This window comes from Mediterraneibacter gnavus ATCC 29149 (assembly GCF_008121495.1).
Taxonomy (GTDB): Bacteria; Bacillota; Clostridia; order Lachnospirales; family Lachnospiraceae; genus Mediterraneibacter; species Mediterraneibacter gnavus.
This window is the reverse complement of the sequence record NZ_CP043051.1, coordinates 744,097-801,767: the sequence shown is the minus strand read 5'-3', so window position 1 is coordinate 801,767 and position 57,671 is coordinate 744,097. Positions and strand designations below refer to the sequence as shown.

The 57,671-nt window shown below is 40.9% G+C and carries 47 protein-coding genes; 36 read left to right on the top strand and 11 right to left on the bottom strand.

Annotated elements, in window-relative coordinates:
* Positions 1 to 75: 75 nt before the first annotated feature.
* Positions 76 to 633, top strand: coding sequence for a PucR family transcriptional regulator ligand-binding domain-containing protein (locus FXV78_RS03905; RefSeq protein ID WP_004842238.1), 558 nt, complete (start codon positions 76 to 78; stop codon positions 631 to 633).
* A gap of 24 nt (positions 634 to 657) precedes the next feature.
* Here the strand turns inward: FXV78_RS03905 and FXV78_RS03900 are convergent, their stop codons facing one another.
* On the bottom strand, positions 658 to 1,743 hold the full coding sequence (locus FXV78_RS03900) for an IS701 family transposase (RefSeq protein WP_004842240.1): 1,086 nt from the start codon (positions 1,741 to 1,743) through the stop codon (positions 658 to 660).
* A gap of 406 nt (positions 1,744 to 2,149) precedes the next feature.
* On the opposite strand from FXV78_RS03900, the gene FXV78_RS03895 reads away from it, so the two are divergent.
* The 11 genes from FXV78_RS03895 to FXV78_RS18415 all read left to right on the top strand — a co-directional run bounded on the left by FXV78_RS03895 (position 2,150) and on the right by FXV78_RS18415 (position 18,354).
* Positions 2,150 to 3,064, top strand: coding sequence for a PucR family transcriptional regulator (locus FXV78_RS03895; RefSeq protein WP_233447347.1), 915 nt, complete (start codon positions 2,150 to 2,152; stop codon positions 3,062 to 3,064).
* A 197-nt stretch (positions 3,065 to 3,261) separates the two neighbouring features.
* On the top strand, positions 3,262 to 3,387 hold the full coding sequence (locus FXV78_RS18425; RefSeq protein ID WP_004842243.1) for a hypothetical protein: 126 nt from the start codon (positions 3,262 to 3,264) through the stop codon (positions 3,385 to 3,387).
* Positions 3,388 to 3,416: 29 nt separating this feature from the next.
* The gene (locus FXV78_RS03890) at positions 3,417 to 3,737 is read left to right on the top strand and encodes an LPXTG cell wall anchor domain-containing protein (RefSeq protein ID WP_004842245.1); all 321 of its coding nucleotides are present in this window, start codon (positions 3,417 to 3,419) and stop codon (positions 3,735 to 3,737) included.
* Positions 3,738 to 3,868: 131 nt separating this feature from the next.
* On the top strand, positions 3,869 to 5,329 hold the full coding sequence (locus FXV78_RS03885) for an Rrf2 family transcriptional regulator (protein WP_004842246.1): 1,461 nt from the start codon (positions 3,869 to 3,871) through the stop codon (positions 5,327 to 5,329).
* Positions 5,330 to 5,482: 153 nt separating this feature from the next.
* Positions 5,483 to 13,606, top strand: a complete 8,124-nt coding sequence (locus FXV78_RS03880; protein WP_039959587.1) for a Cna B-type domain-containing protein — start codon at positions 5,483 to 5,485, stop codon at positions 13,604 to 13,606.
* Between the two features lie 31 nt (positions 13,607 to 13,637).
* The gene (locus FXV78_RS03875) at positions 13,638 to 15,248 is read left to right on the top strand and encodes a SpaH/EbpB family LPXTG-anchored major pilin (RefSeq protein ID WP_004842250.1); all 1,611 of its coding nucleotides are present in this window, start codon (positions 13,638 to 13,640) and stop codon (positions 15,246 to 15,248) included.
* Positions 15,249 to 15,345: 97 nt separating this feature from the next.
* Positions 15,346 to 16,227 carry a class C sortase gene (locus FXV78_RS03870; protein ID WP_004842252.1) on the top strand — a complete coding sequence of 294 codons (882 nt, stop codon included), beginning with the start codon at positions 15,346 to 15,348 and terminating at the stop codon, positions 16,225 to 16,227.
* Positions 16,212 to 16,943: a pilin N-terminal domain-containing protein gene (locus FXV78_RS03865; protein ID WP_004842253.1), complete on the top strand. Its 732-nt coding sequence runs from the start codon at positions 16,212 to 16,214 to the stop codon at positions 16,941 to 16,943. The genes FXV78_RS03870 and FXV78_RS03865 overlap by 16 nt, the downstream gene beginning before the upstream one ends.
* A gap of 261 nt (positions 16,944 to 17,204) precedes the next feature.
* On the top strand, positions 17,205 to 17,714 hold the full coding sequence (locus tag FXV78_RS03860) for a helix-turn-helix domain-containing protein (protein WP_004614566.1): 510 nt from the start codon (positions 17,205 to 17,207) through the stop codon (positions 17,712 to 17,714).
* A gap of 5 nt (positions 17,715 to 17,719) precedes the next feature.
* Positions 17,720 to 18,019, top strand: coding sequence for a transposase (locus tag FXV78_RS18420; protein WP_148844601.1), 300 nt, complete (start codon positions 17,720 to 17,722; stop codon positions 18,017 to 18,019).
* An 8-nt stretch (positions 18,020 to 18,027) separates the two neighbouring features.
* The gene (locus FXV78_RS18415; protein ID WP_004842257.1) at positions 18,028 to 18,354 is read left to right on the top strand and encodes a transposase; all 327 of its coding nucleotides are present in this window, start codon (positions 18,028 to 18,030) and stop codon (positions 18,352 to 18,354) included.
* A 466-nt stretch (positions 18,355 to 18,820) separates the two neighbouring features.
* On the opposite strand, the gene FXV78_RS03845 is transcribed toward FXV78_RS18415, so the two are convergent.
* Positions 18,821 to 19,468: a Crp/Fnr family transcriptional regulator gene (locus tag FXV78_RS03845; RefSeq protein WP_004842258.1), complete on the bottom strand. Its 648-nt coding sequence runs from the start codon at positions 19,466 to 19,468 to the stop codon at positions 18,821 to 18,823.
* Positions 19,469 to 19,559: 91 nt separating this feature from the next.
* Between FXV78_RS03845 and FXV78_RS03840 the strand changes: the two genes are divergently transcribed.
* The 5 genes from FXV78_RS03840 (at position 19,560) to FXV78_RS03820 (ending at position 23,916) form a co-directional block, all read left to right on the top strand.
* Positions 19,560 to 20,270 (top strand): ATP-binding protein, encoded by a 711-nt coding sequence (locus tag FXV78_RS03840; RefSeq protein WP_004842261.1) that lies wholly within the window; start codon positions 19,560 to 19,562, stop codon positions 20,268 to 20,270.
* A 13-nt stretch (positions 20,271 to 20,283) separates the two neighbouring features.
* Positions 20,284 to 20,616: a cupin domain-containing protein gene (locus FXV78_RS03835; RefSeq protein WP_009242442.1), complete on the top strand. Its 333-nt coding sequence runs from the start codon at positions 20,284 to 20,286 to the stop codon at positions 20,614 to 20,616.
* A gap of 110 nt (positions 20,617 to 20,726) precedes the next feature.
* A complete protein-coding gene (locus FXV78_RS18945; RefSeq protein WP_004842264.1) occupies positions 20,727 to 20,840 on the top strand; it encodes a 4Fe-4S domain-containing protein in 114 nt (37 codons plus the stop codon).
* Positions 20,841 to 20,919: 79 nt separating this feature from the next.
* Entirely contained in the window at positions 20,920 to 22,560 is a 1,641-nt protein-coding gene (gene hcp, locus FXV78_RS03825; RefSeq protein ID WP_004842266.1) for a hydroxylamine reductase, read from the top strand.
* Positions 22,561 to 22,839: 279 nt separating this feature from the next.
* Positions 22,840 to 23,916, top strand: a complete 1,077-nt coding sequence (locus FXV78_RS03820) for a hypothetical protein (protein WP_009245200.1) — start codon at positions 22,840 to 22,842, stop codon at positions 23,914 to 23,916.
* On the opposite strand, the gene FXV78_RS03815 is transcribed toward FXV78_RS03820, so the two are convergent.
* The 5 genes from FXV78_RS03815 to FXV78_RS03795 form a co-directional block, all read right to left on the bottom strand.
* Positions 23,897 to 24,895 carry an aldehyde dehydrogenase family protein gene (locus tag FXV78_RS03815; protein ID WP_039959622.1) on the bottom strand — a complete coding sequence of 333 codons (999 nt, stop codon included), beginning with the start codon at positions 24,893 to 24,895 and terminating at the stop codon, positions 23,897 to 23,899. The two genes, FXV78_RS03820 and FXV78_RS03815, sit on opposite strands and share 20 nt — an antisense overlap.
* A complete protein-coding gene (locus FXV78_RS03810; protein WP_004842270.1) occupies positions 24,825 to 25,898 on the bottom strand; it encodes an iron-containing alcohol dehydrogenase in 1,074 nt (357 codons plus the stop codon). The genes FXV78_RS03815 and FXV78_RS03810 overlap by 71 nt, the downstream gene beginning before the upstream one ends.
* Before the next feature lie 149 nt (positions 25,899 to 26,047).
* Positions 26,048 to 26,380, bottom strand: coding sequence for a hypothetical protein (locus tag FXV78_RS03805; RefSeq protein ID WP_039959593.1), 333 nt, complete (start codon positions 26,378 to 26,380; stop codon positions 26,048 to 26,050).
* A gap of 85 nt (positions 26,381 to 26,465) precedes the next feature.
* Positions 26,466 to 27,518 (bottom strand): sensor histidine kinase, encoded by a 1,053-nt coding sequence (locus FXV78_RS03800; protein WP_004842274.1) that lies wholly within the window; start codon positions 27,516 to 27,518, stop codon positions 26,466 to 26,468.
* Complete coding sequence (locus FXV78_RS03795) at positions 27,505 to 28,203, bottom strand: response regulator transcription factor (protein WP_024853990.1); 699 nt, start codon at positions 28,201 to 28,203, stop codon at positions 27,505 to 27,507. The genes FXV78_RS03800 and FXV78_RS03795 overlap by 14 nt, the downstream gene beginning before the upstream one ends.
* Positions 28,204 to 28,836: 633 nt before the next feature.
* On the opposite strand from FXV78_RS03795, the gene FXV78_RS03790 reads away from it, so the two are divergent.
* Positions 28,837 to 30,576, top strand: coding sequence for an ATP-binding protein (locus tag FXV78_RS03790; protein WP_004842280.1), 1,740 nt, complete (start codon positions 28,837 to 28,839; stop codon positions 30,574 to 30,576).
* Between the two features lie 14 nt (positions 30,577 to 30,590).
* Positions 30,591 to 30,794 (top strand): hypothetical protein, encoded by a 204-nt coding sequence (locus FXV78_RS03785; protein ID WP_004842282.1) that lies wholly within the window; start codon positions 30,591 to 30,593, stop codon positions 30,792 to 30,794.
* Positions 30,795 to 30,808: 14 nt separating this feature from the next.
* Here FXV78_RS03785 and FXV78_RS03780 read toward each other — a convergent pair whose 3' ends face one another.
* Positions 30,809 to 31,894 (bottom strand): IS701 family transposase, encoded by a 1,086-nt coding sequence (locus FXV78_RS03780; protein WP_148844599.1) that lies wholly within the window; start codon positions 31,892 to 31,894, stop codon positions 30,809 to 30,811.
* Positions 31,895 to 32,140: 246 nt separating this feature from the next.
* Between FXV78_RS03780 and FXV78_RS03775 the strand changes: the two genes are divergently transcribed.
* From FXV78_RS03775 to asnB, 8 genes are all read left to right on the top strand, one after another.
* A complete protein-coding gene (locus tag FXV78_RS03775; protein ID WP_159308433.1) occupies positions 32,141 to 32,290 on the top strand; it encodes a hypothetical protein in 150 nt (49 codons plus the stop codon).
* A 285-nt stretch (positions 32,291 to 32,575) separates the two neighbouring features.
* Positions 32,576 to 34,066: a TIGR02677 family protein gene (locus FXV78_RS03765; RefSeq protein WP_039959623.1), complete on the top strand. Its 1,491-nt coding sequence runs from the start codon at positions 32,576 to 32,578 to the stop codon at positions 34,064 to 34,066.
* The gene (locus tag FXV78_RS03760) at positions 34,063 to 35,208 is read left to right on the top strand and encodes a TIGR02678 family protein (RefSeq protein ID WP_004842293.1); all 1,146 of its coding nucleotides are present in this window, start codon (positions 34,063 to 34,065) and stop codon (positions 35,206 to 35,208) included. Before FXV78_RS03765 ends, FXV78_RS03760 begins: the two co-directional genes overlap by 4 nt.
* Entirely contained in the window at positions 35,201 to 39,292 is a 4,092-nt protein-coding gene (locus FXV78_RS03755; protein WP_004842295.1) for a TIGR02680 family protein, read from the top strand. The genes FXV78_RS03760 and FXV78_RS03755 overlap by 8 nt, the downstream gene beginning before the upstream one ends.
* A complete protein-coding gene (locus FXV78_RS03750; RefSeq protein WP_004842296.1) occupies positions 39,289 to 40,608 on the top strand; it encodes a TIGR02679 domain-containing protein in 1,320 nt (439 codons plus the stop codon). Before FXV78_RS03755 ends, FXV78_RS03750 begins: the two co-directional genes overlap by 4 nt.
* A 1-nt stretch (position 40,609) precedes the next feature.
* A complete protein-coding gene (locus tag FXV78_RS03745; RefSeq protein WP_004842298.1) occupies positions 40,610 to 41,842 on the top strand; it encodes a YecA family protein in 1,233 nt (410 codons plus the stop codon).
* Complete coding sequence (locus FXV78_RS03740) at positions 41,827 to 42,243, top strand: hypothetical protein (protein ID WP_004842300.1); 417 nt, start codon at positions 41,827 to 41,829, stop codon at positions 42,241 to 42,243. The genes FXV78_RS03745 and FXV78_RS03740 overlap by 16 nt, the downstream gene beginning before the upstream one ends.
* Positions 42,244 to 42,478: 235 nt before the next feature.
* Positions 42,479 to 44,017 (top strand): asparagine synthase (glutamine-hydrolyzing), encoded by a 1,539-nt coding sequence (gene asnB, locus FXV78_RS03735; RefSeq protein ID WP_004842302.1) that lies wholly within the window; start codon positions 42,479 to 42,481, stop codon positions 44,015 to 44,017.
* Between the two features lie 53 nt (positions 44,018 to 44,070).
* On the opposite strand, the gene FXV78_RS03730 is transcribed toward asnB, so the two are convergent.
* Positions 44,071 to 45,507: a pyridoxal phosphate-dependent decarboxylase family protein gene (locus FXV78_RS03730; RefSeq protein WP_022037539.1), complete on the bottom strand. Its 1,437-nt coding sequence runs from the start codon at positions 45,505 to 45,507 to the stop codon at positions 44,071 to 44,073.
* A gap of 124 nt (positions 45,508 to 45,631) precedes the next feature.
* Here FXV78_RS03730 and FXV78_RS03725 point away from each other — a divergent pair, with 124 nt between their 5' ends.
* A complete protein-coding gene (locus FXV78_RS03725; RefSeq protein WP_004842306.1) occupies positions 45,632 to 46,546 on the top strand; it encodes a LysR family transcriptional regulator in 915 nt (304 codons plus the stop codon).
* A 2-nt stretch (positions 46,547 to 46,548) separates the two neighbouring features.
* Here the strand turns inward: FXV78_RS03725 and FXV78_RS03720 are convergent, their stop codons facing one another.
* Complete coding sequence (locus FXV78_RS03720) at positions 46,549 to 47,631, bottom strand: NAD(P)H-dependent amine dehydrogenase family protein (protein WP_009245184.1); 1,083 nt, start codon at positions 47,629 to 47,631, stop codon at positions 46,549 to 46,551.
* A gap of 230 nt (positions 47,632 to 47,861) precedes the next feature.
* Between FXV78_RS03720 and FXV78_RS03715 the strand changes: the two genes are divergently transcribed.
* Both FXV78_RS03715 and FXV78_RS03710 read left to right on the top strand, forming a co-directional pair.
* On the top strand, positions 47,862 to 49,202 hold the full coding sequence (locus FXV78_RS03715) for a hypothetical protein (protein WP_004842310.1): 1,341 nt from the start codon (positions 47,862 to 47,864) through the stop codon (positions 49,200 to 49,202).
* A 16-nt stretch (positions 49,203 to 49,218) separates the two neighbouring features.
* Complete coding sequence (locus tag FXV78_RS03710) at positions 49,219 to 50,175, top strand: U32 family peptidase (RefSeq protein WP_004842311.1); 957 nt, start codon at positions 49,219 to 49,221, stop codon at positions 50,173 to 50,175.
* Here the strand turns inward: FXV78_RS03710 and FXV78_RS03705 are convergent.
* The gene (locus FXV78_RS03705; RefSeq protein ID WP_004842314.1) at positions 50,169 to 50,984 is read right to left on the bottom strand and encodes an aromatic acid exporter family protein; all 816 of its coding nucleotides are present in this window, start codon (positions 50,982 to 50,984) and stop codon (positions 50,169 to 50,171) included. The two genes, FXV78_RS03710 and FXV78_RS03705, sit on opposite strands and share 7 nt — an antisense overlap.
* Positions 50,985 to 51,307: 323 nt before the next feature.
* Here FXV78_RS03705 and FXV78_RS03700 point away from each other — a divergent pair, with 323 nt between their 5' ends.
* The 6 genes from FXV78_RS03700 (at position 51,308) to FXV78_RS03675 (ending at position 57,444) form a co-directional block, all read left to right on the top strand.
* Positions 51,308 to 51,742, top strand: a complete 435-nt coding sequence (locus FXV78_RS03700) for a PTS sugar transporter subunit IIA (protein ID WP_004842316.1) — start codon at positions 51,308 to 51,310, stop codon at positions 51,740 to 51,742.
* Between the two features lie 276 nt (positions 51,743 to 52,018).
* Positions 52,019 to 52,504: a PTS sugar transporter subunit IIB gene (locus FXV78_RS03695; RefSeq protein WP_004842320.1), complete on the top strand. Its 486-nt coding sequence runs from the start codon at positions 52,019 to 52,021 to the stop codon at positions 52,502 to 52,504.
* A 28-nt stretch (positions 52,505 to 52,532) separates the two neighbouring features.
* Positions 52,533 to 53,330 (top strand): PTS mannose/fructose/sorbose/N-acetylgalactosamine transporter subunit IIC, encoded by a 798-nt coding sequence (locus FXV78_RS03690; protein ID WP_004842323.1) that lies wholly within the window; start codon positions 52,533 to 52,535, stop codon positions 53,328 to 53,330.
* Positions 53,327 to 54,151: a PTS system mannose/fructose/sorbose family transporter subunit IID gene (locus FXV78_RS03685; RefSeq protein WP_004842325.1), complete on the top strand. Its 825-nt coding sequence runs from the start codon at positions 53,327 to 53,329 to the stop codon at positions 54,149 to 54,151. Before FXV78_RS03690 ends, FXV78_RS03685 begins: the two co-directional genes overlap by 4 nt.
* A gap of 16 nt (positions 54,152 to 54,167) precedes the next feature.
* Entirely contained in the window at positions 54,168 to 56,342 is a 2,175-nt protein-coding gene (locus FXV78_RS03680) for a glucosidase family protein (RefSeq protein WP_004842326.1), read from the top strand.
* Positions 56,326 to 57,444, top strand: a complete 1,119-nt coding sequence (locus FXV78_RS03675; protein WP_004842328.1) for a glycoside hydrolase family 172 protein — start codon at positions 56,326 to 56,328, stop codon at positions 57,442 to 57,444. Before FXV78_RS03680 ends, FXV78_RS03675 begins: the two co-directional genes overlap by 17 nt.
* The last annotated feature ends 227 nt before the right edge of the window (positions 57,445 to 57,671 follow it).

Sequence of the window (57,671 nt, the reverse complement as noted above, 5' to 3'; positions counted from 1 at the left end):
CACTTTTGAAAACACAACATCAGATGCTGGTACAACCAATGTAGACAACAAAAGACGAATTTGACGAGGTGCTGAATGGCTTATACGGTAAAACAATTATTAGAATCGAAACAATTTCCTGATATGAGATTAGTGATATGTAAAGAAAATCTGAATCAGGAAATTAAAGGTATACGAATTATCGAAATAGAAGATATGGAAAGATATCTGACTGGAGGAGAGCTTCTTCTTACAAATATGAAAGTGTATTTCGGAGAAACGGAGAGAGAGTTTCGGAAACATTTGAATGAACTGGAGAAGAAACAGGTCAGTGGATTTATTATAAAGCAGCATCCGGACATGGTACAGAAAGTCAATTATTATGATATTTTATTAAAGTTTTGTTCGGAACGTAATATTCCAGTGATAGAAATTTCGGAAGATGAGTATTATTGGGGTATTATAAAATATGTTATTCTGCAGATCTATGATGAAAATATCGCACGGTTGATTTATTTCAAATTGACACACGACAATATTTCTAACATGTTATTGGATGGAGAGAATTTTGAAGATCCAACTAAAAATATTTTGTTTCTATTGTCTTCCATGATTGGCAATCCGGTAGCGTTATATTATAGTAACTATAAATGAGCAAATTTGAAAAATTGCACAAAACTACACTGCGAATTTCATAAATGAATCAAAATCATTGCTTTCCTTTGCGCATTGAAAAAGATAACGATACTTTTCCAGCTGAATGGTATCACAGATTTCGTGATATCCAGTTTCAAACGAACAGAACCTACCAGTACCCACTGCACACATGAAATGTGCCAGTGACATAAGCAGCCAGTACCTTTTGATTCCCTGTGCAGAGCGTATCTGATAGCTGTCCAGTGCCAGTTTATCCTTACACTGGCGGAAAAATACTTCAATCGGCCATCGACACACATACCAGGAAAGAATCTCCTGTGTAGATAGGGCTGCGTTTGTACTGATGAAAGCACGCAATGCTTTGGGATTACCAAATGCTTTTTCCGGATAACTCAAAAGAACTACCGCATTTTCTATGCCGTTGAGGTTTCCCTCGTACCGGTACACATAATAGTTTCGTTTTTTGACTGTCACAAGGTCAAATTCACGATGTGTAACAGACAATTCGGCGGCCAGTTCACGAAGTTTCTTTTTCATTCCCGATGGATACAGCAAACGGTTTGTTTTCAAAGCACCGATGGTATGGAATCCTCTCTGTGCAAAGGTATTGATTATCTTTTCAGAAACATACCAGCAGTCGCAAAGAAAATAGGACATTACCGGTGGAACAGGCAGCTCCTTTGCAATGCTTTGTACAATGTCAATCTTGGAAATTGACTTATTGTACATTACAAAAGCATAGTTCAGAACAATGCCATTGCAGGAAAGCATAACAGCAACTGCCTGATGCCCGTAGTCCTGTTTTCCCTTTAAATGGGATTGGTGAAAATACGCATCTTCAATCGGATGTAAAGCCCGTGACGAAGGCTTTGTCTTTGAAGCAATCGTATCGTCCACAATGCGGAAAACAGGCTTTCCGGTGCGTGCTGCTTCTGAATAAATAATCTCAATGACAGAGCATTTTAACGTATCTGAAAGTAATGAATCATCCCATTTTCCGGAATTGAGAAAATGGGCAATCGTCGTTCTGTGGCAGGAACTGTTTTTAGCAAAGTCCGTAGTTTTTCCATGATATCCTGAAATGAAAATACTGATTAGGATACTCATAAGATGGTTTATTACTCGGTTCGAATAAAATTTGCATAAGTTTAATTTTTTAAACTGGTTGTATATGAATGAGGAATGATGTATAGTATTTGCGAGAGACACCTTCTTTCGTAAATGTTGCAAATGTTTGTTTTGGCACTTTCATTATACAACACATGGAATCGAGGTGTCTTTCTTTTATGCAAAATCACGAACTTGCTCATTTATAGATAGTAACTTAACTTGCTGTGCGTCCACAACGCAGGATCTGTCTGATTTTGTATTTGAGAAAAATGTTGAGAAATATAAACCGGATATTGTTACCAGATTTGAATACAAAAAACAGAGAAAAGAGCATACGCAATATATTACAAAAATACATGTGTTAGGCCGGGTAGAAGTTTATTTGGTAGTCACGGAAGTGAATATGCCATTAACAATACTGGACTATATGGCATTGGAAAATGCTGTTTTTACTTTACAGTATAGTTTTATGGGAACATATGCTCAAAATCAGATAGAAAAAAAATATCAACGAGATATTGGATATAGCTTGCTTAATGGTTTATTAACGGGCGATGAATTGAGTAAAGCTGCAAGAATGCTAAAGTTGAAAGATACAGCTCAATATTGTGTGGTAAGTTTTCATACGATTTCAAGCAATAGCGAAGATTATTATACAAAAGAAGAATTAGAAGAAATCGGAGTGATAGAAGGCGAGATTCAGAGATTACTTCCGGATGAACATATTTACCGGAATCTGAATCAGATTGTGTGTATTCATGAAATTAAGCCTGGGGAAACACAAGCAGGGTTCCGGGAAGAAATGGAAAAATTATATCAGACAGTACAGAAGCAGATTTTTCACAGAAATAAGACAACGGATTTTCAGATTGGCATTGGAAGTATTGTTAATGGATATGGAGATTTGAAAAAATCTTTTAAGGATTCAAAGAAAATCATAGACTATATGGATATGCTCAGATATCTCTATGGTGATAAGAATATATCGGTAGCCGATTTTTCTAAGCTCGGTTTTTTCCAGATTTTTGAAAAAATCAAAAATCGTGATGAACTGATGGAATATGTGCCAGAGTCACTTGTGAAATTATATTGGTATGATAAAGAACATGATGGAGAACTGATTGAAACGTTGCAGGCGTATCTGGACTGTGATAAGAGTGCGAATAAGGCGGCGGAAAAACTGTATGTGAATTATCGTACACTTTCTTCCAGGTTGAAAAAAATTAAAGATATTTCAGGAATTGATTTTAAAAACTCGGCAGAAATGCTAGCTGTCAGAAATGGAATTGTTCTTTTTAAAATGGCAGAAACACTGTAATTTCAGGAGAAACTATATCTTCACGGTATGGTTTCTTTTTTTGTGCAAAGAATCGATAACTACAAACTTTTTGTAGTAAAACGTGAAAATATCTTCCTATTTTCTGTATTATTTTTGCAAAAAACAAGTGCTATACTTTAACCAGTACATAAAAGAATACCTTGATTATCTAAGTTGATATGAAGCAGGAATGAATCATGAAAAAGAAACAGGTTGAGAAAGAACAGAATAATGAGAAACAGCTTCCCAGACAGGAAACGACACTGGGAGAAGATATCTTTCAGCTGTTATTGAAAAAGGAAATGGAACAGCAGAAAAACTGACTTTCACAAATAATCAGGCAGCCTTTACATTGAAAAAAGATGAATCTGTAGATATCAGTTGCTTACCGACAGGATGGACATATACCGTTACGGAGACAGCACCGGGAACAAACTTCGAGGTGTCATACTCGATAAATGGTGGATCGAAAACCGTTGGAGAAGCAGCATCATTTACAATGGCAGCAACAGGAACGGAAGATATCCAATTTACAAATACATCAACCGTGGCACCGCCCGTAACCGGAAGAAATATTCAGAATAATAGCTGGATTATGATGCTGATTGTGGTTTTACTGATTGGCATTGGAAGCATGGTATTTTTCAGAAAAGTAAAAAGAAAATATCATTAAGGCAAAAAGGAAGAATTGTGCTTGTGAAGTGAAGAACCTGAAAGTATGATTCTTCCTTTTTACAATGAAAGAAACAAGAAAAATGTTCAGGATAAAAATCATTATTGGGGACGGATAGAGAGGGTGACATTATGCAGCTTACAAATACAACGGATTATGCCATTAGAATCGTATGTTATCTAGCATCAGAAAATAAGGTAATAACTACAGCAGAACTATCTCGTGAATTAAATATTCCGGCAAGTTACATTCCTAAAATAACAAAGCAATTAAAAGAAAAAGAAATTGTTAAAGCGGCAGAGGGATCGAATGGAGGCTATATGCTGGAAAAACGACCGGAAGAAATTTCTCTTATGGACGTTATTAACTGTACAGAGTCAACAATGGCAATTAGCAGATGTCTGGAGAAGGACGGATACTGTTCCAGAAATTATTCAGATTGCTGCAAGGTACATAAGGTGTTACTGGATCTGCAGAACACTTATAATAACAGGCTGGAAAATGTGAAAATATCAGATATTATTCAACCGGGCAAAGATGAATATTTTGGACGTTTTTATGTAGTTATAAAATTGAATTTAAAGGATCAAACATATGAATGTATTTATTCCCACGTACATGAAGTCTATGATAAAGTAAGTGATTCAGCTACCTATGATGAGTTTATAAGGAAGTACACAGAACAATATGTATATGAACAGGATCGCCAGAAGTTAAGACGATTTTTGACAAGCGAAAAGCTTACGGAACACTTAGTAGACGGCTGTATGGAAGATGATATGTCCTACCGCAGAATATGTGATAATGAAGCAGATTCTTATATTTGGATGGAAGCAAAAAGATATGTAGATGAGACGGAGAATATTGCCATTCTCACATTACATAATGCGAAGGTCATTCCAGATACGATTGTTAATATGGAACAGGAATTGCGGAAGAAAGAAAAGAATATCACGAAACAGTATTGGGATATGGTTTCTTTGCTTGTTGCGGTATTGAATCACAATAATCTGGTGGAAAAGGAACATCAGGATGATATTAGTTTTTATACGGAGCAGGTTTATCGCCAACTGCAGAAAAATTATCCGGAATATGGAATTACCGAAGAAGAGATTGAAAATGTATCACACCTGGCACCAATCCATGATATTGGTAAAATCCGGGTACCGATAGAAATATTGAATAAAAATGGGAAATTAACGATAGACGAGATGGAAGTCGTGAAGCAGCATCCAATTACCGGTGCAGAGATGACATTGAGATTTCCGAATGGTATGACAACAGAGAAATTGAATAAGTACAGCTATGAAATCTGCCGACATCACCATGAGAGATTTGATGGCTCTGGATATCCGGACGGTTTAAAGGGAGATCAGATTCCGCTTTGTGCTCAGGTGGTCGGTTTGGTGGATGCCTATGATGCTTTGGTCAGTGAGCGACCATATAAACGAAAACTGAAACATGCCGAGGCGGTAAGGATGATTGTAAATGCTGAATGTGGAGCGTTTTCCATGAAATTGCTTCAATGTTTTTTTACTGCGGCTATGCAAAAAGAGTGGGTGCAGAAAGTAGAATCAAACAGAGAAGAGTAAGGAAAAAGTCCAGTAGGTATTTGATGAAAATGAAAGAAATTTTAACGGATATTATAATAAAATTAGTTATTTTATGCTAAAAAATCATTCTAGATATTAGAATGCAATATTGAGTAAATGGTAGGAATTTTTATTCCGATTAGAGGTCCAGATATGAAGAAAAAAGGAAGAATAGAGAACAGAATTATCGCAGTAATACTATGTATGGCTATCTTATTTTCTCAAGTGAATATTGCGGATGCAGCAGATGTAAATCCATCGGGTACCAACACGAGTCAAGTGGTCCTTTCTGATGAAACCAATATGAGCAATGATGAAGCATCAACCGAATCCACAGTTTCAGATGAAATAAATGGCTCCACGGAATCCGAATCTAAGATATCGGGGGAAACAAGTGAAAACTCGAAAAATGACGAATCGGAATCGTCCGGTGGAAATGTTAAAGCGGAATCAACAGATAATATAGATGCTTATTATAAGGATAGTAAAATATGCATTTATAATTATGAACAATTAAAACAGATTGGTTCAGATGCTTATATTTACACAGGTGATAAGGATGGACAGATTGGTTCTGGAGAAGTAGTAAAGAGTGAAGGCACAGAGCTGAAATACGGTGCAGATGCCCAGTACATTTTGATGAATGACATCCAGATGAACTCGGAACAGATGTGGTTAGTACCGGATTCATTTACCGGAACTATCACAGGTACGAAACTAGAAGAAAACGAAACACCAACGCTGTATGATAAGGAAACGGATACAATCTATATATACAATCCATATCAGTTAATGGTACTTGCACAGGAAGAATCTGAAACGGAACCAGTTATGTCGATGGATTATGATGCACCACAGTTTGGTATGGGGCAGATGATTTATCCGGATGGAGAAGATCAGGAGTATCTGACTTATAGTAAGTCTCATAATTACGTGTTATCGCAGAAGTTTAATTCGGATAAGCCGGAATTGGTTGCGGATCAATTGACAGAAAAAGCGGCGAATGGAGTTCAGTGGCTAGATGGTGAGCATGCAGATGGAAGAACAAAACCGGGACAGCTATATGTAGAAGTTTCCGGGAAGAAATATATTCTGATCGGAAATGAGTCACAGTTGCGGGCGATTGGAAGCAATAAGAGCGTAACTCCTAGACTGTATGTTTATTACAAACCGGGTTTGGTAACTGGTCTGTTTGGTGGCAATCCTTTTTACAGTCCTTATTATCCGGGAGATGCGGACCTTGGCCTGGATGCTGTAGCAAAAGAAGGTGCAACTACGCACGGTCTTATAAACCCAAAGCCGGACAATGTCAAAGGAGAAAACTCATATCTATATTATAAAGATAAAACAAACGGTGTAGAGAACGGTAAATACAAGCTGGCGAATGTAAACCTTTCCGACGATAACATTCTTGCAGGTTTGCTTAAAGGCGTAGGTGGTCTTTTAGGGACGTTACTGGGCGGACTTACTGTTGGAACCGGTGAATTTTGTGGAGTCAATGAAAATGGTCTTCCTGATAAAAATATAGATAAATATAAATTAAGGAGTGAATACGGCAATCTTAAATATTCATCCAATGCAAATTACATCATTTTCAGAGATATTGACTTATCAAAGGATGGTGTGAACTCAAATCAAGAAGATGATCTTTGGACACCACTTATGGTATCGGGGGATATCAAAGGTGCAAAGTTAGCAGATGGACAAACAATGATTACGGATGGAAACACTATTCTGGCAACTGGAAAACCTGTAATTTCTAATGTGAATGTGAACCAGGCAGATGCAATGGATGGATCTAAGTACATAGGAATTGGTTTTTTTGGAACAGTTACGAATGAGGTTAATGTAAACAACATTGGTGTCAGTGCCGGAACGGTCTCTGTATCAAACCTAGAATTACAAAATGTAAATGTACAAAATAACACGAATGAACATAAAAACACTCAGACCATAATAAGTGGACTCACATCAGGACTTGGATGGCTTGTAGGTGGTGTAGTTGATTTATTAGTAGGAGTTTTAACATTTGGAAACGTAAACCTGAATTTGAAAGATACATTATCAGCACTTTTAAATGCAAGAGCAAAGGATCCGACGATTTATGCAACAGGTGCATTTGCCGGAAGGCTAGTGGGAGATGTTTCCATTGAAAACTGTGATGTGACAGGAAAAGTCAGTGTTTCGAATATTAATGACCGTACTGGTGGGTTTGTCGGTTATACAGAAGGTGTAACAGAGTATGACGGGTTGTCGAAAGCTCTTGGAGTAACGGTGAATGCATTATCATCATTGTTAAATGCAATTCCGGGACTTGGACTTGGAGATTTGATCACAATTCTTCTGGACAAGGCATTGCCGGTTGGTAGTTTAATTCCTACTGGATACAAAAATGTAAATATTAAAAACTGTCATGTAGAGAATCTGGCAGGAACTATCGGAGCTGCCGGTAAAGATTATGCTGGTGGTTTTGTAGGACAGCAGGTAGGAACAAGAATCTTTGACTGCTCTGTGAAAAACAGTAGTTATTCTGTAACCGCAAAAGAATACGGCGGAGGTTTTGCAGGAATCAGCAGAGATGCGGAAATCCGTGGATTGTTAAGTGATGTGGGTGTTGAACTTATTCGAGTAATGCAACCGCAGAGTATCTTGTTAAATTGCAATCTGACAGGATGTAATGTCACTGTATCCGGTGAAAATTATCAAGGCGGTATCGTAGGAGCACAGACCAACAGCTATGCAGTCAACTGTGGAGCGAGCGGAAGCATTGCAGTTAAAGCAAGCGGAAGTTATGCCGGTGGTGTGAGTGGTATTTCAACAGTTGGATGGATTACAAACCTTGGAAATAAAGAAGTCAAGGATGCAAGCCTTTTAACAACAGTGAAAGACTTGTTGACAGGTCTTTTGTCGAGTGATCCGGAAAAAGCAGGTATGCTCTTGTCACTTGTAGGAATTGCACCATCAGCAATCTTGGGATGTAACATGGATTGTTCATCAGTTTCAGTTGAGGCTGGTAAGAGCTATTCCGGTGGTATTCTTGGTGGCGGTGATGGCGTCTATATTGCGGAATCCAGTACAGAGTATCTAAATAAACTTCCTTATTGGAAACATGGTGGAGCAGATGCAAGTAGCGTAGCACAAAGAGATAATGTGCTTACAGGATTAAAAACAGTTACGGCAGGTGAAAATCGTGTCGGAGGTATTGCCGGAAGTGTAACAACAGCAAATGTCACAGGACTTTTAAATAATACGCTTGGAATCGGAAACTTTCTTGGATTTACTGTGCATCATGTAACGGTGACGGGAGTAAATGATGGATATACAGTAGAAGCAAAAGGAAATTATGCCGGCGGAGCGCTTGGCGAGGCTGTTGGCGGAGATGTGGATACTGTAACATTAAATCAGGTAAAATCTGTTATAGCAAAAAACAGAGTCGGTGGTTTTGCTGGTTGTGCAGGTCCGGGAGATCTGGCAGGCGGAAACGGACTGACTTTGAATCTGTTAGGACTGAACAACTTGCTGAAAGTAGAAAATCTGCTTTCTGTGGCAGAAGGTGTCAGAGTCAAAATCAACGAAGCTCATGTAAATGGCATCGCAGGAGGCATGACTGTACAAGCAACAGGTACAAATTCCAACGGCGAAGTAATGGATTACACAGCCGGTGGTTTCATCGGAAAGAGTAGCAGCTGTGAGATCATTAAGTCCGATGTGAAAAATTTAAGAGAAGTAACAGCAAATGATACAGATGGTTTTGCAGGAGGATTTGTAGGTTCTTCACAGACCGGAGGTCTTGCAGATGTAGCTGGTGAAGCGGATGTCAAGGCTTTGCTAAATGCAAATAAGTTGTTAGGTGCTGTCAAGTACTTGCTTCCTTCTTATACAGAGTGCACGGTTACTTATGTTGATAAAGGCGGAGTTGTTGCAGATACAGCTGGCGGTTTTGTCGGAAACTTCCAGAGTGGAACGGTTAACAACCAAGGCGCAGGAGAAGGTAGCTATTATTCTGTCTATAATCTGGATCATGTAAACGGGCAGTCTTATGCCGGAGGCTTTGGCGGAAATGTTTACTCCGGAGCATTGGCAGATGCTGGAGGTGGAATCAGCATTCTTGGAGGAATCACAGGTCTGAATATTAATGTCGGAGATTTACTGAACCTGATTAATGCTTACATTCCATATGTACAGTATGCAGGAGTTAAATCCGATAATGGATTTACGGTTACGGCTAATAAAATCAAATCGGATGATACGAATTCTGGTAGTGCTGGTGGCTTTATTGGTTATGGCAGTGGAGTTCAAGTTAGTCATTGTGATGTAACAAATTTAAAACATACAAAGGTAACACCTCCTAAAGATTTAGAGGGTGAAGATAGTTCAAATTATTTTGGACAGGATAGTACATATGCAGTAACGGGTGCAAGATATGCCGGTGGATATATTGGTTATATGAATATTGGTTCCGCAGCTTCTGTTGGAAAAGGATTGAGCGTACTTGGTCACTCAATAGGAATCAATCATGTGCTGGATGCATTGAATGTCGTTGTTTCTACAATAGAACATTCGAATGTTACAGGAGATGTTGGAGGTTTTGCAGTAAAAGCAACTTGGAAAAATACAGCATCCGATGCATCAGCAAATGACGTTCTTGGAGATGCAGGAGGTTTTGCCGGAAAGATATCTGGCGGACATATTCAGGACTCTAATGCAAATAACTTTTCTTATATCATTGGCCAGATTACAGCCGGTGGTTATGTGGGAGACTTGCAGCCAGGAAATGTGGCAAATGTCCTTGGCGATACTGGTATCTTAGATGGTCTTGTTAATGTGTCAGATACATTGGCATCATTAGCGGAGGACTTTGTACCGACGATCAGAAACAGCTCTACGACTTGTATTCCTTGTGGTGGTGCAGTTCGTGCAGATGCGGCTTCCACAACACAGGTACAACGAGGTATGGCCGGAGGTTATGCAGGGCATAATGAAGGCGGTCATATCTGGGGAAACAATACAAAGAATTGGAAAGGTAAAGCTTATACCGGACCAACAAGTGTCTGCAAAGCAGTCCGGATCCGGTCAGTATACGGAAAAGAAATTGCTGGTGGCTTCACAGGACTTATGGAGTCAGCAGATACGGCAAGTACCGGAAACCTGTCCTTGTTGTGGGGACTGGTAAAAGTAGATAACATCCTGGGAGCTCTTAGTGTTGTCTATCCGACGGAAGAAAATACGGCAGTTTACGGACCACTTGCCTTGATGGATTATGAAACCTGGAATAAATGGGTGGAGTTTGTCGGAAAAAAGGGGGGTTACGGAAGTGATCTTGCGGAGCATGGAACAGTAAGTAATCAGGCTGAACTGGATGCAATCATAGGAAAGTATGCTTACGGATACAATGTTGTAGCAGGAAGAGTCAATTACCGAGATGAGACAAAACTGGCAAATGGCGGAGCAGCCGGTGGCTATGTCGGATCAATGCAGACCGGAACTATTACAAATGGACAGGCTTATCAGGCGAAGACAATTAAAGGGCTTCGATGTGCCGGCGGTTTTGCAGGGGAAATGATAAACGGCGGAGCAGCAAAGCTTGGAGGAGTTGATATCCTCGGTCTTAATCTGCAATTAGGACAAATGCTGCAGGTACTTAATGTATTTGTGCCGGTGATTAAGAAATCTTCGGTAGAGGGTTATCAGAGTGGACTGATTGTCCAGTCAGAAGGTGTAGATGACAAGGATACCTGCGGTTATGCCGGAGGTTATGTAGGAAAACTGATCGGTGGACAGATCTGGGGCGAAAATGATGCACGCTGCAAGGTCACAAAGCTGAGACGAGTTGACGGAAGAAGCTATGTCGGAGGATTTGTCGGAAGCTCCAGACCAGGAAGTGTAGCAACACTGAATCCAACTGCAGGAGAAGGATTGCTCAGCCAGCTTCTGAATAAACTGTTAAGTACACCAGCAGATTTGATAAAAGTATTAAATGCCACAGTCGCAACAATCTGTTATGCGGATGTGGAAGCCTGGGATGACTGGGGAATCATCGTAAATGGTGCTTATACAAGTGAAAGTAATAACACTTCTTATGCAAAAGCAGCCGGAGGATTTGCCGGAAATCTGGAAGGAACTGTACTCGGTAAGAAGGATACGGAAGAGGCAGGAGTTTCTGTACAGAATATCCGTTCCGTAGTCGCAGGCGAATATGCCGGAGGATGCTTTGGTGTTGCTGACGTGGCCGGAGTTGCCAATATCAGTGCAGGAAATGAGACCTCGCTTCTTGATAAATTATTAAAGCTTGGAAGAACTGATGTGCTGGATGCATTTAGAAGTTATGTATATTACGGAACTGTAAGCGGAAGTAAGGATGCTGGCTTAAGTGTCAGCGCAAACACAGCGATAAGATCCGGACAGAACAACCAGGTTACATATAGCGGAACAGCCGGAGGTTTTGGCGGCTCATTGCTAAATGGTTCTGTGAAAAACAGTAAAGTAACAGAATTAAGCAATGTAAGAGGTTTGAATAGTGTCGGAGGATTTGTCGGCTATTCTGGAAAGAGCGGAGTAGTTAAGGCAGACAAGATAGACGTTATTGGAGACAATACAGGACAGTTGCTTGGTGGTGCTCTTGGAGTTATGGACATTTTTGGTTCTCACATTGATGACTGTGCAGTTACAGGAACTGATGAGGGTTACACTGTGCAGAGTACAAATGGAGATGAGCAGATTGCCGGAGGATTTATCGGATATGCCAATCTTGCAAGAATGTCGAATTGTACAGCAGGTGACAAGACGAACCAGAAAATTGGACTGAAACAGGTAGCGTCAGGTGGAACAGCCGGCGGATTTGCAGGACGAACAAGTTTCGCTTATCTTGCAGATTTGAAGTTGGATTCTGGAGCAGTGAATGTAATATTCTCGCTTGTTAATGAACTTATAAAAGCATTATATCTGGATAAAATCCAGGATTCCAATCTTCTGAAGATCAATCTTGGAATTATCAAAGTGGATGCACTGTATGATGGCAAACTGCTTCATGTAAATCTGCTCGGACTGGATATATCTGTAGGACTTTCAAAGAAGTCAACGGATAACGACCAACGGACAGACCTTGCAATTATTACGATTGGAGATTCATCCATCAAACTTCCATGCGACGAAAATGGATTGCTGAATGATAATGATGCCAAATCCAATATCAGTGTGAGTCTGATCAAGGCGAATCGAACAAGAATTACTGATAGTAATGTCTACGGTGTCAGTCATGGGTATGATGTCTATGCCGGTGGAGCCGGAAATAACAATGATGGTGATGCTAAAGACGGACGAAGTGGTGGCTTTGTTGGATTCAACGATGAAGGACTTTTGAAGAACAACAACATGTATTACTGTGATGTGGTTCGTGGAACAAAAGATCTTGTTGGACCATTTAGCGGAAAAAGTGAACTGGATTCGCAATATCAATTCAATACATTAGATAAGGTGGAAGGCGAGAACAATAATTACCGTATTTACAGAAAATTAGATCAATCTTTAGATGAAATTAAAAAGAATAACAGTATCTTGAACAGCAGTCATGAAAAGGATGATGCAAGTGGATGGGATATTTATACAATAGGACATATGAATCCGGTAAAGACCTTTGAGACTTTAAAGAATGCTGTTCTGGCAAGCAAGAGTGATTCAGTGAAAGCAGATCTTAATGCCTATGAATCGCCAGCAAAAGCAGTATTGATGTCAGATACTAAAACAACATTGAACACAGGAGAAAGTGGTACTCCGGAGCCATCCGAGTCACAGGATCCATGTGATGAACATATCAAGCTGACAATCAATAAAGTTTGGAAGGATCTAAACAATCTGGATAAAAAACGTCCGGATAACATTACGGTAACGATATCTCGTACCTGGACAGATGCAGCAGGAAAAGAACAGACAGAAACTGTTCCAGGATATGGGGACTATATTATAAGTGGTTCTAGTGATAAATCTACCTGGCAGGAAGTAATCAAAGGGCTTCCAGCATATACGACGGATGAAAATAAAACCATTCACTATTACACATATTCCGTTACAGAAACAAAAATAGATGGTTATACGACAACGATAAAAAAATCAGATGATGGATTTACGTTTACGATAACCAACAAACATTTCCCAGGTCTTCCGGATACCGGAGGATACGGAAGCTATTTGATTTACCTGATAGCTGTTCTGCTTTTCCTGGTATATTTCATAATGAGATATAAAAAATGCAAGGAAAATAAAAAAGCAGAAAAACTATAAAAAAAATTCTCAAGAAAAGGAGATAAAGGACATGAAGAGAATGAAAAAAATCATGGCATTAATGCTGGCAGCGATTATGATGATGGCTATGTCTGTCACTGCATTTGCCGCAGGAGGAACACCAGCAGCTGCTGGAGGAAACTCACTTACAGTTACTGTGAAATCAGGAGCGGGCGTTCCGACACAGACACTCAAAGATCAGACCATTTATCTGTACAAATTATTTGATGTGACAGAGTCTGGTACAACAGGAGCAAAGAACTATGCATATACAGTGAATACTGCAGCTGGTTATAAAGATGTATTGGTAGCTGCATTAAATACTGCAACAATTACAACATCTTCTACAGATGAGGACATTGCAAAAGCTGTAAAAAATCTTGGTGAAAATAATTCTACAGAGGTACAGAATTTTGCGAATGCTTTTACAACACAGGCATTAACTAAGAACCCTAAATTAGATGCTACAGCAAACTCTGGAAAACTTGAAGATGTAACATCTTATAAATTTACAGGCTTAGATGCAGGTTACTACTTAGTATATGTAACTGGTGGAAAAGAGATTCAGTCTTCCTTAGTTACAGTAGACGCTGATACAACTCAAGTAAACTTAAAATCAGAAACACCAAGCATTGAGAAAAAAGCTGACAAAGAGACTGTAAGTATCGGACAGGTAGTGAAATATACCGTAACAGCTTCTATTCCGGATACAACAGGATATGCAGAATATGTATACAAAATCCACGATACATTGTCAACAGGTCTTGATTTTGTAAAGAATGCCGACGGAGATGCTCTTGATAATGCAACTGAAGCAAATGTTACAATTGCATTTAAAGATACAGGCGTTACAGCGGTAGGAACAACACCTACAACAGCAGCACTTTCCGGTGAAGGCAACAGAACAATGGCTCTTGACCTGTCTGCATGGGTAAGAGATAACCAGGCAAACAAAGGAAAAGCATTCACCGTTACATATTATGCAAAAGTAAATAAAGCCGCAGTTGTAACAGAACAGAACAAGGCTCATTTAGAGTATGGTAATGATTCAGGTAATACAACAACTACAACGCCAAGTGAAGCAAAGACACCGACCTATTCGTTAGATATCTTAAAGAAAAAAGCAGGTACTGATGGAGCTTCATTAGAAAAGTTAGCAGGTGCAAAATTTAGATTATATTCAAGCGAAGCTGATGCTAAAGCAAATGATGAATCAAAAGCGATTAAAGTATCTCCTGTAGTTGCAGGCGTTGCAGGTAACTATGTGGTAGATCCAGCATCTACTACTACAGAATTTGAGTCAGTTGAAAATATTGAGGAAAAAGGTTACAACCTCCATGTCAATGGTCTTGCAGAAGGAACATACTATTTAGTAGAGACAAAGGCACCAGACGGATTCAATAAGTTGACAGCACCAGTCGTAATTAAAATCACAAAGAGTGCAGATACAGATGTAAATAAGTGGACGATTTCCAAAGATGGAACAGTTGAAAATGACAAAATCATCGACATCGAAAACAGCACAGGTTCCCTCCTTCCATCCACTGGTGGACGTGGAGCAATCGCATTTGCTGTAATCGCAGCTCTTCTTGTATTCGGTGTAGCAGTAAGCTTCATCCGTGATAAAAGAAAAGAAGCATAATAGTTTTACCAGAGATATAAGATAAGATTTAAAGAATGGGCGGTTATCTTCCACGGAAGGTAACCGCAATTCCAAGTATAACAACAGGGAGAATGAAATGAAGAGTAAGAAGAAAAAAAGGAAGATAACAATAAAAGATATGATTCGTCTGATCGTGCTTTTGGTTGCATTCTCCGTATTGTTATATCCAACGTTCAGTAGTTATCTGAATGAAAAGAATGGCTCCAAAGTGGTATCCTATTATGATGAGGAAAGCGTAAAGTTGAGTAAGGCAGAAAAAGAGCAGATGTTGGAAGATGCGAGAGCATACAATCAGGAAATGCTGGGAAATATTGATTTGATTGATCCATTTTCGCAAGAAGATGTGGAGATAGATGCTCGCTATGAGGGACTGTTGAACGTAGATGGTTCTGGAATGATGGGATACATTCGTATTCCTAAGATTAATATAGAACTTCCAATTTATCATGGAACAAGTGAAGCAGTTTTGCAGGCAGGTGTCGGACATTTTTGGGGTACATCTCTTCCGGTTGGTGGAGAAAGTACACATACAGTTCTGACTGGACATAGAGGTCTTCCGACAAAAACGCTATTTACCAATATGGATAAACTGGAAGTAGGGGATATTTTTTACATTAAGGTTTTAGATGAAACACTGGCATATCAGATTGATCAGATATTAACAGTTTTACCGGAAGAGACAGATGGGTTATCTATTGAACCAGGCAAGGATTATGCAACACTTGTTACTTGTACACCATTTGCAATCAATACACACAGACTTTTAGTACGTGGAGAGAGAATACCTTATGAAGAGGCAACGAAGCAAGAGCCGGATACAAATATAAAACCGGAGTTATCTTTTACTGCTAAAGTGCTGATTGTAACAATTATAGTAATTTTTATAGGGTTGCTGATTGCTGTAATTTATAGTATACGAGATAGAAAAAGGAGGAAAGTAAGGTGCGAAAGAAGATAAGAAGTATTCACATTATTTTATTCGTTATGCTTTTTCTTGTCGGTAGTTTTATAAATATTTCAACAATTCATGCTGAAGCAGGAAGCAGAACAGGAAGCATTCAAATTATCTACAAAGGGAGAAATAGTTCGGATAAAGAAGTAGCTCTTTCCGGAGCAAAGTTCTCGATATTTCCAATTCAATATATGAAAAATGATGAGCTGGTCTGGGAAAATGGTTTTAAAGATTCAGGGATATCATTGCAAGATACCAGTGCAGAAGCAAGAGAAAAACAAGCAAAACAATTGTATGCATTTGCGAAGGAAAATGATATTTCAGGCTTAATGCAAGAAACAGATAGTTCGGGACGCACGAGTTTTGGAGAATTGGATGAAGGAATTTATCTGATTGCACAGATTGGAAATGTGGAAAGTGGTACAGATAAATTTGAATCTGCTCCATTCCTTGTTAATATTCCATCTGAAATCAATGGGAATGTAGAATATAATGTAACGATAGAGCCAAAAGCTGAATGGGTTTCACCAGAAACACCACCGAACAATCCAGATAAGCCAAAGGATCCGGCACCTTCAAAATCAGATAAGCCAAATACTATTCAGAAAATAATAAATACGGTAAAAACCGGAGATACAACAAATATAGTTGCATGGTTTTTAATAGCGATTGTTAGTCTTGGTTTGATTGTAGGATTATATAAAAAGAGAAAAATGAAGTAGCTATTATTTAAAGAAAACTGATCCATTGCGGTGGAATCAGTTTTCTTGTGTTATATAGTTTAAAACGTTTCTAATATTAATGTTGAAGTGGTGGTGCAATGGTACGATTGATATCGTTGTTTGATATTTGAGGAGCATTGAGCAGTGCTGTGAAATTCTGCTGGATGATATCTAGTATACTGTATTGTTGACATTTAACTAAATATTTATAGCTATTATAGCCGCTTCATGTTAAAATAAAAGAAAACGGCGGTGATTTATATGGCAAGACCAAGAAAATATGTCATTAAACTTACAGATGATGAATTGAAGACATTAAAATCTATAATTCGCAAAAGTAATACATCTAAAACTATTCGAAGCAGATGCCAGATTATTATTGATTTGGATGAGGCTCATGGGAAAGTATTAACCCATGAGCAATCCGCAAGATCAAATGGTGTTTGCCTGACAACTGTAACGAATACAGTGACCAAATATTTTTCCGGTGGCATTGAAGCGGTTACCGAGTTCAAAAGAAATATCAATTCCGACAATGCAAGGCGTATCCTTGATGGACGTGCAGAAGCACGTATTATTGAACTTGCCTGCGGTCCTGTTCCAGAAGGTCATTCCAGATGGACTTTGCGTCTGCTGGAAAAAGAAGCCAAAGTAGTGCTTGATACACCGGTTAGCAAAGATGCTATCCGTAGAGCCTTAAAAAAAACAAACTTCGACCTCACAAAAATGAATACTGGTGCATTCCCTCAAGAGAGGACGCAGAATTTATAGCTTGTATGGAGGATGTTCTCGATGTATACGAACTTCCATATAACCCACAACGCCCCGTTGTTTGTATGGACGAAAAACCATATCAGTTACTTGGCGAGGCAAGATCCCCACTTCCTATGCGCCCCGGCAATGACCAGAAAGTAGATTCTGAGTATGTCAGAAATGGTACATGCAGCATTTTTGCATTCGTAGAACCGCTTGGTGGAGCTCATCATGTAAGTGTTCGGGAACATCGGACTGCAATTGACTGGGCAGAAGAAATCAAATATCTTGCCGATGTCATGTATCCAGATGTAGAAAAATAATTCTTGTAATGGATAATCTTAATACACATAAACCAGCATCATTGTACAAACGTTACCCTGCTGATGAAGCCAGAAGAATCATGAAGCGGTTGGAGATTCACTACACACCAAAACATGGCAGCTGGCTTGATATTGCAGAAATCGAACTTAACGTCATGACCAGACAATGTTTGAACAGAAGGATTGATAATATTTCAAATCTTCGTAAGGAATTATCAGCATGGGAAGTTGAACGAAATACCGTAGCCGCAAAGGTAAACTGGCAATTTCGAACGGAGGATGCAAGAATTAAATTGAATTCCTTGTATCCGACATTTACTACTGCATCTGAATAAGATGCAGTAGTAATGTTAAATATCAACGATACAGCACACTAGCTGTTTTTTCGGATGCGATCAGTACGTGCGAGATGGTTAATGGCAGCATAGAAAAATTGGATGATTTTATGGCCAATACAACCATACCGAAATATAAGAAATTATGCGGAAAAAGCGGAAATTTCTGAGTTTTAACATCACGGAATAAAAAAATAGGGCACTCTGGGGTTTGGTTTATTATTCAAATTCGACAATTACTAATCAATTTTGTTTAGAGATTATTCTCTGTCGTGTTTACAGTTCTTTTGATTATTTGATTTATCCATATTATCCTGCCTATACAGGCTAATGTTATCATTTGGTTATCGGTGTTGATAACACTTGCTCCGTAACTGTGGATAATAGCACTATATTCTATTTCAGATCATAAGCGATTTTGCTTAAAAAATCAATCCCTATTCAAATTCATACCATTCCTTAAATCTCAGTCTTTGAGCAAAATACGATTTTTTTTATATTCAATCATGCCATCTTTCTGCATTTTAGAAAGCTCGTTGCACATAGTACTGCGGTCAACATTCAAGTAATCTGCTAATTGCTGGCGGTTATATGGAATCAGAAAAGAATTGCTTCCGGCATGTTTTGCGCATTCTGAAAAATAAGACATCAATCGGCCTCGTATGGATTTGGAACTGGTGTGCAAAATCCTTTGTGAAAGTTGCAGACTTTTATGAGCACAGACAGTCAGTAGATTTCGTGCAAGGTTTGTATGAAAAGGGCAGGCGTTTGTGCAGGTAGTCAGAACACGTCCCACATTCATAAACAACACAGAGGTATCTTCCACGGCAGACACTGTAACCAGCATCGGCTGTCCCGGAATACAGGCATATACCTCAGCAAATACAGAACCAGGTGCAACACTTCCTAAAATGCTGGTATTCCCCCAAATTTCGTTACAAGATATCATTGCCATGCCTGACAGTACAATGCCGATATTCTCTATAATACTCCCTTCTGAAAGAATTACTTCTCCTTTTTTATAATTGCGTTTTACACTATTCAAACAGCTTAAAAGCGAGGAGATGTCATCTTCTTCTAACCCACGGAATAGCTGCATATCGGATAATTTCATATTTTTTACCCTTTCGTTGTTATAACAACAGATTTTTATTTTTAATTATAATATACTATGCCCAGAAAGACAAGAGAAAGGATGGTATAAAATGATTCGAAGAATTATCCAAATAGATGAAGAAAAATGTAACGGATGCGGTGCGTGTGCCGAAGCTTGTCACGAGGGTGCAATCGGCATGGTAAACGGCAAAGCAACACTTCTGCGAGATGATTATTGTGATGGTTTGGGAGATTGTCTGCCAACCTGCCCGACAGGTGCAATTTCCTTTGTGGAGAGAGAAGCTGCCGCCTATGATGAAAAAGCTGTGCAGGAAAATATGAGGAAAAAAGCGAAAAGCAATCATGCCGCTGTTCCCCATACAGGCTGCCCCGGCAGTCGAATGCAGCGTATTCAACATTCACAAGAAACAACTCCTTCTGCCCGGGTACAGACAGAATCACAGTTGGGACAATGGCCATGCCAAATCAAACTGGTACCGACTAATGCACCATATTTTGACGGCGCAAAATTGTTAATTGCAGCGGATTGCAGTGCATACGCCTATGCCAGAATGCACGAGGATTTCATGCGTGGGAAAATTACGATTATCGGCTGTCCAAAGCTTGACAGCATAGACTACAGCGAAAAGCTGACGCAGATCATTCAAAACAACAACATTCAAAGTGTGACGGTTGTACGCATGGAAGTTCCCTGCTGCGGCGGACTGGAATTAGCTGCCAAAAAAGCGTTGCAGGCAAGCGGAAAATTCATTCCTTGGCAGATTGTTACGATTTCGTTGGGTGGTAAAATTTTGGAATAAAAGGAGAGATACTATGAGTAAAAAAATGAAAAACATTGCTCAATCAGAAGTACTGACGCTGAGAGAACAAATTTCTTATCAGGAGGGGCAGGTTGTCAGCAAAACTTTGACACAAAACCAGGCAGTAAGTATTACCCTGTTCTCATTCGCAAAGGGCGAAGAGATCAGCACCCATGAATCGGGTGGGGACGCCTTCGTCACCTGCTTGGATGGTATCGGAAAAATCACGATTGATGGCGTTGAATATCTGCTGCACGAAGGAGAATCTATTGTCATGCCAGCAGGCCATCCCCATGCGGTATATGGGCAGGAAGCGTTCAAGATGCTTTTAGTAGTTGTATTTTAATCAAACGCAAAATTGACAAAGGAAGGTGATTTTATGAAAGCAACAAAAGTAGATAAGGATCTCTGCATTGGCTGTGGGCTTTGCTGTGGATCTGCGACGAGGTTTTCCGTATGAACGAGCAGGGAAAGGCGGAAGCGTATCAACCAGCAAACGCTGAAAATCAAGGTGCTGTACAGGAGGCCATCGACTCGTGTCCTGTGTCTGCAATCGCCTGGGAAGATTAATTCAAACGCGTCTATATGCTTTTTTGATTGAGAAGAAACCACATTATTTCAAATTTTAATAGTTTTTAGGAGGCATATTATGGAACAAAAAATGTTTTGCTATCAGTGTCAGGAAACCGCCGGGTGCAAGGGCTGCACCATGTCCGGCGTATGCGGAAAGAAACCTGATGTAGCGGCCATGCAGGATCTGTTGGTCTATGTCACAAAAGGAATTTCGGCTATTACGACTGCATTGCGTCAGGAAGGTAAGCAGGTATCTGCCAAAATCAATCACTTGATTACTCTGAATCTGTTCACTACCATTACCAACGCAAATTTTGATAAAGAGAGCATTGAATCAAGAATCCGTGCTACACTGACCGAAAAGGAAGTTCTGCTAAAGCAAGTTACCAATCTGACTGTTCTGCCTGAAGCCGCAAAATGGAACGGATCTGAAAACTGGGAAGAAAAAGCCAGAACTGTCGGTGTTCTTTCTACCGAAAACGAGGATATTCGCTCTCTGCGCGAGTTAATCACCTACGGTTTGAAGGGACTTTCCGCTTACTCGAAGCACGCAAATGTGCTGTTGAAGGACAACGATGAAGTTGACACATTTCTTCAGAAAGCACTGGCTGCCACGCTGAATGACAACCTTAGTGTAGAAGATCTGATTGCTCTAACAATGGAAACAGGAAAATACGGAGTATCCGGTATGGCAATGCTGGATAAGGCTAACACAGACAGCTATGGAAACCCCGAAATTACAAAGGTAAATATCGGTGTCAGAAAGAACCCCGGCATTCTGGTATCCGGCCACGACCTGCGCGATTTGGAAATGCTGTTAGAACAGACACAGGGAACTGGAGTGGATGTGTATACGCATTCCGAGATGTTGCCAGCTCATTATTATCCCGCTTTCAAAAAATATCCTAACTTTGTTGGTAATTATGGGAATGCTTGGTGGAAACAAAAAGAAGAATTTGAATCCTTTAACGGTCCTATTCTAATGACAACCAACTGCATTGTTCCTCCTAAGGATAGTTACAAAAACAGGCTTTACACTACCGGCGCTGCGGGATATCCGGGATGTACACATATTCCGGGAGAAATTGGCGAACAAAAAAATTTTTCTGCGATTATTGAGCATGCAAAAAAATGTGTCGCTCCGAGTGAAATCGAAACCGGTGAAATCATCGGCGGATTTGCCCATGCACAGGTTCTGGCTTTGGCAGATAAAGTTGTAGAAGCTGTAAAAAGCGGTGCTATCAAAAAGTTTGTGGTTATGGCGGGCTGTGATGGTCGAGCAAAGAGCCGCGACTACTATACAGAATTTGCTAAGGCTCTGCCGAAGGACACTGTCATCCTTACTGCCGGTTGTGCAAAATATAAATATAACAAGTTGCCTTTAGGCGATATCAATGGCATCCCACGTGTTCTGGATGCAGGTCAATGCAATGATTCCTATTCCCTTGCTGTAATCGCCTTGAAACTCAAAGAGGTCTTTGGGCTTGACGATATTAACGATCTGCCAATTATCTATAATATCGCATGGTACGAGCAAAAAGCAGTTATCGTTCTTCTTGCTCTTTTATATCTTGGTGTGAAGAATATCCACCTTGGCCCTACACTTCCGGCATTTCTCAGCCCGAATGTTGCAAAGGTCTTGATCGAGAACTTCGGCATTGCAGGAATTGGCACTGTGGAAGAGGATATGGAGAAGTTTTTCGGTATTAACGCATAAAAAATACTCCGTCAAAAGAAATAGATCCAACAGGCATAAAGAAACCTCGGAAACCCTTATAAAATGGGCATCCGAGGTTTTCTGTCTGTTATTCGAATCTGACAACGCCTAATCATTTTGTTTTCAGACTTGCTTTCCACCATACACCTTTTCTTATTGATAAATCATCCCTTTATCCACAATCTCCCTCGCACACGCTTGTATATTGAAACGAACCCCATTCAAGTAGGGGACAAACTTATAGGATTTCAAGCAAAATATTATTCAGATAGTGTTTCTATGTCTGGCAAAGAAAATGAATTAAGTGATGCAGTTAAAGGAGCAGCAAGAGCTTATCCTGGTATTACAACACTTTATTTTTATATTAGTCAAGAATTTTCTCCAAGTTCCAAAAAAGATATTGTAAAACCGGCATATCAGACAAATATTGAAAATACTGCACAATTACTGGGGATTACAATTGAGTGGAGAGGTTTAAGTAATATCGAGGCTCAGCTTATGCAGGATAAAAGACTTACTATTTGTAGAAATGTTTTCTTTCAAGCAGATTCTGCAGTTCAGGAATGTTGTGAAAACCTTAAAAAGCATAAAGAAGATATTTTTAATCATATTGGGACACAAGTGTCGTATAATGATAAAACCATTATTCTGGAAAATAATGTGTTTAATATAAATTCTTTTTTGCAGTCTGAGAATCAGGCTTTAGTTGTAGATGGTGAGGCTGGTGCAGGAAAATCTGCACTCATTAAAAAGAGTATGGCTAGTATCGGTCAGGATACGGTTATTTTGGCATTTAGATGTACAGACATGGATGTTTCTGACGAGAGAAATTTTTTGATGACATATGGAACGCTCATAATAGATGAAGTACTAAAGGTGTACGAAGAGACTGAGAATCGTATTCTATATATTGATGCAGTTGAAAAATATTTTGTTTTAGAAAACCAGCAAACATTTGAGGATTTGCTTCAAATGTTTATTTCTGCTGGTTGGAAAATAATTCTTACCATTAGAACGGCCTATAAAGACTCATTTCATAATTTGTTGCTAAATGAAGTTTGTGTACAATCATATCATGTTAATCTTATTAGTAAGGATTTACTGTATGAACTGTCTATTACACATGGATTCGTATTGCCAAGTGATAAGAAATTGACAGATATACTTCGTGCACCATTTTATTTAAGGTTATATTTGACGCTTGATAATATTGAAGATGCAGAGTTAACGGCTTTGAATCAAGAAGCATTTGAACAAAAAATATGGGATGAAATTATTCGCAATAATAGGAAGCGTAAAAACAACTTGCCAACGAGAAGGGAAAATACGTTAGTATTCATAACGAAGGAAATATAATGGCATCACCAGCCACTACATTATCCATAATGGTGGGCTGGATCTGCATGGTCTCTTCGTTCCATTTTCCGCCGAATACCACTTTCTTCTGGTCGATCAAACCACATACTCTGTCGAAATGCTTCTGGTTGATTATTTTTACATAATCGCCATTTTCCGTCGCATTTTCGCCGTACATCTTCACGATCCATTTTTTCAGATAGCCCAAAAATTCATCCTTTACGCTGCGCTCTACCAGAATATAGTCCGGAGCAACGCAGGTCTGCCCACAGTTCAGCAGTTTACCAAATGCAATACGCTTCGCCGTCAGATTCAGCTTTGCGGATTTTTCTACAACACAAGGGCTTTTGCCGCCCAATTCTAGGGTCACAGGGGTCAAATGCTTTGCTGCCTTTGCCATCACTTCTTTGCCCACGGTCACACTGCCGGTAAAGAAGATATAATCAAATCTCTGATCCAGCAATGCCTGATTTTCCACTCTGCCTCCTTCTACCGCCAATACATATTCTTCAGGGAAACATTCTCTGAGGATTTTGCAGATGACAGCAGAGGTTGCAGGGGCATACGCAGAAGGCTTTACCACACAGCAGTTCCCTGCCGCAATCGCGCCGATCAGGGGTTCTATGGTCAGCATAAAAGGATAATTCCAGGGAGACATGATGAGTACCACTCCATAAGGCTCTCTAATGGTAAAGCTGTCACTGGAAAACTGTGCAATAGGGCTCAGCACATTTCTTTTTCTTGCCCAGCCATCTATATGCTTTAGCATATAGGACAACTCCGCCAGTGTCATGCCAATCTCACACATATAAGCTTCCGTTTTAGATTTATTCAAATCCTTCCGCAGGGCTTCATAAATTTCTTCCTCATGGGCACGAATGGTACGGCCCAAACGTTTAAGTGCTTCTTTACGGAAGGACAATGTAATGGGTTTTCCCCCTCGAAAGAACTCCCTCTGCTTCTGAATCTTTTCCTGCATCTGCTTTTCCCTCCTTTTTCTCTATAATTTTTTCATACATGATCTCCAACTCCCCAGCATCCATCAAAACAGGCACGGGATAGAGGGGATTGCCCTCGGCTGCCACGTGTTTTGCCATGGCAGGGATATCTTCTTTTCTGATTTCCTGAATCGGTTCTGGGATCTTCATATATTGATTCATATCCTTTATCCACTGGATAAAAGCCGCTGCCACTCTGCGGTCGTTGGTATGTTTTGGTACCATACCGATGCATCTTGCCAATTTTGCCAGCTTTCCATAACAGGCAGGGCCATATTCCTCTAGGAAATAAGGCAGGATGACCGCATTTGCAAGCCCATGGGGCACGCCATACTTGGCCCCCCAGAGAATGGGCAATGGCATGGACATAGCCAAATAGGAACGGGAAAAAGCAATGCCAGCACAATAGGCAGCCTGCAGCATATTTTCTCTTGCTTTCACATTCTGTCCATCATCATAAGCCGTTTTCAGGTTTTTATAAATCAATCTGGTGGCCTGTTCTGCCATAAATCGCGTCTCTTTTGTGGTGCTTCTACCGATATACGTCTCCACCGCATGGGTCAGTGCATCCATGCCCGTTGTGGCTGTGATATTTTTGGGCAGACCTAGGGTCACGTGGTAATCCAATACCGCATATCTGGGAATCAAAGAAAAATCGTTGATGGGATATTTATGCTTTGCGCCGCTGTCTGTGATGACTGCCGCCAACGTTGTCTCGCTGCCTGTACCGGCTGTAGTGAGTACAGCGATGAGCAGAGGTAATTTCTTGCAGATGCGCAGCAATCCCTTCATTTTATGGATAGGCTTGTTGGGCTTTACGATACAAGCCCCTGTCACCTTGGCACAGTCCATGGCAGAGCCGCCGCCAAAGGCAATGATCGCCTTTGTGCCGCTTTCCAGATACAGTGTCCTGGCTTCTTCAATATTAGTAATGGTAGGGTTCGCCACCACCTTGTCATAAACCGCACAGCGAATGCCCTGCAATATATCTTTTGTAATGAATCCATTTTATTCTCCTTCTTCGTCTTCTTTTTTCATCTCTAATTTTTCATCATACCCCCATATCATTTCAGCGTCAACCCAAAACGAAAATGCTCCGCAGGAAATCTCTTTCCTACGGAGCATTCTTTACATTATATTACAAACAGAGCCACCATTCCTAGCACAACAGATGCCGCTACCAACACCTTTGCTGTCAGGAAAGATCTTTCGCTTTTGCCACAAATCTGTATCAGCAGTGCAATCACAGCAAGTGCACCAAACGCCCAGGCGATCAACTGCTCCTTAATATAATTGGTGGGATAGCTATTCGCCGTCATCCATGCGATGACCATGCCCCATACCGCCATAAAGTAAAACACAGCCTTCTGCCCTTTTTCTCCTTTCAAAAGGAACAAAAGCACCAACCCCATCACACTAATGATACTCATTACCATAAATAAAACTAACAATAAACCTAATGCCATAATACATTCCTCACTTTCTTTTTCTTTTCTGAGATCATCATAGCATAGCAGTCTAAAGAAATTTGCCAAGCAATTCTAAAGAATTCTAAAGATGTGACCCATCAACCTCAGAAAGCGTGATCTGGATAGAAAAAATTCCTTGCTCTATGGAAACTTTCACCATCCCGCCATACAAAGCGGCGATCCGCCGGATACTTTCCAAGCCGATTTGATTGCTCTCCACCGGAACCGTGCCCGTTTTGATTCCATTCCTTTGGCAGACCCGAAGGCGTTTATCCACAGCATCGATCCGCAATTCCACAGGCTGCTCCCGATCCGCATATTTTTCCACATTAGAAGCAAGATTATCAAAGATCCGCCGCAGCTCCTGAATATCGAAAGATCCATAGAATGCGGGACAATTTTTTGTATCTACGATACAGGGAAACGTATTCTCCAGAATTTCTTCCCATTCTCCCGCAAGCTGCTCCATCAGCAGCTTGCCATCCTCAATGGTTTCTAAATCTCTGCTGCCGCTATCCAATAATCTGTCAGTCAGTGCCTTGATCTGCTGGCCTTTTCGTTGCACCAGGGCAATGTATTCCTGCACTTCCTCCTGCTCCAATGTCTCTTTCCGCCCCAAATAATCAGAATAAGATAACATCGCCGTCAGAGGGGTACGGATATCGTGGGAAAGATCACGGATCAACTGTTCCTTTTCCGCCTGCAACTCTGTTTCCAGCTGCCGCAGCCGCCGTTCCGTTTCCGAAAGGAAATTGATGCTTTCTGCCAGTTCCTTCAATTCATTGTCCCCCTCAATGGGCATGGTAAAATCCATCCGATGGGTACGCAGGGCTTCCACCCCCTGAATGATCTCCCTCAGATAAGCCATTTTCTGCCCCAAAAGAAACAAAAACAGGGCAAGAAATAAAAGCACCGCCGACAATAGGCTGAGGCTGCGGATCCCCCCCTGCAACGTCAGCAGCTGTCCTTCTGTCAGCAAAATATCATTTTCAAGGAGATAAGTCGAAGCAATGGCATTTGCCGTCAAATATAAAAAGCCAAAGAAGAATAAAGCAATTGCCGCCGTGATACATAAAAGCCCCATAATCTCTCTGGACAATTTGGGGGTATTTCTTCTTTTTTCACTGATCAACATAATACCCCCGTCCCCAAGCAGTTTTGATATATCTTGGATTTCTGGAATCATCCTCCAGTTTCTTTCTGATATTTTTGATATGCACCATGATAGCACTATCCCCCACCGCATCTTCTTCCCAAATGCTTTGGTAAATGTTTTCCAGAGAATAGATCTTCTTTTTATGGGTGACCAATAATTCCAGTATTTTAAATTCTGTATACGTTAAGACAATGACCTCTCCTTGTCGCAGCACGGATTGGCATTCCAAGTCCAAAATTAGATCCCCAAAAGGGATATGGCTCTTCTTTTCCTCCTGCGCTGGTGCCGTCCCACGGGCACTCCTGCGTAAAATCGCTTTCACCCGCATCAAAAGCTCCATATTGGAAAAGGGCTTGACAATATAATCATCTGCCCCCGCAGAAAAGCCCATAACCTTGTCCGATTCCCCGGAATAGGCTGTCAGAAAAATAATAGGAGCATTAAATTGTTTTCGGATTTCTGATCCTGCCATAAAACCGGATAGTTCCGGCATATTCACATCCAAAAGGTAAAGATCTACCTCCGCCGAAGCCAACACTAATGCTTCCTTTCCATTTTCCGCTGTACAAACTGCATAGCCTTCCCCCGTCAGCAGCAGCCGCAAAATATCCCGGATTTCCTTCTCGTCATCTGCAATCAAAATGCAGATCTTTCCATTCTTCATTTCTGCACCCCTTTCTGATTTTTCTATATTATACGAAATCTCACTTCCGTTTTCCAGCAAAAAGAACCGATTATCTCTTGGGTAGGTCAGATTAGCTCTTGGAGAACTAAGATTAACGTTTAGGTAACCGAAAACAGCGGAAAAATCAGGGTTTATCCGAAGATTTGTTGCAGATGCGTTACAAATCACAAACGTCTTAGCACGATTGAGGACATCTCTCTCACTTCCGGGTGCCACTTGGCATCCGGAAATTTTATTCAAACTGTATCTTGCTTGTTAATTTTCCTATGCTATCAAACATATTTGTTATCTCCTTGGGTGTTTCTGTTTCTAAGCTATCAACGGAACAACAGTCCCAGATAGTAGCCAAATGGCAGATGTAGCCAATTTGTAGCCAATAAAAAGAAAAATCTCTGGAAAACCTTATAAATCAAGGCTTTCCAGAGATATAGCAACTATTCTTACTCATTCATTGTCAACAAAAGCGGAAAACATAGTTAAAGAATGTGCTGGAATTACTGCGGTTTGTCATGCCAATAGTAATGATACAAAAATATTGAATTCAATAGGTGAAACTATTTTGTCAGGAATAAATTTGTGGGATTTGCATGAAATGATAAAGGAGGTATTTTGATGGGAAATTTGTTAGTGTTTTCGGAAAATGATATGTTAGGACATGTAACACATGTTGATACAGAGCAGATTATTATTGAAATTGAAAATAGTAATCTGATGAACAAGATTTGTGTAGGAAATCTCGTGGCGATAGAAACATCAAAGCAACATGAAAATTTAATTGCACTCATTGACAAAGTGACTCGAAAGTATATGGAGACTTATATGGACGAAGATAATGAAATTGATGAGATGATGGCATCGTCCACTGATTACATTAAAGTAAGTGTAATAGGTACATATTATTCTGTATACGGTTCTGTACATGATTTGTTTAAAAGAGGTGTTGAAACTTTTCCGCAAATTGAAAGTAAATGTTATGAGATTATAGGTCAGAACCTTCAAAATTTTATGAATATTTTGGGGAAAGATATTGATACAGATAAACGATTGAAAATTGGTTCTTTTATGATGGATACAAGTGCAGAAGCAGTACTTGATGGCAACAAGTTTTTTCAGCGACATGCAGCTGTTTTGGGAAGTACAGGATCGGGAAAAAGTTGGTGTGTGGCAAATATATTAGAAAAAGCAAGTAAATTGAAATATACTAATATTATTGTGTTTGATATGCATGGAGAATATAAAAGTTTAACGGAGGGGACAGATGCAATTGCACAATCTTTTAAGATTGCAGGTCCTGGGGATTTGGAAACGTCGAACGACGATGCTTTGTTCTTGCCATATTGGTTACTTAACCGAGAAGAACTCTTATCAATGATTTTAGATAGAAGTGATTCAAATGCTCCGAATCAGGCATCTCGATTTACGTTGCACATTCGCAGTTTAAAAGAAGCAACGTTGACTAGAGAAGGAAAGACAGATACATTGAAAACATTTACTGTTGATTCGCCGATTCCATTTTTAATGACAGATTTATTAGAGTTGTTAAAAGATGATGATACTAGAAAAGGTATGGGGAAAAATGGTCCGATTAAAGGAGAATGGGAAGGTAAATTAACACGATTCATTTCTAGATTGGAAACTAAGATTGCAGATAAAACTTATGGATTTATGTTTCAACCAACGGATGAGATTCAAATGTATAATTGGTTGGCAAATTTGGCTTGTCGCTTGTTAGGCTATCAGAGTGGTCAAAAAGGGATTAAGATAATTGATTTCTCAGAAGTTCCATCTGATGTTCTACCTGTTGTAACAGGAACGTTGGCGAGATTATTATATGATATTCAGTTTTGGATGAATGAACAAAAACGAACACCGTTTACACTTGTTTGTGACGAAGCACATTTGTATTTACCTATAAAGGAGGATGCTGATGCGGTTCAAAAGCAAGCATTATATAATTTTGAGCGAATAGCAAAGGAAGGAAGAAAGTATGGGGTATCGATTTTGGCAGTTAGCCAACGACCAGCAGATGTTAGTAAAACTATATTAAGTCAATGCAATAATTTTGTGGTTTTGAGATTGACTAATGAAAGAGATAAAGGTGTAATTAAAAATCTGCTACCAGATTCATTGAAAAGTACAATAGAATTCTTGCCTTTGCTTGATGTGGGAGAAGCATTAGTGGTAGGAGATGCTATATTATTACCTAGTAAAATAGTATTAGATAAACCGTTAGATACACATAGACCAATTAGTGCAACAAAGGATTTTTGGGATGAATGGGATAATAATGAACCTGATAATGATGCAATTAATGGAGCGATAGAAGCATTACGAAAACAATGTAGAGGATAAGGAGAATAAAAAATATGATTGATTTACACGATAGTCATGGTAGACATATAGCAAATTTTGTGAGTGGACAATTGCATGATGTTCAGGGGAGAAACATTGGTCATTATTTGGAGAATGAAGGTATTTTTATTAATATGCAGGGATATTATTTTTATCAAATAGTAGATAAAAGGAGATTACTTTATAATAATAATTCAGCTATAAATGAGCAAATTTGAAAAATTGCACAAAACTACACTGCGAATTTCATAAATGAATCAAAATCATTGCTTTCCTTTGCGCATTGAAAAAGATAACGATACTTTTCCAGCTGAATGGTATCACAGATTTCGTGATATCCAGTTTCAAACGAACAGAACCTACCAGTACCCACTGCACACATGAAATGTGCCAGTGACATAAGCAGCCAGTACCTTTTGATTCCCTGTGCAGAGCGTATCTGATAGCTGTCCAGTGCCAGTTTATCCTTACACTGGCGGAAAAATACTTCAATCGGCCATCGACACACATACCAGGAAAGAATCTCCTGTGTAGACAGGGCTGCGTTTGTACTGATGAAAGCACGCAATGCTTTGGGATTACCAAATGCTTTTTCCGGATAACTCAAAAGAACTACCGCATTTTCTATGCCGTTGAGGTTTCCCTCGTACCGGTACACATAATAGTTTCGTTTTTTGACTGTCACAAGGTCAAATTCACGATGTGTAACAGACAATTCGGCGGCCAGTTCACGAAGTTTCTTTTTCATTCCCGATGGATACAGCAAACGGTTTGTTTTCAAAGCACCGATGGTATGGAACCCTCTCTGTGCAAAGGTATTGATTATCTTTTCAGAAACATACCAGCAGTCGCAAAGAAAATAGGACATGACCGGTGGAACAGGCAGCTCCTTTGCAATGCTTTGTACAATGTCAATCTTGGAAATTGACTTATTGTACATTACAAAAGCATAGTTCAGAACAATGCCATTGCAGGAAAGCATAACAGCAACTGCCTGATGCCCGTAGTCCTGTTTTCCCTTTAAATGGGATTGGTGAAAATACGCATCTTCAATCGGATGTAAAGCCCGTGACGAAGGCTTTGTCTTTGAAGCAATCGTATCGTCCACAATGCAGAAAACAGGCTTTCCGGTGCGTGCTGCTTCTGAATAAATAATCTCAATGACAGAGCGTTTTAACGTATCTGAAAGTAATGAATCATCCCATTTTCCGGAATTGAGGAAATGGGCAATCGTAGTTCTGTGGCAGGAACTGTTTTTAGCAAAGTCCGTGGTTTTTCCATGATATCCTGAAATGAAAATACTGATTAGGATACTCATAAGATGGTTTATTACTCGGTTCGAATAAAATTTGCATAAGTTTAATTTTTTAAACTGGTTGTATATGAATGAGGAATGATGTATAGTATTTGCGAGAGACACCTTCTTTCGTAAATGTTGCAAATGTTTGTTTTGGCACTTTCATTATACAACACATGGAATCGAGGTGTCTTTCTTTTATGCAAAATCACGAACTTGCTCATTTATAGGTTAAATATCAAAGAACCGTATCAGGCGGGCGATTATTTGTATTATTTTGGCGGAACAGATGATGTATGGCTCGGCCTCTGGGGAATCATTCGAGTCTATGATAAATATCAGAACTGTCTGAAACCACTTTGCAAAGGGAAGGATATGATTCTTCCACTTCCGCCATGTCCGGGCAAACCGATTTGATATGGAGTTAAAAGACGGGGCCTCCTGCCCGGGAAATTATCTGTATCGCTCCGGAAGTTTCGGATGGGATGTAGAATACGGTATGTGGGGAATTTTCCGCGTGATGAAACATTCCATCAGATGTAAGTGTAAGGAGATGTGCGGAAGGTTATTGCGCTGTATGAAGTGAAAATCAAAAACATGTCTCCAATCCCTTGTACATTCAATCCCGATATGCTATTCTGAACACAGAAATAACAACAGCAGAAGTCGATGAAGAATAAAAATACAAGAGGAATTGATGACATGAAAATTCAAGAAAAAATGAGAAAGCCGATGTTGGAGGCGAAATATCTGAATGTAGAGAATACAGACAGATACCGTCCCATCATCCGGCTTTTTTATTTAAAGTACGAAAAATTAAAATATTGGATGTATCAGGAGGAGGTCTTTGAGGAGTTAAAAGAAGATCCTTATTTTCAGGAATATACGATGGAACAGTGTCAGCAGGATCTGGCGGCGCTTGCATCCTGGGGAAATCTGCTTACAATTCAGGATACCCGGAAAGTGACAACCATTGAGGAATTTAAAAACAAGAAGTTCCGCTATCAGCTTTCTGAGACAGCAGTTGAAGTCGAGCGAATGGTGATCCGGATTGAAAATCTGTTGATCGAAGGCTCTTCGCTGGAGCCGACTTTATTGGAGCGGCTTCGGATCAGCCTTGGAAGGCTGGGGGAGATGTCACAGGCAGAAGCGGAAAAGCGGTACGGATGGTGGAATGATCTGAACAGTGATTTTATTCGGTTGAATCAGAATTACCAGGACTATATGAGGGAATTAAACAGTGTAAAAGCAGAAGAGATGATGAAAACAAAAGAGTTTCTTGTGTTTAAAGACCGGCTGATCGAGTACCTTCGCTCGTTTGTAAAGAGCCTTCAGGTAAATGTGACTGCGATCGAGCAGCAGCTTCGAAGTGTTGACCGGGAGGTCGTGAATCAGATTTTACAGAAAGTGACAGAGTATGAGCTCTCGATTCCGAGAATGGATACAGAGATTGATGAGCAGATGATTTATGACAAAATGAAGGGGCGTTGGGAAAGTATTTCCGAGTGGTTTGCAGGAAAAGACGGGATGGAATCGGAAGCAGGAAAAGTGTTTGATACAACAAACGAGATCATCCGGAAGATTACCAGATATGCCACACGAATCAGTGAGATGAGCAATCAGGGCTCAAATCGGCGGGAGGAATATAAAAAGCTGGCGGATATATTTGGAAAGTGCAGGGATATCAACGAGGCACACCGGCTGTCAGCGGTCGTATTCGGGATCGAGAAGCCGCTCCATCTCAAAGGAGAATTGAGCAGAGAGACAGACAGCATTAACAGTGGTGTATATGAGGAAGAAGCATATGCCGTGACAGTCACTCCTAGAGTGCGCACCTACAAACAAAAAGCCAGAAGAAGCGGTATCGTCGACCGGTCAAAAGAGAAGGAAGAGATGCGGCTGCTGATGATCAGGAGGTTGGAAGAGGAGCGGAAGCTGCTCAGGAGTTATATACATAACGGACGACTTGAGTTTGCAAGTCTTCCGGTGATCGAACCGCCTGTACGGGATATGTTTCTTCTGTGGCTTTCAAAGGCTCTGGAAAGGAAGAATCATCGTGCAAAAACAGAAGACGGGCAGATGTATTATATTGAACGGGCAGATGTGAAAGAGTATTGTATGTTAGAATGTACAGATGGAACATTTCAGATGCCTGCTTATACAATTGTGTTTGAAGATGGGGAATCAAAATGAGAACGTTGGAATTATTATTAAACCGCCGATGGATTTTAAAATCCAGAGAGAGGGAGCTTTATTATCAGGTGAAAGAAGAGCTTTCATCGGGAGAAGAGAAGAAATTCCTGATGGAGAAGCTCGGGTATCAGGTGGTCGTGAATCCGTATATGATCAAGGTAGAAAAGATGCCTGCAGTTCCGGAAAACTGGATGGGCATTTTAGAATTTAAAGAGCCGATCGAGTATGTGTTTTTCTGTCTTGTGCTCATGTTTCTGGAGGATAAAGAGGCAGAAGAGCAATTTGTATTGTCAGAATTGACAGAATACGTACAGAGCCAGTATCAGGAGGAGCAGATCGACTGGACAGTTTACCGGTACAGACGTCATATGATCAAGGTTATGAAATACTGCGTAGCCGTCGGAATTCTGAATGTGGATGATGGAAGTGAAGAAGGATTTGCGAAAGATGATACCAGTGAGGTATTATACGAAAATACAGGAGCATCCCGGTATTTTATGAAAAACTTCACGCAGGACATCATGGGTTACACATCTGCAAAGGAGTTTGAAAAAGAAGAGTGGATCGATGTGAATGAAGACAGAGGAATCGTGCGCAGGCAGAGAGTATACCGAAAGCTTCTGATGTCGATGGGAATGTATAAGGATGCAGAATCAGAGGAGGATTTTGCCTATCTGAGAAATTACAGAAATATGATACAGGGGGACCTGGCAGAATTATTTGACTGTGAACTGCATGTACACAGCAGCAGTGCATTTCTCGTGCTGGGAGAAGAGTGCAGACTGGGGAGGTGTTTTCCGGAAGGAAATACACTTTCTGACGTTGTTCTTTTGACAAATCAACTGATACAGAAAAGAGTAACAGAGGGAAGGATTACCGTTCCACTGGACGAACAGATTTGTATTCCAAAGGAAGTTTTTCGTGCAATTGTGGAAGAATGCAAGGAAAAATTCGGAGAAGGTTTTAATAAGACGTACCGGGAGATGACGTTTGCCGAGTTTTATCGGGAAGTGGAAAGATATATGGAAGAGCTGATGCTGATAGAAATTGGAGCAGATCATGTGAAAATCAGACCGGCAGCAGGAAAAATCTATGGAAAATATCCGGAAGATTTTTTGAAAAACGGAGGAAGAGATGAATAGTAAATGGCAGATAAACAGAGTTGGATTGCTCGATTTTTGGTATTATGATGAGGAAGAATTTGATTTTCTGGATGGACGTATGCTGCTTCGAGGGGCGAATGGTTCCGGCAAATCGGTAACAATGCAGAGCTTTATTCCGCTTCTGCTGGACGGAAACATGCGTCCGGAGCGTTTGGATCCATTTGGTTCCCGCGCCAGAAAGATGGAAAACTATCTTCTGGAGGAGGGAGATGAGAGAGAAGAGCGCACAGGGTATCTTTACATGGAGTTAAAACGCCTGGAAAGTGAAGAATATCTGACGCTTGGGATTGGGCTTCGTGCGAGAAAGAATAAAAAGCTGGAATCCTGGTATTTCTGCGTGACGGACGGCAGGCGTGTGGGAAAAGATTTGTTTCTGTATAAAGATGTGGAAAATAAGATTACCTGCTCGAAGGGAGAACTGAAATACCGGATCAGTGAGGGCGGCAAAGTGATGGAAACACAGGGAGAGTATGCCCAGTGCGTCAACCGCCTCCTTTTTGGTTTTGAGACACAAGAGGAATACAAAGAGCTTCTGGAGCTTTTGATCCAGCTGCGTACACCGAAGCTTTCCAAAGACTTTAAGCCGACCGTGATCAATGAGATTTTAAGCAGTTCGCTTCAGACGCTTTCGGAAGATGATCTGCGTCCGATGTCCGAGGCAATCGAAAACATGGACAATCTGAAAACAAATCTGGATACATTAAGCGAAAGCATTCACGCAGCGCGGCAGATTGAGAAGGTATACGATCAGTACAATCAGATTGTGCTTTATGACAAGGCGCTGTTGTTTTCAGATGCAGGGAAAGCATATGAGAACTGTATGAAAAATGGAAAACAGATTACGGAAGATCTGGCGATTCATATGGAAGAACTCAGGAAGGAAGAACAGCATTATGAAGCTCTGAAACAGGAAGAGGAAATTTTAAAAGAGGAAAAAACCTCTCTGGATAAAAGTGATGCGGCACAGTTAAAAGAGCAGGAGAGTAAGTTGAAAGCAGAGCTTCTGGAGAGAGTAAAGGAGCAGCAGACAAAAGAGAAACAGGAACAGGAAAAGAAAGAAAAACAGATCGATACAGAAGAAAAGATAAAAGCAGAAACAGAAAAAACAGAACGTATCTGGGACGAGATTGAAAATTGTCTGGAAGAGATGGAAACAGAACTGGAAGAAATTCCGTTTGATGAGTTTACATTTTTGAAGAATGATATCTTACAGGATCGGGAAAAAGAACAGAGTTTTTCTTCACATCACCAGCTTTTGAATGACTATACAAAGAAAGTAGAACAGGGAAAAGAGGCTCTTTTGGAAGAAAAGAACAGCCAGGAAAAATATGATCGCTGTCTTCTGGAGTTGGATGTCTGCAGGGAGGAAAGAAATCTTGCAGAAAAGGAAATGCAGCAATATGAGAACCTTCTGCATGAGACAAAGTCAGAATTGACAGAGCAGATGTATTTATGGGAAAAACAAAATCAGGAGCTTCACCTTCTTCCGGAGACCATGCAGGAAATCTCAAGGAAAATAGAAAGCTATGAAATGGGAAGCGATTATTCAGAAATCCGGGAACTGGCCAGGCCAAAGCTATATGAACTGGAACGACAGTTTTCTGAGAATAGAATGGTACTGGAGCGAAATCTGCAGGAAGAGCAGGAGCATCTGTATCAGGCAGAAACAGAGTTGGAAGAGTGGAAAAATCAAAAGGATCCTGAACCAGAACAGCCGGATTGTGTAAAGGCAAACCGAGAGCTGCTAAAGGAGAAAAAAATTCCGTATTTCCAGTTTTATAAGACCATAGAATTTGACCAGATATTAGAGGAAGAGCGCAGAAATCATCTGGAAGAAGCATTGCTAGAGATGGGCATACTGGATGCGCTGATTGTTCCTAAGGAGTATCGGGAACAGGTCTATGCTCTGGACAAAGGAGTATGCGATCGTTATCTGTTCAGCGATGTGGCACATGTCAGGGAAAGTCTGCAGGAAGTGCTGGAAGTGGAGAATGGGGAAAATGATATTTTGTTTTATCAGAATATTTCCAATATTCTTTCTGCGATTGGATTTGGTGATACACATGCAGAGCACGGAGAATCCTGGATTGATGCCAATGGGAATTACCGCATCGGCGTTCTGGAAGGAACGATCACCGGGGAATATCAGGCGCGCTTTATCGGGGTGCGTGCAAGGGAAAAGTACCGGAAGGAAAAGATAGAAGAATTGACCGGACTCTGCGAACAGCTCAGAGCCAGTGTTGAAGATTTAGAAAAACAATTGGCAGAAAACAGAGCGCGGACAGAAACATTGCAGGCAGAATGGAAGTCATTCCCGGGAGAGGAAGATTTAAAGACAGCGGCAAAAGAATTTTCTGATCGCGAATATAAGTTAGAACGAACGAATAAAAGACTCTGGGAGCATCAGGAACTGGCAGAAAAAGAAAGAAAAGCACTGGATGGGGTACGCATCAGGGTACGGGAGATCTGTGGAAAATGTTATCTTTCGCCAAGATTGGATTTGTTTACACAGGCTCTTTTGGCATTGCACAGATATAAAGAAATTCTTTCCCAGCTTCAGGTTGCGCATGGCAAGTATCAAAATAGTCTCCGGTATATCATGAGCCAGAGAGACTATCTGGAAGAACTGGAGCTTGATCTGGATGATATTCGTTACGAATTCAATCGGATCTGTCTGAAAGTCAGAGAAGTGGAAGGATTTCTTGCGTCCGTTCAAAAGCAGCTGGAACTGACAGATTATGAAGAAATCAAAGAACGACTGGATCATTGTGTAGAACGGCTTGGAAAACTTCCGGGAGAGCGAGAGGCCTGTGTCAGGAATCAGGCGGCACTTCGAAAAGAGACGGAAGTACTGCAGGAAAAAGAAAGAGAAAATGAACTCAGACAAAAGGAACTGCTTGAGAAAAAGGAAAAATATCAGAATGTATTTGAACAGGAATATCAGCTTGGGTATGTAGAGCGAGTATTTGTTGTTACAGAGGATATGGAAGATCAGGCGAAAAAAATCTGCAGCCAGTTTGCCGGAAGCTTTGGAAACAAGAAGCAGAGCGATCTGTTTGGAAATCTTCAGGAAGCCTATCATCAGAACAGAGGATATCTGCTGGATTACCAGATTACACTGCAGTCCCTGTTTGAAGAACTGGATGGAGAGGGCAGTTTTCTGGACGTAACTGTGAAGCGGATTGATATTTTGGCAAAATACCGTGGAATGCCGGTAAAATTTAAGGAATTGATTGAAAAAATGAATGAGGATGCCGAAGTACTGAAACGTCTTTTAAGTGATCGAGACAGAGAATTGTTTGAAGATATTCTGGCAAATACGATCAGTAAGAAAATTCGTGGAAAGATCCAGGCCAGCAAGCGCTGGGTGGAAAAGATGAATACACTGATGGAATCCATGCAGACATCAAGTGGATTAAAGCTGAGTCTCAGATGGAAAAATAAGAGGGCAGAAAAGGAAGAACAGCTGGATACAAGAGCATTGGTAGAATTATTGCAAAAAGACGTGGAAATTATGCGTGAGGAAGAGGTAGAAAGTCTTTCCAGACATTTCCGTTCCAAAATTGAAGAAGCGAGAAAAATTTCCGGGGATATGGGATCGGTTCAATCGTTCCATGCCACAATGCGGGAAGTTCTGGATTATCGAAAATGGTTTGAATTTCAGTTGGAATGCCAGAAAACGGGAGAGAAAAAGAAAGAATTGACAGACCGTGTATTCTTTACGTTTAGTGGCGGTGAGAAAGCAATGGCAATGTATGTCCCGCTTTTTTCGGCAGTGGTGGCAAAATATGCGGGGGCACGTCCGGATGCGCCGAAGCTGATTTCACTGGATGAAGCGTTTGCCGGTGTTGATGAGACCAATATCAGGGATATGTTCCGTCTGATGGTCGAGTTTGAATTCAACTTTATGATCAATTCTCAGATTTTATGGGGCGATTACGATACAGTTCCGGGGCTTGCAATTTATCAGTTGATCCGTCCGGAAAATGCAAAGTTCGTATCAGTGATCCGCTATATCTGGAATGGAAAAGTAAAGGTGATGCTTACAGGAGAGGAATCGTGAAAGCAGAAGAGAAACAGAAGTTGATGCAGGAGTGTTTACAGTATTTTCGTGAGCGCCCTGTGTATGAAAAAGTCTTCCAAAAAATGAGAGGAAAATATGAGAGCCTCGGACATATAGGCGGGAAAGTGGTATTGATCGGGTTAAGCCTTCAGGATAAGAGCCAATTGGGCGGATTTTTGCAGAAGGATTACACCGAGAATCAGTCTGTTACCATATCAGCGGAAGCTTTTGAAATCTGTCTGTCCAAAAGCAGGTTTTCTGATATTTCTCTGGAGGAATTGCTGGATGCTTATTTTGGGAAAAAGCTGACGGTGAAAAAAGAAGAGAGGCGAAAGAAACAGGAAGAAAGAGATGCCTTTTTTGCGGAAGTCCAAAGTGGGTATGAGGACACGACAGGAGGAAGATGGCTTCAGAATACGTTGAAAGAGCACACAACAGGCTATGAAATTTTGCAGCAGCAATACAACAGTGCTCCGGAAATTCTGCGGGAAATTCTGAAATATGTGTTTGAGGCAGTAAAACAGCTTCCGCGAATGGAAGAAAAAGAACTTTTACCGGTATTTGCGGCAAAGCTGACAGGAGATCCTCATTATTTTGACGCAAGCACAGTGGCGGAAAGATTGCTTTTTATCATTCTTTCTGCCTGTTGGCAGGAAACGAAAGACAGAGAATTATCAGAAGCGGAAAGAAAAAACCAGATTTTTTACAGGGCGGGTATTTTAAAAGATGATCTGTCAAATGATACGCTTGTCTATGGAATCCGAGCATGGAAACACAATGGAAATCTTCATAAAGGAATCGAAGGATTTTTTCAGGAAAGAGAACCAGTCCGCCTGACGCTTCGAACGATTGGGACGTTTGGAGGGGTGCATGCAGAAAGAGAGAAAATTTATCTTTTTGAAAATCCGGCAGTATTTTCTGTTTTTGTAAAAAAATACCCGGACTGTGCAGCAATCTGCGGAAATGGACAGCCAAGACTTGCAACACTTCTTCTGCTGGATTTTCTAAAGGAAAATCATAGTTTTTATTATCATGGTGATTTTGATCCGGAGGGGCTTCTGATTGCGCAGAGATTGAAAGAACGGTATGGAGAAAGTATCTGTCTCTGGAATTACCGGGCAGACTGGTATGAAAGATATCTGTCGGATGTAAATCTGAGCGAAGTGAGAATGAAAAAACTGGAGAAAGTATATCTCCCGGAATTGCTGGAAGTGAAAATGCAGATGCAGAAGAGAAAAAGAGCGGCGTATCAGGAGGCGATGCTGGATATGTTGGAACCCGAAAAAAATGAGTGGATCACAAGGAGTGTGAAGTGAGATGAAATTACAGAAACAAAGTGAAATGCAGGACTTTTTTGACGCACTGGGAATTGATGAAAATATATTTGAGCAAATGGCAGAAACATTCACTTCGAATTTTATGATAGAGGGGAAAACGACAACGGATCTGAACGAGATGCTAAGCCGGGCGCCGGAATCTCTGCTGGATGTAATTCTGGAAACCTGGGAGGAGGAAGCTCCTAAATTGCGGGCAGAAAAAGAAAAGTATGTGCAGGAGTTGATTTTAACTTCGTTTCAGAATGAATTTATTTATCTGGATAAGTTTGACATGGAAACGATGCTGCGGACGATGAATGGTTATCCACTTTCTCAGATGCAGATGTTGGCTCTGGAAGAAAACTACTGCAAAAAAGGCTGGGTATTTATGTTCTGTGATGTGGATGGAGTGCAGTTTGTTGTTCCGGATGAGATCAGAGAGTTTACTATCAAAAATCTGGAGACGGATAAGGTGCAAAATATACTTGGTCTTATTGCCGCTGTCCGCCTTTCCATGCGAGCGTGTTTAAATTTGTTTGGGATTGTAGAAAGAGCAAAGGTGGAGGACATTGCACTAAACCAGATGCTTGAATATCCATCTTTATCAGAAGAAGAGAGAAAAGAGCTTGAGTGGCTTCCGGAGAAACTAAAGGAAACAGTCGATATACTGTGTGAACGTGCAGACGGTCCATTCTGGTGTGATGAACAGTGGATCATCAGTGAGCAGTTTGAAAATGAAAAAGAGTACAGGAAATTTTTACGACAGGTATCAGGTCAGGAATACTATATTCCGAATCAAAAAGAGATAAAATTATATGCAGAGAATCTGGTTGATGTAAAAAATCCATTTTATAAGAAAATTCTGGCAGATCTGACACATCTGATGAAAAACAAGACACGGGCAGACAATCTGATGTTGGAGTTGGAATATAGAGTAGCAGAGGAAGATTTGAATGCTGCAGGAATTATGAATCTCTTGTTTGAGCGATATGTTGAATTCCCAAATCGTACAAGGGGAAATCATTTTGTGGAAAACTGCAGTGAATGGGTGTATTCAGTCCGGAAATGGAGTAATCGCGGATTTACAGACCGGGAACTTGGCAAAGAAAAGATTATTCCAAGTGAAATAGGTCTGCCTGAAATATCAAATCAGGTCACGAAGAAAAAAATCGGGCGAAATGATCCATGTCCATGTGGAAGCGGGAAGAAGTATAAGCATTGCTGTGGAAAATAATTGACTACATTGCGCGTAAAACCCGGAATACAAGAGCGGATGTTGTGAATGCTTTGGGGAAAAAAAGACTTGAAAAAATTTATGATTTGGCTGATGTGTATCATAGTGACAATATAGAGCGAGTGAGCGATGATTTTATTAGAGAAGCCGATATTGAATCGGGAAATTTTGATAATGTGAAAGATTGTAGTTATTCGATTCCGTCTCATTGGGATATAGGAAAAGTATATAAAAGGCTGATAAAAGAAGTTGCGAAAAAGAGCGGGATTGAAACAATAGATGCTTTGATAGAGGTGTACAATTCATTTATCAGTCCTAAAATTGATGATTATAATAGCAGTATGTATTATGAAAATCCATCGTATTTATCGGAATGCTATTTTGAAAATAAGGTAATTTAATAAAATATGTTCCAAAGTGTATATCCATCCGGGCATCCCTCAACACAGGCCTTCGGCGGGCGAACTTTGTCCGATAAGGGATATAAAAGAAGATATTAGCAATGTAAAGTTTCAGCAAAAAATCATAGCTGAATCGCTCATATCGTGGTAAACTAAACAGGAACCAGAAAATCAGGATCGGCATACCGGCCGATCGAATATTCTTATTGAAATTATAAGAAAAGAGGGTATACACATGATAAACGTGAAAGAATACAGCGGACACATTCGAAACTGGTCAGCACTTTGCGAACGACTGGGGATCGATCATTCTTTATCCAGAGAGGACAGAGAAGCACAGATTCTCATCAAAGCATATGAGACATGGGGAAATGAAATGGCAGACCATATGCATGGGATGTTTGCCTTTGCCTTGTGGGATGATGAGAAACAGGAATTATTCTGTTTGAGAGATCAGTTCGGAACAAAGCCGTTTTATTATTATGAGACAGCAGATGGTGAATTATTATATGGGACAACCATCCGTCAGATCATGGAGCAGCCGGGGTTTGTAAAAGAATTAAACGAAGAGATGCTGCAGTTATATTTAAGCCTTACCTATGTTGCAGGAGAGATGACATTTTTTAAAGGTGTCAAAAAGCTTCTTCCGGGACGGTATCTGATCTGGAAAGACGGAAAACTTGCGATCACCCGTTACTGGAAGCCGGAATTCCACCCGGATGAGACTAAAACATTAGAAGACTGGGCTGATGAGATTCACAACACACTGACAGAGATTATGCCGGAAGTGAAAGAAGAGAGTGAGTATGCAGAATCGTTCTTGTCAGGCGGGGTAGATTCTTCGTATGTTCTGGCAATGTCAGATGTGCAGAAAACAGATTCTTGCGGATATGAAGAAGAGCGATTTGACGAATCCGGACTTGCAAGACAGACAGCAGAGCTTCTTGGAAGAGAGAGCCAGCGTTGTGTGATCACACCGGAGGAATATTTTGGTATTGTGCCGGATGTAATGTACAACATGGAACAGCCGCTTGGAGATGCCTCGGCAATTGTATTCGCACTTGGATGCAGAGAGACTGCAAAGCATACAAAGATCTGTTATTCCGGAGAAGGTGCGGATGAATTCTTCGGTGGATACAATATGTATCGAAATGCAGAACGCTACGGCGAGAATCTGAAGAATTTCTATGTCGGAAATACGAACATCATGAAAGAGGATGAAAAGCAGAAAATCTTGAAACATTATGATCCCGATGTGCTTCCAATCGAACTCGTAAGAAGTATTTATGAGGAGATGGAAGGATTGGATCCACTTAGTAAGATGTCCAATGTAGATATTCAGATCTGGCTGGAAGGAGATATTTATCTGAACGTGGATAAGATGAGCCGGGCAGCAGGACTGGAAGTTCGGATGCCTCTGACTGATACCAGAATTTTCAGCATTGCATCCAGAATGCCGTCCAGATATAAAGTCAACGAGGAGCAGAACAAAGTCGCATTCCGTACAGCGGCAGCAAAAGTGCTTCCGGAAGAAATTGCATTCCGCAAGAAACTTGGATTTATTGTGCCGATCCGTATCTGGATGGCGGATGAGCGATACAATCAGGATGTGCGTGACAAGTTCCACAGCGAGATGGCAGCCAAATTCTTCAATCTGGATGAGATCAATGCGATTTTTGAGGATTATATCGGAGGAAACTCGGATAACTGGAGAAAAGTGTGGACAATTTATACATTCCTTGTATGGTATGAGGAATACTTTGTGAAGAGATAAGAAAAAACCATGGAAAACGGGATAAGTTCCCGTCACTTCCATGGTTTTTTAAATTAAGCTTTTTTCATTTCCGTATAAATTTCACGACCATACTGATCCAACAGATCGATCGTATGCTGCATATCTTCCTGTGTTGCTTCCGGATGGATCGCGCAGATTCGAAGTACGGTCTTTCCATTGAGAACAGTAGTAAATATCGCTGCATAACCGCTTTCGAGGATCCGATGGGAGATCTTTTCATTCAAAATGTCCTGTTCTTCCTTTGTCAGATCTTTTGGGGCATAGCGGAAGTTGATCATTGCCATCTGTGCAGGGGAGACGATCTCCCAGTCTTTTTTTGGATTCAGAGCTTCTTCGGCCCAGACTGCCAGCTGGAATCCATGCTCAATGGCAGATCCGATCAGATCACTTCCGAGCACCTGCAGAGTCAGCCATAGTTTTAAGCCGCGGGCAGGGCGGGTCAGCTCCATTCCGATATCCCATGTATTGACATTGTCGATGTCATTTTCCAGATCTTTTAAATACTCTGGATTTACATGGAAGCTGTGGAACAGGTTACGGATATCTTTTACAAGAACCATAGCACATCCGTACGTCTGGAAGAGCCATTTGTGTGCATCCCAGCTGATACTGTCAGCAAGCCCGGTTCCAGTTAACAGAGACTTGTATTTCGGGCTTAACAGTACAGAAGCACCGTAAGCCCCGTCAATGTGAAACCACATATCATGTTTTTTACAAAGTGCGGAAATCTCTGTAAGTGGATCTATACTTCCGGTGTTCGTGGTTCCCGCGGTACCAATGACAACAAACGGGATATAGCCGGATTTTTTGTCTGTTTCAATGGCTTCTTCCAGTTTTGTCGTATCCATCTGGAAATGGGAGTTTGTCGGAATTCTGCGGATCCGGCTGTCCGTGATTCCGATGATGCGCAGTCCTTTTGCGACGGAGCTGTGTGTCTGATCCGAAATATAAGCTGTTCCCAGATGGAGATTGATATCTGTTAGCTTATTGTCCCGGGCGGCAGTCAGAGCGGTGATGTTTGCCATAGACCCTCCGCTTACAAAGACACCTCCGGGATTCTCGGTAAATCCGACCTGTTTTGCCAGCCATTTTAACACTTCCTGTTCAATACAGTTGACCATGGGGGCAAGTTTGCTTCCGCCGGCATGAATGTTGTAAGCAGATGTCATGATATCTCCCAGCCAGGAAACCGAAGAAGCCGGTCCCGGAACGAAGCTGAAAAAACGTGGATGGTTGGCATCTCCGCGGTAGCGGTACACTTCGTTCATCATTTCAGAGACAACTTCGTTTACCGGGCGTCCTTTTTCCGGGATTTTGATCTGTTTGATTTTGTCCTCCTGATGTTCCTTTGCTTCAACAACAACAGGCTGATCGTGGATCTCGTGTTTTTCTGCACAAAAATCATGCACAAATGATTTGATGGCCTCTTCCAACTGGGTACTGTTTAAAATATATTCGGTTCCGATCATAAAGGTATTCCTCTTTTTCTTAATTACTTGACTCATTTCGTTTGATAGTCTACACTAAATTTACATATATGTAAAATTCATAGATTTCATATAATATATTAAAAATGTTAATGAGGAGAGACGGATGGAAATCAGAAATATTTTGACGTTTCTAAAAGTGGCAGGCACCCAGAATTTTTCCAAAGCAGCAGAGCAGCTGGGGTACTCCCAGTCCGCAGTGACCATTCAGATACAGCAGTTGGAAAAAGAGCTGGGAACACAGCTGTTTGAGCGGATTGGAAAGCGTGTATATCTGACGGAAAAAGGGCAGGAGTTTATTGGCTATGCAAGTGAGATCATGCGTGTGACAAATGAAGCATTGACATTTGCCGGGGAAGAGCATACGACAAGAGGAACATTGAAGATCGGCGGCGTGGAATCTACCTGTACGGCACTGCTTCCGGAACTTTTGCTTCAATATCACAGACTGTATCCGGAAGTTGAAGTGATCATTAAGTCCGGAGCTACAGAAAATTTGATGGATCTGGCGAAAAGTGATGAGATTGATCTGATCTTCACGCTGGATAAGAAAATTTACAGTTCACAGTGGATGTGTGCGGCAGAAAGAGTAGAAGATACGATTTTTGTGACATCAGACAGGGTATTTGCACAAAAAAGTAATATTCATCTGATACAGCATCTTGCAAAAGCGGCATTTCTTCTCACGGAAACAGGAGCCGCCTATCGATATGAACTGGAGCAGATGCTGGCAGAAAAAGAGATTGAGATTGTACCGGTTTTGGAGATCGGCAATACAGAAACGATTATCAATCTGCTAAAGCGGGGGATGGGGATATCATTTTTGCCGGAATTTACTGTGAAAGAAGAAATAGAAAAAGGTGTCCTTTTCGAGATACGGACGGATTTGCCGGGAGTGAAGATGTACCATCAGCTTTTGTATCACAAGAACAAATGGATGACACCACAGATGAAAGCGTTTCTGGATCTTGTGCTTGCACAGCCCGGATTTCGTGAAAAAGCGGGCTGTGCAAGCACATAAAATTATTTTCCGGTTACATATTCATGCATGGATTTTGTGAGATAGTGGTTGACCGGCATTTTTTCCGTTGTAATATATCCGGCAGGAGCATCGATCAACATTGGAATGCGGTTGACCAGTGTGGCGCAGGTTAATTCCACCGTTGCCGGGCGATTTACGATCACCGTTGTATCCGGTTCACCGTGGAAGCTCCATTCATTTTTATCAAAATCCTCAGGACCATAGACATAACCGAGACATTGTGTTTCCAGTGTGATTCCTTCTTCTGTTTCTGTTGTAACGATGGCGGACATTCCGGTAGCATCCCCTGCTTTTACCGTCATATTCAGCGTACTGGAGTACAAATCTCCGTCGTGCGTGATCGGTACACATTTTTGTGTCTGTGAAGTAATGTGAAGACCGAGCTGGCTGCAGAGCCATCCGTTCTGATTCCACATATAAGATGGAACGACGATGCCCTCATCAATTGCCTGCAAGGTCTGGTGATAATCCAGATTATTATATGCTCCGATCTGGCGTTCGAAATCTTCGATATTTAATCCGGCGCCATGGCCCTCTGCAAGAGCAATTCCATAGTCTTCCACATTATAGCTGCTGCTTCCGCAGATTTTTGTAATGCGATGCATAGATCCTGCCAGAGTTGTGATCAGAGAACCCCAGTACATATCCGGGTATCCGCTTCCGCACAATGTACAGTTGTTGGCTTTGGCAAGTGCATCCAGTTCTTCTGTAATTTCTTTTGAAGAGTTCCACGGATAGAGTGCCTCTTCGCAGGTAGAAATCGCGTTGATTCCGTTTTGTGCACATACAGAAAATGCTTCTTTTAATTCGGCCATAGTGGAGCGGGTTGCGATAATGCATACATCTGGTTTTTCTTTGCTTAAAATTTCAGAAGCATCTTTAGCATCGCTGATCGTTATGCCAAGTTTTTCCATTCCAAGATGAGTGCCGATATCCGTACCGATCATTGCAGGATTCATGTCAAAGGCAGCCACCAGTTCTCCGCCTTTTTCTAAAACATATCGCATCAGATAGTGACTCATTTTTCCGCATCCGTATTGTGCGATTCTTATTTTTCTGTCCATAAAATCATATCCTTTCTTTGAAACATTATGTTCCATAGTATAGCCAGGAACTCTTTATCTTATGTTGATTGTAAGTCCTGTTGCCGGAATAAAGTCAATGTAAAATTGTAGTCTGCTGACAGGCAGAAAAAGGCTATTTCAGATGAGAAAACTGTACAAAATGATTGAAAATAGAAGTGGAATCGGCTAAAGTAACATTATACTAAGAATAAGGTTTGGGAGGACACAGAATGCAGATTAAAAATGCAGTTTCCATGATTCCCTATGGTCTGTTATCAGGAATTGTCGATGGACAGGAAGTGCGCATCACACAGCTGGGAGAAAACGGATTTGTATTTCGGATGGCAAATCAGGCTGAGAAAATCCATGAAATCTGGCTGCAGTTTTTTTCGCAAAATGGAGGGTGCTATAAGAAGCTTCTGATTCCTGCAGACCGGATGAAAAAAATGGAGGAGAGCCGATTTTTTACAGAATATACGGTATTGACAGAAGACAAAGACTATCAAAAATATGTGCGTCAATTACTTGCTGATTATTGGAAGTATATTTCTTTGAAAATGACAGGGGAAGACGGGGAAGTCGCGGCAGCATACACGGATTACCCTGTTCATCTGGATGAAGACTATGCAGAATCTCTGGAAGAGCAGAAAGAGGAGTGGTTTCAGGAGGCAGCAGAGAAAGCAAAAGGGCAGAAGCTGTGTGAAAATGTAGAGCTGGCTCTGGAGTTGGATACTCCGCAGTTATATGAAGCGTGGCTAAGGGAACCGATGGAAACATTTGCAGAAAAATACTGGAAAAAATGGGGCTTGCAGGAACATCCGATTGCGAAGAAACCGGTGGAACGTGTTTATATAGGCAATACGTTTTGTCCTCATTTATTTCCGGAGAATGACATATTACATGCCATGTTGGAAAAGGCAAAAATTGAAGGAATTTCAGTGACACTGACATTTTCGTGGATCAAAGAGAGTCAGATAGATTCAATCAGAGAATTGCTGAAATTTCTGGAACAGAGAAAAGAATATATGCCGAATGAGATTGCAGTAAATGACTGGGGCACCGCACATCTGATCCGTAAATGGAAACAGGAAACACAAAACTGTGTGAAACTGAATCTGGGTATTCTTTTGAACCGGTACAAAAAGGACAATCGGTCCCGTTATCTGAAAGAGGAAACAAAGTGCTTTCAGGAGACCAATTTAAACAGTGAATTTTATCAGCAATATTTAAAAGAGAACCAGATTGAGCGGTATGAACTGGAAGCCTGCGGACATGAAATCGTGATTCCAAAAGGAAAACATAGCCTGCATCTACCGTTTTTTCAGACCAATACAGCACAGTTTTGTACACTGTATGCGAAGTGCGCATGTGGAGACCGTGGCAGACAGAAATCTGTAGAACAGTGCCCCGGATACTGCAGGGGATTGGTATTTTTATATCCCAGGCATCTGGAGATGTTTGGAAAGTATAACACACTGTTTGGATATGACAGAACGAGTCTGGAAGAGATGGAGTATCTGAATCAATCTGTCAGACAAGGCATTGACCGGATTGTGGTAAACCTATTGTGAGAAGTGAGGCGTGAAGATGAAGATTACAGCAGGGCTTGGAAGTGTGGATGATTATCCAATGTATGTGGAGGCAGGGGCAGATGAATGTTTCTGCGGGTATGTTCCATTTGCGTGGGCAGAAAAATATGGAGTGCTAAATCCATTAAACAGACGAGAAGTGCGCGCTTATAATGTGCAGATCGGTTCTTATGAAGAGTTGAAGATTCTTGGAAATATGAGGAAATACTATCAGGTGCCGGTAGCCATCACGTTCAACTCATTATCTTATACACCCGAGCAGTATCCTGTTGTGGGGGAGATCATTGGACAATGCCATCAGGCAGGATTTGATACGATCATTGTGGCAGATCCGGCGCTGCTTTTGTATATCCGCAGTCAGAAGATCCCCTGTCGGATCCATTTGAGCGGAGAATTTGGAGAGATCAACAGCCAGATGGCAGATTTTCTGGAAGAAATGGAAATCTGCCGGGTGATCTTTCACCGCAAAAATACAGTAGAAGATATGAAATCCTGTATTTCCAATCTAAAAAAGAATATCGAGTACGAGGCGTTTGTCCTAAATGAACTGTGCCATTTCAGTGGAGGATTCTGCAATTCGCTGCACTGTGATGAACTGGGGCATCTCTGTCGGGTTCCATATCGCGTGGGGAAGTTGAACAAAAAGTGTAAGGGCGTTCTGGAACTGTCAAATCAAAAAGCAGATGAAGTGGAAAACGAGGATTTGGATGTGGAAAACTATCGTACAGGAGCAGGTGGATGTGGATTGTGTGCGCTGTACGACCTACAAAAAGCGGGAATTACATATTTGAAGATTGTGGGCAGAGGAAATTATACAGAATTCATGCAGCAGGATATCATCCGGTTGAAAAAAGCGCTTATGATTTTGGAAACAGCGGAAACGAAAAGAGAATTCCGGGATCGTATGAAACAGGAATTGTTCCCAGATGGGTGCAGTCAAAACTGCTACTATTGACAACAGTTTTGACTGGTATTCCAGAATCGTTTGATCTCATCAGGAGTTAAAGTCTCGATGAATCGCTTTTTGATGGTGATCAGTTCTTCCAGATCGTAGAGAATTCGATAGAGAACTGCACGGTTTTCAAACTCGGTTCTTGTCACTGGAAGCGGTTCTTTTTGCATGGAAGTCTGCATTTCGGTCAGTTTCTGCATCAGTTCCTGTGTATTATTGGATTCATGAAATTTTATACTGACATCTTCGATAAAATGAGAGATGGCATGCGCCTGAATCGGAACATCATGTAAAAGTCGGATATTCTGACAGAGTTTTTCAACTACCAGCTTCTGGTTTTTTCGCATTTCTACATATTTCACAAAATACTGTTCATCTGACAGTAATGTATTTCCCTGATTTTCGTGCGCCTCTTTTTCCAGTTTCTTTAAAATCAAATCCAGATCGGACAAATCAAAAAAGGTGCAGGCAAGTTGTTTGTCCATCACAATATCACGGGCGATCCGGTGGAATGTATTCCGGAATATCTGTTCCAGCTCGGATTGTGCCCGTCGGATTTTTGCTGAATTTCCGGGCATGTAGAGATTCATCAGAATCCCACAGGAAGTTCCGGTCAGAAGCAAAAGCAGTTCGTTGACCAGGAGTGCGGGATGCACGGACTGGGCAGCATACAGGTGCAGTACCAAAACGGTGTTGGAAACCAGTGTATTCTGCAGGCTTAAGATGGCAATAATACCGGCAGAAGTTGGTGTCTGCAGTTGGAATAGTACTGCAAGAAGACATCCGATGGATGCGGCGGCAGCAATTTTCAAACACGCTCTAGCAAGAGCCTCGGAACTGGAGCGGTAGCAATCAGAACCGAAGTACGCAGAGCTATGCCGAATATTTCTGGCGGATTCAGAAGAGGTTTGTGAGGATAATCTGGAACAGACGGGAATTTCATTTCGATTTGAAAATGCAGATTTTGAAGATTTTGTGTCGAAAGTCTGCAGTTATATGGGTGGGGTGATGTTTGGACACTACAGAATAATATTTTTTTAATAAAAAAAGCCTTGATTTTAGGGCTTTTTTTAGTGTCTAATAAAAAGTTGGCACAGTTCTTGCAGTATATAAGGGTAGAAAGAAAAAGAGGAGGATGAAGAAATTGAAAAAATTCTTATTTGCAACACATGGAACTTTAGCAACAGGGATGAAGAGTACATTAGAATTACTCATAGGAAATACTGCAGATATTACCTGTTTGACAGCCTATGTAAACCCAGAAGACAATGTGGATGAACAACTGAAAGTTTATTTTTCAGAAGTGAGTGATGAAGATCAAGTAATCGTATGTACAGATTTGATGGGGGGAAGTGTCAATCAGAAAGTTGTTCCATATGCACAGAAAGAAAATGTATTTCTGATAGCCGGATTCAACCTGCCATTGATACTGGAACTGGCAATGAACGAGGATAAGGTTACAAAGGAAGAACTGCTAGATTCTATTGAGGAGTCCAGAAAAAATATGATGCTCGTTCAGGTAGAAATACCAGAAGGAAAAAAAGAAGATGAGGAAGAATTCTTAGCATAACAATAGATGATTGCGAAACTCAAAATGCGACTGATGTGGATAACTTTTGAGATTTCTAACGAAGTTATAGGCTTTGCAAGGGACAAAACCATAATACTTGCTAAAAATCGTGAAATGAGAGGAAGTTATCCACATTTCCACAAGGATTGGGAAGCGTAAAAACTGACATTTTTGAGGAGATATTGATTTGTCACAATCAAAGAATTCAGTATTTTCAATGAGTTCAGAGTTTCGCAAACGCCTATTAGCATAACAAAAAGAAAAGGAGAGAAAAAGATGATTGTATGTTTGAGAGTAGATGAAAGATTAATTCACGGACAAGTAGCAATGACATGGACAAAGGAACTGAAACTGAATGGACTGGTAGTTGCAAGTGATGAGGCGGCATCAAATGAACTACAAAAAATGACATTAAAGATGGCAGTGCCGGAAGGAATCAAATGTATCATCAAGTCGGTAGAAGATGTGACAACGATTCTGGATGATCCACGTTCAGAGTCTATGCGTCTGATGGTACTTGTACCGATGGTAAAAGATGCAGTTACATTGTGTAAACGTTACAAAAATATTGAAATGGTAAATATCGGAAATGCCGGTAAAACGACATCCGGAGAAAAGAAAATCTTATCAAAAGAAGTTATGCTGACAGCAGACGAACTGGAAGCACTGAAAGAACTGACAGAGCTTTACCCGGACACATTTTTCCAGGGAACACCGGCAATGGAAAAGAAAATGGCATCTGCAATATTAAAGGGATGTTGATTAAAATAGGATAGAGGAGGATGAGATTATGATGTTAGATGCATTTTTTGTAGCACTCGCTGTTTTTGTGGGAGTTGCAGGACATGAACTTTTTGGAATGGCAATGTTGAGCAGACCGATCGTAGTGGCACCGCTGGCAGGACTGCTTTTGGGAGATGTGCAGACAGGACTTATTGTAGGTGCATCATTGGAGTCGATTTTTATGGGAGTTGTAAACATCGGAATATCCAGTACAGCAGAACCGGCACTTGCAGCCGGACTTGCAACTGCTTTTGCAATTAATCTCGGAGGAAATGTCGGAACCATTATTCCAATCGTTTTCCCATTGGCAGTGCTTGGATTACAGTTAATGAACTTTATTTTCTCTTTTGTGATTGGTCCATGCGCACCGAAATTTGAAGAACTTGCAAAAGAAGGAAAAGATAAAGAAATTACAATACTTCATTTTGGTTTATGGTTCGTACATTATGCGTTATATGCATTGATTCCGTTTTTTGCAGTATTGTTTGGTTCGGATGCTGTTCAGCGTATTCTGGAAATGATACCGGATGTAATTATGAACGGTCTGACGGTAGCGGGAAATATGCTTCCTGCAGTTGGTATGGCAATGCTTCTGCAGATGCTCTGGAATAATAAGATTGCAATCTATTTCCTGCTGGGATTTATTCTCGTAGCATATTTGGATCTTCCACTGATCGCAATTGCAGTATTGGGAACAATTATTGCGGTTGTGACAGCACAGCGTGATATGCAGTTAAAGAACAATCAGGCGGCACCAGCGGCAGCGGTAGAAAAAATGAGTGAAGAGGAGGACTTTTTCGCATGAAATTAATGAATAATGTCAGTAAGGAAGAGAAAAAATTAATCAGAAAAATGTTCTGGAGATCCGGAGCAATGTATGCATCAGTAAATCCGGTTACCATGGGAGGAGGCGGTTTCTGCTATTCCATGATTCCGTTTATCAATCATTTTTATAAAGATAACGAAGAAAAAAGAAGAGAAGCATTGGCACGTCATGTGAAATATTTCAGTACGACAATTCCGATGGCATCTTTTGTAATGGGAATTGCAGGCTCCATGGAAAAAGAGAACAGTGAAAAAACAGATTTTGACGCAGGATCCATTAACTCAATCAAGCTGAGTCTGATGGGACCGCTGGCCGGAATCGGCGATTCCTTATTCTGGGGCGTATGGCGTGTTGTTGCAGCCGGACTTGCAATCGGACTTGCCAATGCAGGAAACGTGCTTGCACCATTGATTTTCCTTCTTGCATTTAATATTCCGAACTACCTGTGCCGTTACTATGGAGCGTTTTTAGGATATTCTCTTGGCGCAAAATACATAGAAAAGATTTATTCTAACGGAATGATGGAGATTCTGACGAAGGCAGCGGGCATTGTCGGACTGATCATGGTCGGAGCGATGACGAGTAAAACGGTTCTGTTTACGACAATTCTTGATTTTACGATGAAAGGAAAATCCGTAATGGATGTACAGTCTTCTCTTGACAGTATTTTTATCGGAATTGTACCGCTTTTGCTTACATTTGGATGTTTTAAACTGTTAAAGAAGAAAGTAAATATCATTGTTTTGATCTTTGGAATTGTTGCATTGGGAATTATATTATCCGTTCTCGGAATCTGCTAAGGCAGGAGGAAAAGTTATGACAGGAAATCGTATCAGAGACAGTAAAAGAAATCCGTTTTTTCAGGTAAAAGTAAAAGACGGGAAATACAGCACGGAAAATCAGGTGAGTTATTATGGAAAAAAACTACCGGATGATACATTTTCCTTTGATGTTTCCAATCAGAAAGTACAGGCGAATCTGGATGAATTCGGAACGATAAGACATATTACATTTTTTCACGGAAATTATCTGATGGAAAGTAAGCCGGGGGTGTGGGTGGCAAAGGATTTTGTGCAGGAACATCAGTTGTCTGTTTCTGTAAAATGGAATGGACAGACAGAAAAATTATGTGAACATACAAAATATGTGGAGACGGATCTGGCAGAAAATCTGTTTCCACGCTGCAGGCATTATTTTCCGTGGGGAGAAGTCACGATTCTTGCCACAGCACCGATTACAGCAAAAGGAAAACGGCTGAGTTGTCTTCTTTATGAAGTAACGGTAAAAAATACAGGCAGAGAGGCAGCAGAGATGACGGTCTGTCTCCCTGCTTTGTATGAAAAGAAATATTCGGATACAAGAAATGTGTTGATGATAACAGCGGAGAGTGGAACGTATCAGGATGTTTCCTTTACACTGCAGCCAATGGAGCAGAAACGGGTTTCACTTCTGTTTGGAGATCCGAACCGGTATCAGGATATAGAAATGTTTTTAAGTAAAGATACGGATTTCTGGATGGAACAGACGTTACAGTATTTCCGGTCATTGACAGGAGAACTGAAGATGGAAGAAGATGCGATGGCAGGAATGCTTTTGCAGAGAGCATACCAGCAGGCGTTTGGTGCGTTTGCAATGTCAGGCGAGAATGAAATTCTGGGTTCCAACTGGGGAACGTATCCGGTCACACCACATGTATGGAATAAAGACATGTACTACTCCAGTCTGCCGTTTACACTGACAGAGCCGGAACTTTGTAAAAAATGTATTCTCTGGTTTGCAAAATATGGAATCAAATATAAAGGAACTAAATTCGAAGGCGGCGTCTTTCATTCATTGAGCAATTCGTTGTCTGTGATCATGCTTTCCGGTGCATATTATGAGTATTTTGGTGAGAAAGAATTTTTCCAACAGCATCCAAAGCTCTATAAGAAAATGAAAGCAATTCTTCAGACGGTTCTCGAAAGCCGTGAGGAAAATGAGCCTTATCTGTATCGTACAACGTGGATTTCCGATGCGTATGCACTGGGAAAGTATCATACAGGAACCAATCTCTGTGTGTACCGCAGTTTTATGGCATTAGCAAGAATTGCGGAAGAAGTTTTCGGAGAGAAAAGTTATGCGGAAATGTTGAGAAGTGAAGCAGGAAAGACAAGAAAAGATATCGAACGGTATATGACTGCGAAGGGGCTCTTTGGAACACAGTATCTGGAAGGAATCAGTGGAATCGCAGAGGAAAAGAAGGAATGTGATTCTGCAGAAAAGTATCAGAAAGAGATGTTGGACCAGGGGCTTCAGTTTATAACAGATGTGAACCATGACGGAGAAATTTGTCTCAGAATGCATGATGGGGAAGAATCGGATACAACCCTGATGAAATACTACAAATATCAAAGTGAAGAGCAGGATACTTTGAAGCAGTATGGTCAGTTTACAGGAAGCAGAGAAAATCCTACTTACAGTGAACTGAGCAGAGGAATCAAGTGGGGAAATCAGTCCGGGGCAACATTTCCGGGATATATTTCGATTTTAAACGGTGCGGCAGAGAAAGAAAACTGGTCAGGAGACGAAGGTAGATTTCGTGAGTTAGAAAGACTGATAGACCTGGATGGTTCCTGGTGGTGGTGGCCGTATAAGATCGGAGCACAGACCGGTGATGTTGTGAGAATGAACAGCTGCGGAAAATGTGGATGGGGTGCAGGAATCTTTTTTATCCTTTTTATCACGGAATTTCTCGGAATCGAATATGATGCGCCGAAGGCGGTGTTCAGAATCCATCCTAAGCGGTTTATCGGCGGATTCTGCTGGAAAAATATGCGGATAGGAAATGCCCGATTTGATATTTCGGTTCGGTATGAGCATCATATGGCAGAGTTTTCTATGAAAAATAGAAGTACATTTCCGGTTTATGTAGAAATGAAAAAAAATCAAAAGAAATTAATTCACCCAAACAACGAAGAGAAATGGAGTCAGGATTATGAATTTATTAAATAATATCACAACCTTTAAGGGCGAGCGGTCAAGAGCAGTATCTCCGGAAAATCCGACGGGAGAAAAGGGAAGAGCATGCATGGAAGACAGTGCACTCGGACCGCAGAGAAAAGGAAGAGGAAGTATCCGTCTTCCAATGGGAGAAGAGACGGTCATTGCAGATATAAAAGGACCGGGAATCATTCGTCATATCTGGATGACGATTCGTGAAAATACAGAAAAGGGAAGTTTTGTTATGCGTGATGTTGTACTCAGAATCTATTGGGACAACAGCAGCACTCCGGCGGTAGAAGCTCCACTGGGAGATTTCTTCTGCAACGGATTCGGCGAACGATGTGACATTGCGTCTCTGCCGATCGTAGTAAATCCAACGGGCGGTATGAACAGCTATTTTGAAATGCCGTTTCGTGAAAGAGCAAGAATTACCATTACAAATGAACATCCGAAAGACATTACTTCATTTTTCTATACAGTAAATTATGCGGAGACAGACAGTCTGCCGGAAAACACTCTGTATTTCCACGCATACTGGAAACGGGAAAGACAAACAGAACTGGCAAAAGATTACGTGATACTGGATAAGATTAAAGGAAAAGGCTATTATGTAGGAACATTTCTTGCGCTGACTGCACTGGAAAGATATTGGTGGGGAGAGGGTGAATTTAAGTTCTATCTGGATGGAGATGAAGAATTCCCGACCGTATCCTCCACAGGTTCTGAAGATTATTTCGGAGGTGCGTGGGCATTTCATCAGAAAGATGAGCTGGGAAGACCTTCCGTTAAGAACTATTCCACACTGTTTCTAGGTTATCCGTTTTATGAGACAAAGGACAAGACACGTGTACGGTTTGAAACAGGAAAATTAAATGCAGTACATGCATTTGGTGATGACAGTCTGCCGCGCCATGGTCTGTACCGCTGGCATATTCTAGATCCAATCGCTTTTTCAGAAGATATCAAAGTAACTTTGCAGCAGATTGGAAATGATGATCTGTCATTGTTTGAACGTTCGGACGATGTGGCAACAGTGGCTTATTGGTATCAGGATTCTGCAGAAGGATTTGATCGGGTATTTCCGGACAGAAGAGCACGTCTGCCGAGGTAAGAATGCCGGGAGTTACTGCTCACAGGTTAACATATGAACAGTAATCCCCGGGACAAAAAGCCATGAGATGGAAAAGAAAACTTGAGTTTCCGCAAATTGCACTGAAAAAATGGATATGTCTTCCCAAAGTGCCAATCTGCCGAAATTTTGAGAGATTTAGAATGGCAGTGCCGAAAATAGAGGCACTTTAATAAGCCCCGCCGGAACCGGACTTTAGGAGACCTATT

Bases quoted from the DNA above. Each gene is read 5' to 3' on its own strand.
- FXV78_RS03905 (WP_004842238.1), top strand. From the start codon at position 76: ATGGCTTATACGGTAAAACAATTATTAGAATCGAAACAATTTCCTGAT.
- FXV78_RS03900 (WP_004842240.1), bottom strand. From the start codon at position 1,743: ATGAGTATCCTAATCAGTATTTTCATTTCAGGATATCATGGAAAAACT.
- FXV78_RS03895 (WP_233447347.1), top strand. From the start codon at position 2,150: ATGCCATTAACAATACTGGACTATATGGCATTGGAAAATGCTGTTTTT.
- FXV78_RS18425 (WP_004842243.1), top strand. From the start codon at position 3,262: ATGAAAAAGAAACAGGTTGAGAAAGAACAGAATAATGAGAAACAGCTT.
- FXV78_RS03885 (WP_004842246.1), top strand. From the start codon at position 3,869: ATGCAGCTTACAAATACAACGGATTATGCCATTAGAATCGTATGTTAT.
- FXV78_RS03880 (WP_039959587.1), top strand. From the start codon at position 5,483: ATGAAGAAAAAAGGAAGAATAGAGAACAGAATTATCGCAGTAATACTA.
- FXV78_RS03875 (WP_004842250.1), top strand. From the start codon at position 13,638: ATGAAGAGAATGAAAAAAATCATGGCATTAATGCTGGCAGCGATTATG.
- FXV78_RS03870 (WP_004842252.1), top strand. From the start codon at position 15,346: ATGAAGAGTAAGAAGAAAAAAAGGAAGATAACAATAAAAGATATGATT.
- FXV78_RS03860 (WP_004614566.1), top strand. From the start codon at position 17,205: ATGGCAAGACCAAGAAAATATGTCATTAAACTTACAGATGATGAATTG.
- FXV78_RS18420 (WP_148844601.1), top strand. From the start codon at position 17,720: ATGGAGGATGTTCTCGATGTATACGAACTTCCATATAACCCACAACGC.
- FXV78_RS18415 (WP_004842257.1), top strand. From the start codon at position 18,028: ATGGATAATCTTAATACACATAAACCAGCATCATTGTACAAACGTTAC.
- FXV78_RS03845 (WP_004842258.1), bottom strand. From the start codon at position 19,468: ATGAAATTATCCGATATGCAGCTATTCCGTGGGTTAGAAGAAGATGAC.
- FXV78_RS03840 (WP_004842261.1), top strand. From the start codon at position 19,560: ATGATTCGAAGAATTATCCAAATAGATGAAGAAAAATGTAACGGATGC.
- FXV78_RS03835 (WP_009242442.1), top strand. From the start codon at position 20,284: ATGAGTAAAAAAATGAAAAACATTGCTCAATCAGAAGTACTGACGCTG.
- FXV78_RS18945 (WP_004842264.1), top strand. From the start codon at position 20,727: ATGAACGAGCAGGGAAAGGCGGAAGCGTATCAACCAGCAAACGCTGAA.
- hcp (WP_004842266.1), top strand. From the start codon at position 20,920: ATGGAACAAAAAATGTTTTGCTATCAGTGTCAGGAAACCGCCGGGTGC.
- FXV78_RS03820 (WP_009245200.1), top strand. From the start codon at position 22,840: ATGTCTGGCAAAGAAAATGAATTAAGTGATGCAGTTAAAGGAGCAGCA.
- FXV78_RS03815 (WP_039959622.1), bottom strand. From the start codon at position 24,895: ATGCAGGAAAAGATTCAGAAGCAGAGGGAGTTCTTTCGAGGGGGAAAA.
- FXV78_RS03805 (WP_039959593.1), bottom strand. From the start codon at position 26,380: ATGGCATTAGGTTTATTGTTAGTTTTATTTATGGTAATGAGTATCATT.
- FXV78_RS03800 (WP_004842274.1), bottom strand. From the start codon at position 27,518: ATGTTGATCAGTGAAAAAAGAAGAAATACCCCCAAATTGTCCAGAGAG.
- FXV78_RS03795 (WP_024853990.1), bottom strand. From the start codon at position 28,203: ATGAAGAATGGAAAGATCTGCATTTTGATTGCAGATGACGAGAAGGAA.
- FXV78_RS03790 (WP_004842280.1), top strand. From the start codon at position 28,837: ATGGGAAATTTGTTAGTGTTTTCGGAAAATGATATGTTAGGACATGTA.
- FXV78_RS03785 (WP_004842282.1), top strand. From the start codon at position 30,591: ATGATTGATTTACACGATAGTCATGGTAGACATATAGCAAATTTTGTG.
- FXV78_RS03780 (WP_148844599.1), bottom strand. From the start codon at position 31,894: ATGAGTATCCTAATCAGTATTTTCATTTCAGGATATCATGGAAAAACC.
- FXV78_RS03765 (WP_039959623.1), top strand. From the start codon at position 32,576: ATGAAAATTCAAGAAAAAATGAGAAAGCCGATGTTGGAGGCGAAATAT.
- FXV78_RS03760 (WP_004842293.1), top strand. From the start codon at position 34,063: ATGAGAACGTTGGAATTATTATTAAACCGCCGATGGATTTTAAAATCC.
- FXV78_RS03755 (WP_004842295.1), top strand. From the start codon at position 35,201: ATGAATAGTAAATGGCAGATAAACAGAGTTGGATTGCTCGATTTTTGG.
- FXV78_RS03745 (WP_004842298.1), top strand. From the start codon at position 40,610: ATGAAATTACAGAAACAAAGTGAAATGCAGGACTTTTTTGACGCACTG.
- asnB (WP_004842302.1), top strand. From the start codon at position 42,479: ATGATAAACGTGAAAGAATACAGCGGACACATTCGAAACTGGTCAGCA.
- FXV78_RS03730 (WP_022037539.1), bottom strand. From the start codon at position 45,507: ATGATCGGAACCGAATATATTTTAAACAGTACCCAGTTGGAAGAGGCC.
- FXV78_RS03725 (WP_004842306.1), top strand. From the start codon at position 45,632: ATGGAAATCAGAAATATTTTGACGTTTCTAAAAGTGGCAGGCACCCAG.
- FXV78_RS03720 (WP_009245184.1), bottom strand. From the start codon at position 47,631: ATGGACAGAAAAATAAGAATCGCACAATACGGATGCGGAAAAATGAGT.
- FXV78_RS03715 (WP_004842310.1), top strand. From the start codon at position 47,862: ATGCAGATTAAAAATGCAGTTTCCATGATTCCCTATGGTCTGTTATCA.
- FXV78_RS03710 (WP_004842311.1), top strand. From the start codon at position 49,219: ATGAAGATTACAGCAGGGCTTGGAAGTGTGGATGATTATCCAATGTAT.
- FXV78_RS03700 (WP_004842316.1), top strand. From the start codon at position 51,308: ATGAAGAAATTGAAAAAATTCTTATTTGCAACACATGGAACTTTAGCA.
- FXV78_RS03695 (WP_004842320.1), top strand. From the start codon at position 52,019: ATGATTGTATGTTTGAGAGTAGATGAAAGATTAATTCACGGACAAGTA.
- FXV78_RS03690 (WP_004842323.1), top strand. From the start codon at position 52,533: ATGATGTTAGATGCATTTTTTGTAGCACTCGCTGTTTTTGTGGGAGTT.
- FXV78_RS03685 (WP_004842325.1), top strand. From the start codon at position 53,327: ATGAAATTAATGAATAATGTCAGTAAGGAAGAGAAAAAATTAATCAGA.
- FXV78_RS03680 (WP_004842326.1), top strand. From the start codon at position 54,168: ATGACAGGAAATCGTATCAGAGACAGTAAAAGAAATCCGTTTTTTCAG.
- FXV78_RS03675 (WP_004842328.1), top strand. From the start codon at position 56,326: ATGAATTTATTAAATAATATCACAACCTTTAAGGGCGAGCGGTCAAGA.